The sequence below is a fragment of the Streptomyces aureus genome (genome assembly GCF_000725495.1).
In the GTDB taxonomy this organism is placed as follows: domain Bacteria; phylum Actinomycetota; class Actinomycetes; order Streptomycetales; family Streptomycetaceae; genus Streptomyces; species Streptomyces aureus_B.
On record NZ_JNZD01000027.1, the window covers coordinates 115,343 to 172,805 of the forward strand.

A 57,463-nucleotide genomic window follows, 5' to 3' on the forward strand; every position below is an offset into this window, starting at 1 on the left:
TCGCCGAGACCTGGACGGACTCGCCCGGCCGGGCCCAGACGGCGAGCGCGCGGCGCAGCAGCGCGGTGTCGTCGGCGAGGCCGCCGCGGGCCGGCCACACGGAGAAGTCGGTGCGCGCGGCGGACTCCCAGGCGGCGGGCGCCACCCGCTCCAGCCGGGCCGGGTCGAGCGCGGCCTCGGCGGCCGGGTTCTGCGCGTAGGACGGGGCGGCGGCGCCGTCCGGGCCCCAGCCGTCGCCCGGCAGCAGGAGCAGCGCGCCGCACACCGCGACGGCGGCGGTGGCGGCGAGCGCGGCCTTGGTGTGCTGCCTGCGGCGCAGCAGATCGGTCGGCCGGGCCTGGAGCGAGCAGGGGTCGAACTCGGGGGAGCGGAGCAGCGCGTCCCGCGGCTCGACGCCCGCGGCCTCCTTCAGCGCCGCGGCCGGGTCCCCGACCCCCGCGGCGGTCAGCACCCGGCGCAGCGGAGCGTCGGCCAGCCGCTCCAGACCGCGCAGCGCGTACGCGGCGCGGGCCGGGGCCGAGAGTGCGGACAGCCGCTGGTCCAGGGCGAGTTCGTCGGCGCCGCCCGAGCGCGGGAAGAGCCGCAGGCCCCACACCTGGGGGAGCAGCGGGGGCAGCTGGGACCGCTTGGGCCATGCCCACCGCCGCAGCGGCAGCCCCGCCTCCAGCGCGGCGCGCACCACCTGGAGCCGTACGAAGGCGTAGCCCGGGTCCCCGTCGCGGCCGCCGCCGCTCTGCTGGGCCGGGATCACCGACGTGTCGCCCGCCGCCCGGCCCCGCGGCAGGGCCCGCTGGGTGAGGGCGTGCGCGGTCAGCACCCTGCGGTTGCGGCCGAGGCTCGGCGGAAGCATCAGATAGGCGAGCCGGACCAGCCGCGGGTAGTGCTCGACGAGCGCGGCCTCGGCCTGCTCGACGTCGACGACAGCTCCGGAGGAGGGTGCGGGGCGCGGGGCTACATCCTGTGACTGCACGTTCAGCAGAACGAGCGAACCGGTGGATGGTCACCGGCCCCGCGCGGCGCTCAGTCCGCGGACTCCCCGGGCTCCACGAGAAGGCGCGCGTAGTTCGCCATCGACCGCTGGTAGCGCGGCAGATGAGGGGCCAGCGCGCCGATCACCAGGGCCAGGCCCTCGCGTTCACGGCCGAGATCGGCGAGGCACAGGGCCAGGGTGGCCCGTACCGCGTCGTCCAGTTCGTCCGAGGGGGCGACCAGTTCGGGGGTGAGCAGCTTGACGCCCTCGTCCGCCTGGCCGACGTTCCGCAGCGAACTGGACAGCTGGATCTTCGCCCGGCGGCCCTTGTACCCGCTCAGGCCGCGGGACAGTGCCTCGCGGTAGAGGGGGACGGCGCGGTCGGAGTGGCCCGTCGAGTCCCAGGCGCAGGCCTGCTCGAAGGGGCCGAGGGGGCTGTCCGCGGGCAGTTCGGCGACCAGCGCGTCGATCACCGCCCGGAAGTCCGCCGCCTGCTCCTCCGCGTAGTCCTCGAAGCCGGCCCAGGCCGCCGCCGTACGCTCTTCCCAGTCTTCGTTCACGGGTGCCACCCTCGCACAGCCGTGTCCCCGGCGGTACCGGGTTCCCCGTCCGCGCCGGGGGCCGATTGAGCGCCGGGCGGCCGGGAGCCGTATCGAAGGCAGAGCCCTCGCCGGGGCTCTTCTCGGCGTGGACGCCGACAGGTACCGGAGGAACGTATGAGGTTGACACGCGGGACGCTTCTGGCCGGGGCGGCCGTGGCCGCCCTGGTGGCCCTGACCGGCTGCGGCGGCGGATCGGACGGCAAGGACGCGGCGGCGAAGCAGACCGTCCCGCCCACGGCGACCGGCAGTCTGGAGGAGCTGGCGGCCGAGGTGAAGTGCAAGCCGAGCATCCAGACCGACGCGGACGAGATCCGCCAGGGCGTCTGCAAGATCGGCTCGGGCAAGTTCATCCTGGCGACCTTCGCCACCGACCGCGGCCAGCGCGAGTGGCTCGACGGGGCCAAGGACTACGGCGGCTTCTATCTCGTGGGCGCGAAGTGGGTCGCCGTCGGCGAGCAGAAGATGGTCACGACGCTGCGCGGCCGGCTGGGCGGGACCCTGGAGCAGGGGACCCAGCACGGGGCCGGTCACTCCGGTCACCACAGCGGCTGACCGCGGGGTCCCGGCCCGGTCGCCGCGGCGGCCGGGCGGGCAGGATCCGGGCGGACGACACGACAGAAGGCCGGTGACGGGAGATCCCGCCACCGGCCTTCGTCTCAGGGTGTCACCTGAACCGTCTCAAGGTCCTACCTGCAACGCTGACCGTTGTTGATGCAGTTGACCATCTTGTTCATCAGGTTCTCGTCGAAGACGTTGATGAAGTCGTCGTGGTCGGTGGCGGCCTTGTGGAGCTGCTCCGGGAAACCGTCCACCGCGTAGGCGTTCTTGATCTGCCCGTTGGTGAGGGTCGGGGCCCGGAAGCCGTAGACCAGGCGCATCGTGAGCTGCGGGATCGCCTTGAAGCCGTTGGCGCAGTTGCCCTGGGCGTCGGCGAAGGCCACGTGCGTACGGTGGTTCGCGCTGTCGGCGTTCACACCGTCCCAGCAGCTCTGGAAGGCGAAGGTGCGGACCACGGTGCTGCCGCGCGGGCAGATCGGGTACTGCTGCGTGAGCTGCACCTTGTTCTCGAAGCCGGTGCAGCTCCAGTGAGCGTTGGCGTTCGCCAGACCGTTGGTCGTGGTCTTGGCGTCACCGGTGATGATGCGCAGGAACTTCGGCATCGCGACGACCTTGCTCTTCGCGTTGCCGACGAACTTGATCTGCGCCTGCTTCACCTGCTGGATCGCGCCGACGTTGAGTTCCTTGCCGCCGCCCAGGTTGTTCTGGTCGAAGTCCTGCGTGCCGTTCTGGATACGCACGACCGGCCAGTAGTACGACGACTTGTCGCCCTGGTTGGAGCACGACGTCTGGGCCGCCGCGAAGGTGTCGTTGGTGGCGAAGGCGTCGTTCGACTGGTTGCCGACGTAGTCGTGCAGGTGGTGCGCACCGTTGGTGACACCGGGAGCCACGATCACGTTGTCCGTGTTGAACTTCTTGTTCGCGTTGACACCGCAGGAGCTGCTGAACGTACCGGACGAACCGCCGGCCTGGGTCCGGGCCTTGGCGGGAACGTTCGGCTGGACCTTGGTGATGTCGACGAAGTCGGCCGCGACCGGACCGTTGCCGGCCTGTCCGCCGTTGCCCGCCTGGGCACCGCCGGCCGGGGCGCTCGCGCTCGCGGAGGCACCCGCGCCCGCGTTGCCGCCCGCGTTCCCGCCGGCCGGGGCGCTCGCGGACGGAGCGGCGGTGGCGCCGCCGTTGTTCTGCCCGCCGTTGTTCTGTCCGCCGGTGTTCTGCCCGGCGGCAGGCTGGCCCGTGCAGGTGGAGAGACCGTCGAGCCAGCCCGGAGCCTTGCCGCCGACGCGGTTGATCTCCAGCTTGATCCGGTCGATGATCACCTGCCGGTTCTGCTTCAGCGGCGTGAGGATGGAGTTCTGGACGAAGCTCGCGTCCCTCGTCTGCGCGTCACGCGTGGTGGCGAGCCGCTGGTAGGCAGCCGTGATCTGCTGGTCCAGCGTCGCCAGTTCCCCGTCGACCTGGCCACGGGCCTGGTTCGGGACGTTGGACAGCTTCTGGCCGACGTCCGGACACTGGATGGTGGCCACCTGCGCCGGAGCGGCCTTGGTGGTGTTACGGCCCGAGTTGCTCTCGTGCGCCGAGGCGTAGAAATTCGCCCAGACCAGCCCACCCCCACCGATCGCGAGCGCTGCCGACGCGGCAACGGCGCGAACGGCCATCGGCGAACGTCGTTTTCGAATGTTGCGTCCCATGGAACTCCTCTGACTTCCTTGCGGGGCAGCGAGGCGCCCGACAGGAGTGAAGCGGCTCCATTCCATACGCAGGAGGTGCGCGAGGTGTTCAGGGGTCTCGAAAGAATCTTAGAAAGCCGTGAGACCAATTCGGTCACAATGGTCCCAGAAGCCCGCGAATTCCCGGGAGTTGATCTCGGAATTCAGGTTTGAGATCGCTTTTTTTGACTTGTGTTCAGTGGATGCCAGGGCCTGGACGGACTCAACTGCCCTTCCAGGCAGTCGAGTTCGTGATCGTCCAATTGTCGTGGTGCTCCCGGGTCCGGGGAAATTGCCGGAATTTCAGAGGCCGAGGACCTTCGCCTCCACCGCGGGATCCAGTCCGACGGCCGGCCGGTCGGTGCGCCGGGGCGCGGCACCGCCGAGCGACCGGAGCCAGTGCCAGGTGTCCTCGACGGTCTCCTCGACCGGCCGGCACCGCAGCCCCGTCCGCAGCGTCCGCCCGACGCCGAGCGCGTACACCGAGTCGTGCAGTTCGCCGGTGGGCGGGACCCACACCGGAAGCTGCGTCCACGGGTCGATCCCGGCGGCCAGCACCGTCTCCGGGTCCGTCCAGCGCAGTTCGGCCCGCGACCCGGTGGCCCGGACGCAGGCGTCGAGCAGCGCGCCCATCGTCGCGTGCCCCGGGGCGGAGGCCAGGTTGTACGCCCCCGTGTGTTCCGCCTCCACCGCGCCGAGGATCCACTCCGCCAGGTCCCGGACGTCGACGTACTGGAGCGGCAGTTCGCGGGGTCCGGGGGCGAGTACCGGCCCCCCGGCCGCGATCCGCCCCAGCCACCAGGGCAGCCGTCCGACGTTCTCGTACGGTCCGAGGATCAGCCCGCACCGCACGAGCAGCGAACGCGCGTCGCCGAAGGCCTCGACGGCGGCGAGTTCCCCGCCGCGCTTGTCCAGGGCGTACTCCGTCGCGTCGGCGCCGGCCGAAGCGCCCTCCACGAGCGGCGCCTCCTCGGTGTACCCGGCGGCGCGGGGCCAGGTGTACACCGAGCAGCTCGACACGTACACATGGCGGGCCACCCGTCCGGCCAGCAGGCGGGCCGCGTCGCGCACCGGCCGCGGGGCCGCCGACCAGGTGTCGACGACGGCGTCCCAGGTGTCCGTGGTGCCCGCGAGCGCCGCGAGCCCGTCCGGCGAGGTGCGGTCGCCGAGCAACGACCGTGCCCCGGGCGGGGGTTCGTGGTTCCCGCGGTGGAGGAGGGTGACGTCCCACCCCCGGGCGAGGGCCGCCTCCACGACCGCGCGCCCCACGAACTCCGTACCGCCCAGCATCAGAAGTCTGCGTGTCATGGGGACGACTGTGCCCGCCCGGGCCGCCCGGGGGAACGCGAATCTGCCGACAGGAGATCCGCGGGTACGGCCGGGCGGGCCGGGCAGACGGCGGGAGTGCCCGCCGGAAAGGTCAACGGCCGGTCGGCGGCGTGTACTTGTAGCCCACCCGGCGCACCGTCTGGATCGTCTGCCGGTGCCGGCTGCCGAGCTTGCGGCGCAGCCGTGCGACATGGACGTCGACGGTCCGTCCGTCGCCGACGTGTCCGTAGCCCCACACCGTGGACACCAACTGGTCGCGGGTGTGCACCCGGTGCGGATGCCGGACGAGATGCGCGAGCAGCTCGAACTCCAGATAGGTGAGGTCCAGCGCCTGCCCGTCGACCTCGGCGGTGCGCTGCACCGGGTCGACGCGCACGAGCGGGTCGGCGGGAGCGTCACCCGCGTCGTCCGGGAGAGCGCCGCCGACGGGGGCGGGGCCCGTCACGGCGGCCGGCAGCAGGGGCTGCTGGTCCGCCGGCACCAGGACCAGGTAGCCGATCATCGGCGGCTGTCCCGGCAGGACGGGCAGCGCGTTCTGCGGGGCGGGCAGCCAGGTGGCGCCCGGCGGAAGGAAGGTGGCAACGTCCGCGACCTCGTCCCGGTCGACTGCGCGCAGCCGGTGCCGCGCCGGGGCGGCCGGGGGAGCGGGGGACGGGGAGGTCGCGACGGAGGAGAAGGAACGGGTGGTCGCCATGAGAGGTCAGCTCTTTCGCGCGAGAAGTTCGTCGGGAGGTTCGACGGCCGCGAGTTCGTGGTCGGGGCGGTCGAGGACGTACGTCGTGCGCGCTGGCCGAAGGCCGGGGTGTACGGCTTTAGAGGGCCCGCGCGTTCGTCGCGCGACAACACACCCGGTCGAAGTCGTGGTGCTGACGGGAAGGCCAGAAGGGCTCGAGGTCATGGCGACCCGTCGCGAGGCACTTCCGGAAGTTGGCCATGCACCCATTGAAGCAGACACGCCCCCGCAACAGGAGCCTCCTCTCACTGCTCGGACGCCTCCTTGGCGGGAAGTCGCCGCGGAACGGATCCGCCTGCCGCGACCGGGCTCCTGACAGGGCCTTCGACCGGGCCCTCCGACGCCGGTCACGGGTCCGCGGACAGCACGAGGGGGCGCCCACCGTGACGGTGGACGCCCCCTCGGAAGTGCTGCGCGGGATCAGACCTGGCCGGCCTTCTCCAGGGCGGTGCAGCAGGTGTCGACGATCAGACGCGTCACGACGTACGGGTCGACGTTCGCGTTGGGGCGGCGGTCCTCGATGTAGCCCTTGCCGTCCTTCTCGACCTGCCACGGGATGCGGACCGAGGCACCGCGGTCGGAGACGCCGTAGCTGTACTCGTTCCACGGGGCGGTCTCGTGCAGACCCGTCAGGCGGTCGTCGATGCCGGCGCCGTAGTTCTTGACGTGGTCCATCGGCTTCGAGCCCTCGCCGAGCGACTCGCACGCGGTGATGATCGCGTCGTAGCCCTCGCGCATCGCCTTGGTGGAGAAGTTGGTGTGCGCGCCCGCGCCGTTCCAGTCGCCCTTCACCGGCTTCGGGTCCAGCGTCGCGGAGATGTCGAAGTCCTCGGCGGTGCGGTAGAGCAGCCAGCGGGCCACCCACAGCTGGTCCGAGACCTCGAGCGGCGACAGCGGGCCGACCTGGAACTCCCACTGGCCGGGCATGACCTCGGCGTTGATGCCGGAGATGCCGAGACCCGCCTTGAGGCAGTTGTCCAGGTGCGCCTCGACGACGTCACGGCCGAAGATCTCGTCGGCGCCGACACCGCAGTAGTAGCCGCCCTGAGCGGCCGGGAAGCCGCCCTCGGGGAAGCCGAGCGGGCGCGAGCCCTTGAAGAAGGTGTACTCCTGCTCGATGCCGAAGATCGACTCCTGGGCGGCGAAGCGCCCGGCGACCTCGGCCAGCGCGGCACGGGTGTTGGACTCGTGCGGCGTCATGTCGATGTTGAGGACCTCGCACAGGACGAGGATGTCGTCGCCGCCGCGGATCGGGTCCGGGTAGCTGGCCACGGGCTTGAGCACACGGTCCGAGGAGTGCCCCTCGGCCTGGTTCGTCGAGGAGCCGTCGAAGCCCCAGATCGGCAGTTCCGCACCCTTGGCGTCGTCGGCCAGGATCTTCGTCTTGGAACGGAGCTTGGCCGTCGGCTCGGTGCCGTCGATCCAGATGTACTCAGCCTTGAAGCTCACGGGCCACATCCTTCGGGGTGGGTCTTGATCGCACTTGCGGGTGCTGCGGCGCTGCGGCACTGGGGCGCCGCCGGGGATGACCGGAAGCCTGTCAACCAGCGATTTCCCGAGCATTGCCCGAATGTGAACCCCGTGTTACCTGGGCCCTATGTGCCCGGTGTCACACGCCCCGCGCCGCCGCCCACGCCGGCCCTTGGCCGTTCGCGGCTGCGATCGTCCGCCCGGCCGTCCCGCGGCGCCGCGGTGAGCCCGCGCGGGGCCGCTCGTATGCGATCGGTGTGAAGACCGCGGGGGCGATCCGTCCCGGTGGTGCCCGTACGCACCGGGGGACCGGGTGTCCGCCCCCGTGCGGGCCGGCACAGCCGGAAGCCCTGCCGTCCCCGGCCCCGGGACGGGTCGGTGACGGCAGGGCTTCCGGTCCTTTCTGTCCGTTATCCCACCTTCTCGATGCGGGCCCGGCGGATCAGGAACTTGCCCGGCTCGCGGACCTGCTCGAAGGCCGCGTTGTTCAGCAGCACGCAGCTTCCGGAGACCGACGTGACCTGAACGGTCGTGGACTTGTTGTTGTCCAGGTTGGTGACCTTCAGTTTCGTTCCGGCCGGGAACTGGTTGCTGGACGCGGCCGGTGCGCCGCCCTCGCCGGAGAGCGTGACGGTCGAGCCGTTGCAGACCTGCTGGCCGGTGGCGGCGCCGCCACCCGCGTTGTTCGCGGGGGCGCTCTGCGCCGGGGCCGCGGGGGCGGCCTGGGCCGGAGCGGACTGCGCGGGCTGCGTGGCGGCCTGCTGGCCGGTCTGGGAGCCCTGAGCCGACTCCCCGACAGCGCAGCCCGAGGCCTGCTGCTGAACCTTGATCTGCGCGACGACCGCTTCACGGTTCGCGATTCTGGCCGCCGACTGGGAGTCGGGGTGGGCCTTCTGGTCCGCGATGAAGTTCAGGTTGTTGCCGAGCGCGGTGGCCAGGCCCTGACACGCGACCGAGGTCTGAGCGGTCTGCACGGACGCCGCGTTCGAGGTGGCGGCCAGGGCGAAGGCCCCGCCGCCGGCCACGGTCGCCGCACTGACGAGCAGAGCGATCTTCTTCTTGGTGCTGAGAGTTCTCCTACGCGACATGCGCGCCTCCAGAGAGTGGGGGAGCGGTACGTCGCTATGTACGAGATGCCGAACGGAGTTACTCAACGGTTACGGCATTCACTTAAGTAACGTGGATCACACGGGAGTTGGAGCGGGCGGCCCGCTACCGCGACAGGGCCTCCCGCACCGCCTCCTCCGTGCGGCCCACCAGCGCCGTTCCGTCGTCCGCGGTGATGATCGGCCGCTGGATCAGCTTCGGGTGCTCGGACAGCGCCGTGATCCACCGCTCCCGTGAACCGGCGTCCCGCGCCCAGTCCTTGAGCCCCAGCTCCTTCGCGTCCGCCTCCCCGGTCCGGGTGATGTCCCACGGTTCGAGGCCGAGACGGTCGAGGACGGCGCGGATCTCCTCCGTACTGGGCACGTCCTCCAGATAGCGGCGGACGGTGTACTCGGCACCCTCCGCGTCGAGCAGGCTGATCGCGCTGCGGCACTTCGAACAGGCCGGATTGATCCAGATCTCCATGCCGCACACGTTACGGCAGACCGCATCGGAAACGGCCGTCACGGCACCCCCAAAGGCCCCCTGGCCAGGGGCTTTTGTCAGTGCCTGGCGGTAGAATAGAAGCAGTGTTCGAGGGTGTCGCCGGGGGGTCCGGACGACGCCCTGACCGCGACAGGAGGATGCCCGTGCCCGCTGCCGCACTGAAGCCACAGCCCACCCGGTCCACGTCCAGGAGAGCGGTCCAGCCGGTCCTGCCCTACGAGCCCGTGGAGAAGCGCCCGCTGCCGCCGGGGCGCCCGCGTGACTGGTACGTCACGCACAACCGCCGGCTCAAGGCCATGCGACTCGCCATAGCCCTGCTCGACTCCGGCGTGTACGTGCCGAACCAGGCCCGCAACGAGAAGATCCGCAGCACCGCGCTCCTCATCGGGGTGCACCCGCCGTCGGACAGCACGTGCCACATGGTGCGGGCCCTGATGCGGTACGCGCGCTGAGGAACCGAGCGTCCGTCGACCGGTGCCGGGGGTTCCGCCTCGCGGCGGGGCCACCCCGGCCCGGTCGTGTCGGCGCCAGCACCGCTCCGGGTGCCGGCGCCGTCCTGTCTCCCGGCGCCGGGACACCGCCCGGTCTCACCCCGACGACAGCTCCCGCTCCAGCGGGGTCCGGAAACGCGGGGTGACCCGGGTGTCGCCGACCCAGGCCCGCAGCCGGTCCGCCTCCGCCCCGATCGCCGCCCGGGCCTCGCGGCCGACCTCCTCGGTGTCCAGCAGCCGCCAGGCGATCTCGCCGTCCGGCCGCTGCGCCCAGCCGCCGACCACCCGCCCGTCCCACCACACCGTCGGACCGACGTTGCCGCTGCGGTCGAAGAGGGCGGGCCGCATCGACGGAGCGAGGTACCAGTCCCGCTCCTGCCAGCTCATGGGCGTCGGGTCGAGGGCGGGCAGCAGGGCCGCCCAGGGTGCCTCCGGCCCGCCGACGGGGTCCTCGTCGCCCGCCGCCACATATCCGGTGAGCCCGTCGTCGAGCGCCACGGCCACCGCCCCGCACGCGGCCAGCGCCGCTCGCAGGTCCTTGGCCTTCCATCCCGTCCACCACTTCAGGTCCGCCTCGGTGGCGGGCCCGCACGCCGTCAGCCAGCGGTCCAGCAGCGCCGAACGGGCCTCGGCGGGCGGCAGTTCGGGATGCGGCGGCGCGACCGCCCAGCGGAACTGCGTCGACGTCCACGACCCGAGCGGACGCCCCCGCACGACCCGGCCCTCGACCCCGAGGACCCGCATCAGCCGGGACGACACCGTGTGCACGCCCTCGTAGCTCTTCCCGGGCGCGTAGGCGAACTGCTCCCTCAACCGCGGCTCCTCCCCGGTGAGTTCGTTGACCGTGGCCTCGCCGCGCCGGGCCAGCACGGCGAGCGCCGACGCCTCGACCTCGTCCAGCCACGCCTCCGTCAGCCGCCCGTCGCTCCCGGCGATCATGTCCTTGACGAGGGCGGTGCGAGCCTTCGCGGCGATGTCGAGTCCCGTCGAGGCGTGCACGACGGCCGTCAGGGCGGCCGGGAACACGAACACCGTGTGCCGCATGCCGTGCATCCGTACGAGGGAACGGTCCTCGTACAGGGCCCGCTCCACCCGCTCCACCGTCGACCCGGAGTCCGCGAGCCGCGCGCCCACCGCCAGGTACACCGTCGCCGGGTCGGTGCCGTGCAACGCGACCAGCGAGTCGGCCACCTCCTCGGCGGTCGCCGCCCGCGCCGGGGCCGTGAGCCGCTGCCGCAGCCCGAGCCGTGCCCGCCGCTCCTCGGGCCCGATGTGCCGCGGCCTTCCCGTCACGTCGTCTTCCCCTCGCCGTGCCCTGCGCGCTCCCCGATCCGTGCTCCCCATCCTCGCGGACGCCCGCCCGTCACGGGGCGGGGTTCACCCGTTGGCAGCAGCCGGGCATGCGGCGGCCCCCCGCGCGGCCTTGACTGGGGGCCACCGCGAGGAAGCGGGATCCCGGAGGCGAACCAGGACCACGTGGGGAGAGACGATGCATCAGAGGGACGGCATACGAGGACCGGTCCGACTGATCCTGGCCGCGTCCGTGGTGGTGGCCCTGGCCACCCAGCTGGCCGCCTGCTCCGACGACAGCACCCCCTCCGGCACTGCCTCGAAGGCCGCCTCCGCGGCGTCGAAGGCGGCGTCCGCCGTGTCGGAGGCCGCCACCCGGGCCGGTGACGCCGTTGCCTCCGCGACCGCCGAGGCCGGCCGGAGGTTCGACGAGTTCAAGGGTGGCGTGGACGCCAAGAGCGAGGTGAAGACCGCCGGGGCCGCGAGCCCCGACTCCGACGGGCGCGCCACGGTCAAGGTCACCGCCACCAACCCGACCTCCTCGGCGAAGTCGTACGTCGTTCAGGTCGACTTCCGCGACCAGAGCGGCAACCTCCTGGACACGACGGTCGTGACGGTCGACGACGTCGCGGGAGGCGGCTCCAAGGACGCCACCGCCCGCAGCAACCGTTCCCTCACCGGTGACGTCAAGACCGACGTCGCCCGCGCCGCGAGGCACTGACGGCGTGCTCCGCGACAGTGTCACGGCGAGCACGGCGGACCGGGCCGCCCGGGGCCGGGCGGCCCGCAAGCGGGTGCCCCGCTCCGCGCACGGCACCTGGATCCCCGCCGCCGACCGCCCCGATCCCGTCGGCCTCCTGCAGACGCAGGGCCGGGACCGGCTTCCGGAACTGCTGCCCATCCGCTACGCCCGGATGGCGGGCTCCCCCCTCGCGTTCCTGCGCGGGGGCGCCGCCGTCATGGCGGCCGACCTGGCCGCCCAGCCCCACACCGGGCTCACCGTCCAGCTGTGCGGCGACGCCCACCTGCTCAACTTCGGCCTGTACGCCGCCCCGGAACGCCCCCTGCTGTTCGACCTCAACGACTTCGACGAGACCTTCCCCGGCCCCTTCGAGTGGGACGTCAAACGGCTCGCCGCCAGCGTCGCGGTCGCCGCCCGGGAGAACGGGCACAAGGAGGAGCACGTCTTCGGCGCGGCCCGGGCCGCCGCCGGGCAGTACCGCGAGGCGGTCCGGCGCCTGGCCCGGCAGGGCGAACTGACCGTCTGGTACCAGCACATCGACGCCGATCTGCTGCTGCCGCTGGTCCGCTCGGGACGCCGGCGCCGGCGCGCCGAGGCCACCCTCACCCGGGCCCGCCGCCGCACCAGCCTGCAGGCGCTCGGCAAACTCACCGAGACCGTCGGCGGACGCCGCCGCATCGTCCACGACCCGCCGCTGCTGGAACCGGCCGGATCCATGGACATGGCCTCGCTCCGCAAGATCTTCAGCGACTACCGCTCCACGCTCCCCGAGGAACGCCGTCTGCTCCTCGACCGGTACCGGTTCCTCGACGCGGCCCGCAAGGTCGTCGGCGTGGGCAGCGTCGGCACCCGCTGCTTCATCGTCCTGCTCGCCGGGCGGGACGCCGACGACCCGCTGTTCCTCCAGATCAAGCAGGCGGGCCGCTCCGTGCTGGAGGAGCATCTGCCGAGCGGTCCCTACGTCCACCCCGGGCGCAGGGTCGTCGCGGGGCAGCGGCTGATGCAGGCCGCGGGCGACGTCTTCCTCGGCTGGACGACCGGCCCAGAGGGGCGCGCGTTCTACTGGCGCCAGCTGCACGAGCGGACGGGGGCCGCGGACGTCGCCGGCATGAGCCCGGGTGAACTGCGCTCCTACGCCCGGCTGTGCGGCACGGCCCTGGCCCGCGCCCACGCCCGCTCCGGAGACCGGGTCGCCATCGCCGCCTACCTCGGCGGCGCCGACACCTTCGAGCGCGCCGTCGCGGACTTCGCGCTGCGCTACTCGGACCGCAACGCCGCCGACCACGCGGCCCTGGGCGCGGCGGTCATCGCGGGCGTGGTCCCGGCGGCACCGGGCGTGTGAGACGGCGGCCGCATCCTCGGCGGCCGTCCCGTCGGGCGCCGCTTCCTGGGCGCCGTCCGCTCAGGCGCCGCCGTCCGCGCGGGCGCCGGCGGCCGGGCGGACCGGCGCCCGGAGTCCGGTGAGCGCGAGGTCCACCAGGCGCCGCCGGTCCTCGGCGTGGTCACGGAACCAGAGCCCCAGCAGATGGTCGGCGTCGGGCAGTTCGAGGCGGGAGAAGTCGGCGCGGGCGGAGAGCGCGTCGGTCACGGCCCGCGTCACCTCGGGCGGGATGACGGCGTCCGCGGCGGGCACGGCGAGCACCGCCCGGCCCTCGTACGCCCGCAGCACGTCGAGCGCGGGAGCCTCCCGCCAGGTGCCGGGGGTACGGATGATCCGGCTGAAGCGGCTCTGCACGCCCTGGGCCTCGGACCGCGTGACGCCTGTGGGCTCCTCGGGCCGGGCGGGGCCTTCCGGGGCCTCGGACCGCGTGACGCCTGTGGGCTCCTCCGGCCGGGCGGGGTCTTCCGGGTCCTCGAAGGGGAGGGGCCAGGCCTCGGCGGCGTACACAGCGGGCGCGCACAGTACGAGGGCGACCGTGCGCCGTCCGTAGTGCCGGGCGAGATCGGCCACCGTCTGACCGCTCATGCTGAACCCGGCCAGGATCAGCGGGGCCCCGGCCGGAACCGTCGCGTCGATCACCGACACGGCCTGCTCGAACCGCCGCCGAAGGCTCAGCGCGCCCAGGGTGCCGGTGCTCTCGCCGTGCCCGGAGAAGTCGAACGCCAGCCCTGCGCAGCCGCGGTCGGCGAAGTCGGCGAGCAGCGGGAGCAGCCGCTCCTTGCTGCCGTTGCCCGCGCCGTGCAGCAGGACGACGGTCGCCGCGCCGTCACCGGCGAAGTCCCCGCCGCCGCGGACACAGCTCAGTCGTTCACCGTCGTGGTCGTGCGTGAAGGGAGAGAGCATCTCCCCATTGACGCACGCGGACCGGGCACCGCGGTGACCGGGGGCCGCCGGAACGGCCGGTCAACCACGGTGACGACAGGGGGCGTTGACGGGGGGAGAGGCAGACTCAGGAGGAGGCGGCGGGAGTGCCGTCGGCGTCCGGTGCGGTGGTGCCGGGCGCTGCCGCCGGGGGCTCGGTGGTGCCGGCCGACGCCGCCGGGGCCTCGGTCGCCGGGGCCTCGGTGGCCGCGGACGCCTTCGCCCGGGCCGCGGCGACCGCCTCCCGCAGGTGGTCCTCCTGCTCCTGGCTCAGCGAGGTCTGCACCAACTGGCCGCCGAACTCGGCGATCTGGGGGATGACCTTGTCCCCGGCCGCCTGCTTGACCAGGACGAACAGCGCGGCCGCGCCGGGCCGCAGATTCTGGCTGAGATCCTTCATGAACTTGTCGTTGATCCCGGTGTCCGTGACCGCGCCTCCGGCCGCGCCGGCCGCCGCGCCCACCGCCGCGCCGAGCAGCGGGGCCAGGAAGAGCAGACCGATGACACCGCCCCACAGGGCGCCGCCCGCCGCGCCGATGGCCGTGTGGCTGACCGCCTGGTGGAGCTTGATCCTGCCGTCCTCGCTCCGCTCGACGACGACCGCGTCCTCCAACTCGACGAGGTGCTGCTTCGACAGCTCGAACAGCTTGTCGCGGACTTGCCCGGCGGTGGCGACATCGTCGTAGGCGACGACGAACAGATTGCTCATGAGGGCACCCCTTGTGTCGATTCCGTCCGACTTTATAGCGATATGGGGCGGGGTGCAGTCGGGAGGAAACGGGGTGCGGACCGGGGTGTCACAGCCCCGGTGCGCCCCAGATCGGGAACCAGCGGGCCAGGTCCGTCTCGACGCGCAGGTCGTCGGTCAGGACCGCCTTGATCTGGAGTTCGAGCGCGTTGTCGCGCCGCTCGCCCTCGCCGGGGAGCGGCGCGAAGGGGTAGAAGGTGCCGCGCTTGTACAGATAGACCAGACCGAGCCGCCGTCCGCCGGCGTCCTCGAAGCCCACCACGGAACACAGCAGCTGGGGGCCGAAGCCGGAGCCCTCCAGCGAGCTGTTGACCGCGTGCAGATCGCTCACCAGCGCCGGCAGGTCGTCCGGGGCGCGGCGGGAGACCAGCCACGAGTAGCCGTACTCGTCCCGGGTCCGCTCCACCGGCGGACCGGTCCGTTCGGTGTCGGCGTCCAGCAGCGCCTGCGCCTCCTGATGGGCCTGGGCGAAGGCGCCGCCCTCGGCGGACGCGAAGCACACCGCTCCCGTGCCGGTCGGGGTGAACCCGGCCGCCGCCTGGAGGGTCACGGCCGCCGACGGCAGTCCGAAGAGCTGGTCGAGATCGGGAACGGCGGGCTTGCTGCGGCCCAGCAGGATGTCCAGGAACCCCATGCGGTCAGAGGGCCTCTCCGGTCGGGGTGCTCGTGTCCGGCACCGCGGGCTCGCCTAGCTCGGCGGAGATGCGGGCCAGCTGTTCCAGCCGCTGCTCCAGGCTCGGGTGGGTCGAGAACAGGTTGGCGATGCCCGGCTGGGCGCCGAGCGCGGGGGTGAAGTAGAAGGCGTTGAAGGCCTGCGCGGTCCGCAGGTCCTTCGTCGGGATCCGGCCGATGTCCCCGGTCACCTTGGTCAGCGCGGACGCCAGCGCCGAGGGGCGGCCGGTGAGCAGGGCGGCGGCCCGGTCGGCGGCCAGCTCGCGGTACCGGGAGAGTGCCCTGATCAGCATGAAACTGATCGCGTACACGGCCGCGGACACCGCCATCACCGCCATGAAGATCGCGACGGTGTTCTGGTCCTTGCGGCCCCGCCCGCCGAACAGCTGCGAGTAGAACGCGAACCGCACGATCAGCCCGGCGAGGACCCCGAGGAAGGAGGCCACGGTGATCACGGCGACGTCCTTGTGCGCCACGTGCGACAGCTCGTGCGCGAGGACGCCCTCCAGTTCGTCGGGCTCCAGCCGGCGCAGCAGCCCGGTGGTCACGCACAGCACCGCGTGATCGGCGTTGCGTCCGGTGGCGAACGCGTTCGGCATGTCGATGTCCGACACGGCGACCAGCGGCTTCGGCATGTCGGCCACGGCGCACAGCCGGTCGACGACTCCGTGGAGCTGCGGGTACTCCTCGCGCTCCACGATCCGCCCGTGCATGGCGTACAGCGCGATCCGGTCCGAGAACCAGTACTGCGCGATCAGCACCCCGGCCGCGATCACGACGACCAGCACCCACGACTTCAGCAACACGATCAGCGCGGCGACGAAGGCCACGTACAGCAATCCGAGCAGGAACAGCGTGACCGTCATCCGCACGGTCAGCTGCCGATCGTTCCGGAACCGGCTCCGCATCTCGCACCACCCCGCAGTCAGGCACTCGTCCCGCTTTCCATTGTGCGCCCGCGATTCCCCATGAACCGGTGCCGATCGGCCCTGCGGCGGGCAAAGAACCACCCACGGCAGGGGACCCGGCAGCGCCCGTGGTGCCGGGCCCGCACCGCACGCGGCGGGGGGAAACGCGCCGGCCGCGCCCCTCCCGGAGGAAGGACGCGGCCGGTGACGTGTGCGGCTGGAGCGACGGATCTACACGTCGAAGTACAGCTCGAACTCGTGCGGGTGCGGACGCAGCTGGAGCGGCGCGATCTCGTTGGTGCGCTTGTAGTCGATCCACGTCTCGATCAGGTCGGACGTGAACACGTCGCCCGCGAGCAGGAACTCGTGGTCGCGCTCCAGCGAGTCGAGGACGGCCGGGAGCGAGGTCGGGACCTGGGCCACGCCCGCGTGCTCCTCGGGAGCCAGCTCGTACAGGTCCTTGTCGATCGGCTCGGCCGGCTCGATCTTGTTCTTCACGCCGTCCAGACCGGCCATCAGCAGGGCCGAGAACGCCAGGTACGGGTTGCCGGAGGAGTCGGGCGCGCGGAACTCGACGCGCTTGGCCTTCGGGTTCGAGCCCGTGATCGGGATGCGCATGGCCGCGGAGCGGTTGCGCTGCGAGTAGACCAGGTTGACCGGGGCCTCGAAGCCGGGGACCAGACGGTGGTACGAGTTCACCGTCGGGTTGGTGAAGGCCAGCAGCGACGGCGCGTGCTTGAGGATGCCGCCGATGTAGTAGCGGGCCATGTCCGACAGGCCCGCGTAGCCGGCCTCGTCGTAGAACAGCGGGGAGCCGCCGCTCCACAGCGACTGGTGGACGTGCATGCCCGAGCCGTTGTCGCCGAAGATCGGCTTCGGCATGAAGGTCGCGGTCTTGCCGTTGCGCCAGGCGACGTTCTTCACGATGTACTTGAAGAGCTGGAGGTCGTCGGCCGCGGCGAGCAGCGTGTTGAACTTGTAGTTGATCTCGGCCTGGCCGGCCGTGCCCACCTCGTGGTGCTGGCGCTCGACCTGGAGGCCGGAGTTGGCCAGCTCCAGGGAGATCTCGGCACGCAGGTCGGCGAAGTGGTCGACCGGCGGGGTCGGGAAGTAGCCGCCCTTGTAGCGGACCTTGTAACCGCGGTTGTCCTCGAGGGCACCGGTGTTCCAGGCGCCGGCCTCGGAGTCGATGTGGTAGAAGGACTCGTTCTCGGCGGTCTTGAAGCGCACGCTGTCGAACACGTAGAACTCGGCCTCGGGACCGAAGTACGCGGTGTCGGCGATACCGGTCGAGGCGAGGTAGGCCTCGGCCTTCTTGGCCACGTTGCGCGGGTCACGGGAGTACTGCTCGCCCGTGATCGGGTCGTGGATGAAGAAGTTGATGTTGACCGTCTTGTCGCGGCGGAAGGGGTCGACGCGCGCGGTGGACAGGTCGGCGCGGAGCGCCATGTCGGACTCGTGGATGGCCTGGAAGCCGCGGATGGAGGAGCCGTCGAAGGCGAGCTCCTCGGCCGGGTCGAAGGCCTCGGCCGGGATCGTGAAGTGCTGCATCACACCCGGCAGGTCGCAGAAACGGACATCTACGAACTTGACGTCCTCGTCCGCGATGAACTTCTTGGCCTCGTCGGCGTTCTGGAACATCCAGCTCCTCCTACTCCCGCCCACAGTGGACCGGGGTGGTAGTTCGTTCGTGCGGCCAGTGCGGTGGCACACGCTGGAGCCGACCTTAGGGACGGGGGATTTCTCCAGCGTGACCCGTTTGTTTCGCCCAAGTTAACCGACTGCGGCCCTTCGGGCCCCTCCTGTCCGTATGGCAAAACGGGCACAGTACCTTGGACGGGTGGACAACAGGCAAGCAATCGGATCGTGGCTCTCCGGCCCCCGCGCGGCGGCGGAGGATGCCGGTGTCGACTTCGGATACCGGGGCGAACAGCTCGGTCTCCCGGAGCACGGACCGGGCTCGATCGCCCGCCCCGGCCGCCGGCTGGGCGCCCTCGCGGTCGACTGGGGTCTGTGCCTCCTGATCGCATACGGGCTGCTCACCGACGGCTACGGCCAGGCCACGGGCAACTGGGCCCTGCTCGTCTTCTTCGTCCTTGGCCTCCTCACGGTGGGTACGGTCGGCTTCACCCCGGGCAAGCGACTGCTGGGCCTGCGGGTCGTCGCCGAGGGCGGCGGCCGCCCGAACCCGCTGCGCGTCCTGCTGCGCACGGCTCTCCTGTGCGTGGCCGTCCCGGCCCTGATCTGGGACCGCGACGGCCGAGGCCTCCACGACCGCCTGGCCCGCACGATCGAAGTCCGCATCTGACCCGAGCCCCCTCACGGGGGCCCGCGCTCCCGGGCGACCCTCCGCCCCCCGCCGGCCGCCAGAGCCCGCCGAGCCCCACCTCCGCGGAACGACACCCGGCGCACCCCTGCCGGTCGGCAGAGCCCGGCACGTCCCGCCCCACGGAGCGAAACCCGGGCCGCACCCCGGCGCAGCCGCCGGTCGGCAGAGCCCGCTGCGCCGCACCTCCGCCGAAGGACACCCGGCCCCGCCCCCGGTGCACGCCGCCGGCCTGCAAAGTCCGGCACGTCCCGCCTCCGCGGAGCGGCACCCGGGGCGGACCTGGGCGCATCCCGCCGGTCGGCAGAGCCCCAGCCCTGCTGTGAGACACCCGGCCACGCCCGGAGTACCCGGCTCCCGGGGCGGCGGAGCCGGACGGCCCGACGTCACGGCGACCTCGCCTCGCTCCGCCGAGCGGCAGCCCATGATGCCCGGCGCGCCCGTTCCGGCGAGGACGGCCGAGCGGCCCACCCGCTGCGATCGATCCCGGTGAGGGCCGACTGGATACGCGGCGGCAGGCCGGCCCCGGCTGGGCACGCCCGCGAAGACCGGCCCCGGCGCGGGCCGGAGCACTCACCGCGACCCGCCCCCCGGCGCTGGCCGGAGCACTCACCGCGACCCGCCCCCCGGCGCGAGCCGGAACACTCACCGCGACCCGCCCCGGCGCCGGCCGGCGTGCCCACAACGACCAGCCCCCGGCGAGGGCCCGCGCAGCCGCCGTGACCCGCCCCGTCGAGGAGGTCCGCGAACGACGATGGGGCGCCCCGGAGATTCCGGGGCGCCCCATCGTCGTAGGACTGGTCAGGCCGGCGCGAGCACGTTCAGCGGCGCGGGCCGCCGCGCGGCATCCGCATGCCCTTGGGCATCGGGCCCTTCGGCAGGGGCATGTTGCTCATCAGGTCGCCCATCGCGCGCAGCCGGTCGTTGGTCGCGGTGACCTGTGGGCCGGCGAGCACACGCGGCAGCTTCAGCATGGTCGTGCGGAGCTTCTTCAGCTCCACCTGGCCCTCGCCCGTGCCGACCATGATGTCGTGCACCGGGACGTCCGACACGATCCGCGCCATCTTCTTCTTCTCGGCGGCCAGCAGGACCTTCACCCGGTTCGGGTTGCCCTCGGCCACCAGCACGATGCCGGCCTTGCCGACGGCGCGGTGCACCACGTCCTGGCTGCGGTTCATCGCCACCGCCGGAGTCGTGGTCCAGCCCCGGCCGATGTTGTCGAGCACCGCCGCGGCCGCGCCCGGCTGGCCTTCCATCTGCCCGAAGGCGGCCCGCTCGGCCCGACGGCCGAACACGATCGCCGTCGCGAGGAAGGCGAGCAGAAGCCCGAGAATCCCGAGATAGACCGGGTGGCCGATCAAGAAGCCGATCGCGAGGAAGACACCGAGGGTGAGAATTCCGACAGCCGCGAGTACAAGACCGATCTTGGAATCGGCCTTGCGGGTCATTTTGTACGTCAGAGCGATCTGCTTGAGTCGCCCGGGGTTCGCAGCGTCCGCTGCGGGTTCCTTCCTCGCCATGCCCACGAGTCTACGTGGCCCGGACGGCGCGGACGACGGCAGTGGGGAGTGAGCTGGACCGCTCTGCCGGAGGAACGACGACGGAGGCCCGTCGTTCAGGAGTGCGAGACGGATTCCAGCACGCGCTGCGCCTCGACCCGGTCCTTGGCCCGGCGGCGGTCCTCCAGGACGGAGGTCCAGGCGTTGCGACGGGCGGTGCGCTGCCCGCTGCTCATGAGCAGCGACTCGACGGCACGCAGTGCATCGGTGAACGACGGAATCGGTGTGGCGCGTACGGGCGCGGCCTGCATGATGTGGATCCCCCCTCGGGATCGACGGCTCGGACGGGGACGTGTGGTGACGTGGAACCAGAGTCACTGATTGGTGTTACCAGTACGTGACCGAGCGGTCAAACACCAATGAAGCCTTGATACCGCGGGTCCTTTTCCCGCCCCGTTGCTGATGCGCGGTTCAACTGGGCGGATGCCGTGAGGGGGTGTGAACGGGCCGTTGTGAAGGGGGAGTTGCTTGTGCGCGGATTCACACGAAAGCGGTGGCACCGAGTGCCACCGCTTTCCTTTCGCAACGTGTGCCGTTCGGGGGATCAGACCGCCTGGGAGGCGACGTACGCGCCGCGCTTCTCGACGGCCATCTGGTACAGGCGGCCGGCCCGGTACGAGGAGCGGACCAGCGGGCCCGACATGACGCCGGAGAAGCCGATCTCCTCGGCCTCCTCCTTGAGCTCCACGAACTCCTGCGGCTTGACCCAGCGCTCCACGGGGTGGTGGCGCACGGAGGGACGCAGGTACTGCGTGATCGTGATGAGCTCGCAGCCCGCGTCGTGCAGCTGCTGGAGCGCCTCGCTGACCTCCTCGCGGGTCTCGCCCATGCCGAGGATCAGGTTCGACTTCGTGACCAGACCGTAGTCACGGGCCTCGGTGATGACCTTGAGCGAGCGCTCGTAGCGGAAGCCGGGGCGGATCCGCTTGAAGATCCTCGGGACCGTCTCGACGTTGTGCGCGAACACCTCGGGACGCGAGGAGAAGACCTCGGCCAGCTGCTCGGGCTCGGCGTTGAAGTCCGGGGCGAGCAGTTCGACCTTGGTGCGGCCGGCCTCGCGGCCCGCCGTCTGCGCGTGGATCTGGCGGACCGTCTCGGCGTACAGCCAGGCACCGCCGTCCTCCAGGTCGTCGCGGGCGACGCCGGTGATGGTGGCGTAGTTCAGGTCCATCGTCACGACGGACTCGCCGACCCGGCGCGGCTCGTCGCGGTCGAGGGCCTCGGGCTTGCCCGTGTCGATCTGGCAGAAGTCGCAGCGCCGCGTGCACTGGTCACCGCCGATGAGGAACGTGGCCTCGCGGTCCTCCCAGCACTCGTAGATGTTGGGACAGCCCGCCTCCTGGCAGACCGTGTGCAGGCCCTCGCTCTTCACCAGGCCCTGCATCTTCGTGTACTCGGGGCCCATTTTCGCCCGGGTCTTGATCCACTCGGGCTTGCGCTCGATGGGGGTCTGGCTGTTCCGGACCTCCAGGCGCAGCATCTTGCGTCCGTCGGGTGCGACTGCGGACACATCGGCTCCCTGTAACTTCGATTCTTCGGCGTACACCAGGGTACGCCCGTGCGGTGCTCGGCCCCCGACGTGGGCAACCTTCGGGAGCGGGGGTGCATTCCCGGAGGGGTTTCGCCGCGGGCGGGCGGAGTCTAGGCGGTCGCGCGTTCCACGACGCGCGGCCTCAGGTCCGCGTTCGCCAGGACGTCCCTGAGGTGCCGCTCGGCCACCGGCAGGACCTCGGCGATGGTGACGTCCCGGCCCAGCTCGGCCGCGAGGGAGGCGACGCCCGCGTCGCGGATGCCGCACGGGATGATCCGGTCGAACCAGACGTTGTCCGGGTTCACGTTCAGCGCGAAGCCGTGCATGGTCACGCCCTTGGCGACACGGATGCCGATCGCGGCGATCTTGCGGTCCTCGCGGCGCTGGCCGGCGTTGGAGGGGGCGTACTCCGGGCCGTTGAGCCGCGGGTCGAACTCCTCGTCCGTCAGCCGGGGGTCGAAGTCCAGGGACAGGCCGCCCAGCCCGGAGGAGGTTCCCTGGGCGGGGTCCTTGGGGTCGCCGAGGACCCAGACGCCGCTGCGGCCCTCGACCCGGCTCGTCTCCAGGCCGAACTCCGCGCAGGTGCGGATGAGCGCCTCCTCGAGACGGCGCACGTGCGCTACGACGTCCACGGGACGCGGAAGCTTCTGGATGGGGTAGCCGACCAGCTGGCCCGGACCGTGCCAGGTGATCTTGCCGCCGCGGTCCACGTCGATGACGGGGGTGCCGTCCAGGGGCCGCTCGTTGTCCGCCGTGCGCCGGCCCGCCGTGTAGACCGGGGGGTGCTCCAGGAGCAGGCAGGTGTCCGGGATCTCGTCCAGGAAGCGGGCCGCGTGGACACGGCGCTGCTCGTCCCACGCCTCCTGGTACTCGACGGCCTCGGCACCGAATCCCATGCGGACGAACCGCAACTCACTCACGGCAAGCGCCTCCCTAGAAGCTTCCTCGGGCACGTGGTGGTCCCCGTGCGGGGCACGCGGAGGAACCTTTCGTCAGGTCCGTGGCGCGCCCACGCCACTGTACGTCCGACCGCGCCGCGTCAGCTCGACGGTCAATCCTCACACGATCGGATGAATGAATGTCGATGTGTGCGATGACGTGCTCACGCTCCGCTACATTCGCGCCGTTCACGAGGCCATAAGGGCTGCTCACAGGCAATCCGGGCACAGGGGGGCCTCGGGAGGCGCAAGCACGTTCTCACGCCGTCCCGAGACAGCCCTGGGGACCCGAAGGCAGGAGACCGCACCGCAGATGACGGAACGACCCGCGCAGCGCACGCCCAACCGACAGCTCGCCGCGCTCATCGCAGAAGCGGGGTTCTCCAACGCAGGTCTCGCCCGTCGGGTCGACCAGCTCGGACTGGAACACGGACTGGACCTGAGATACGACAAGACATCGGTGACCCGCTGGCTGCGCGGCCAGCAGCCCCGCGGGACCACCCCCGCGCTCATCGCCGAGGTGTTCACCCGCCGCCTCGGCCGCCGGCTGAGCGCGCAGGACCTCGGGCTCGACGCCTGCGCGCCCGTGTACGCCGGGCTGGAGTTCGCCGCGACCCCCGAGGAGGCCGTGGACATCGTCAGCGGTCTGTGGCGCAAGGACTCCGGGAGCCACGCCGAGCTCCGCAAGATCGCCTTCACCCCGGCCGGGCTCGTCGTGCCCAGCCGCGACTGGCTGATCGGCCGGGCCGACGACCGGGTCGCCCGCGGCGAGCAGCCGGCCCGCATCCCCGCCCAGGGCCGCCCGGCCGTGCCCAAGCTCACGGCACCGCCCGAGCAGGGGGGACCCGCCTCCCGGCGCGGCCGGACCGAGCGGGGCCCCGGCCAGCGCGTCAGCGGCGGGGACATCGCCGCGCTCCGCTCGGTCGGCGAACTCTTCCGCGCCCTCGACCACGCCTACGGCGGCGGCCACGCCCGCCAGGCCCTCGTGCGCTACCTGGAGCACGAGGCCGAGCCGATGCTGCGCGGCGCCTACGGAGAGCAGACCGGCCGGCACCTGTTCGCCGCGGCCGCCGACCTCACCCGGCTCGCCGGCTGGACGTCGTACGACATCGGCGCGCACGGGCTCGCGCAGCGCTACTTCGTCCAGGCGCTGCGGCTCGCGCAGGCCGCGGGCGACCGGGTGTACGGCTCGTACGTGCTGATCACCATGAGCCGCCAGGCCGTCTACCTCGGCCACGGGCGCGAGGCCGTGCAGCTCGCCCGGGTGGCGCAGCAGGGCCTCGGCTCGGGGGGCCCGCAGGTCGTGCAGGCGCTGCTGCACGCCGTGGAGGCGCGCGGTCACGGGGTGCTCGGCGAGGTACGGGCCTGCACGGCCTCCCTGGTCCGGGCCGAACGCGCGCTGGAGGCGTCCCGGACCGGCGACGAGGTCCCGCACTGGGCCCGGTACTTCGACGAGGCCCAGCTCGCGGACGAGTTCGGCCACTGCCACCGCGACCTGCAGCAGTTCCGGGCGGCGGCGCAGCATGCCGAGCGCTCGCTCCAGCTGAGGGCGCCCGGCTACGCGCGCAGCCGGCTGTTCTGCCGGGTGGTGCTCGCCTCGGCGCGGCTCGGCCTCGGCGAGCTCGACCAGGCCTGTCTGCTCGGCGCTGAGGCCGCGGGGCAGGCGGCGGAGATGCGGTCGGCGCGGGCCGTCGAGTACGTGCGGGACTTCGAGAAGCGGCTCGAACCGTACAAGGACGCGGCTCCCGTGCGGGGGTACCGCGACAAGGTGGCCGCGCTGAGCTGAGCGGGGTCCGGGCCGTCCCCGGTCTCCGGCCTGGGGAACCGGAGACCGGGAAGCTCGCTGACCGCTTCCGGGCGCGGGCGGGGTGCGCGCCCGGGTGCCCCCGGCCCCCGGGGGGCCGGGGGTCAGGCGGCGGCCGGCTCCAGGGGTTCGGCCAGCGGGGCGGCCGGGTGGACGTCCAGGTCCCTCAGGAGGGCGTGGGCGGCCCGCCGGGCCGAGTGCAGCGCCCCCTGCGCCGTGCTGGTGTCCCGGTGGTCACCGCACACGTACAGGCCCGCGAGCAGGCGTACGGGACGGCGCGGGTCGTGCGGCGGCGGCATCGCCGGGACCGCCTCGGGCTCGTGATGGACCGCCAGCAGCTCCCAGCGCGCCGTCGAGGTGCCGTAGAGACGGGCGAGCTGGGCGCGGACGGTCGCGTCCAGGTGGGCCGCGGCGGGCGGGGTGCCGAGCACGGTCGAGGAGACCAGGGCGCGGCCGGCGGGTGCCCGGGTCGGGTCGACCTGGCTGACGACCGCGGTGTGCGCCACCGGACCGCTGCGGTCGGCGTCCAGGATCAGCGCGGGTTCGGTCAGCGGCGGTTCGTCCGTGGTGTGGTGCAGCACGGTCACCGGGTGGAAGGCGGGGACGTGCAGTCCTGGCAGGAACCCGGCGGCGGCGCGCGCCCCGGTCGCCAGCAGAACGGCCCGGCAGCGGACCTCGCCGTGGTCCCTGGTCGTGACACGGGTCGTGGAGACGGCGGTGACCTCGACGCCCGTGTGCACGGTCCCGGGCGGGAGGGCGGCCGCGAGCAGCTCGGGGAGCGCGTCCGCGCCGCCCTCGGGCAGGCACAGCCGGCCGGTCGCGAAGGAGTGCAGCGCGAGGTCGGCCAGGCGGCTCGACGTGCCGAGATCCGGGTCGCACAGCAGGGCCGCGAGGAGGGGGCGCAGAAAGGCGTCGACCGTACGTGCCGGTAGTCCCCGGGCGGCCAGCGCCCGCGCCGCGGTGAGGTCGGGGCGGGTGAGCAGGCGCTCCGGCGGAGTGGAGGCGATCCGGGCGAGGGCGACCCCGAGCCGGGACTGGTCGAGGGGGCTGCCGAGCGGTCCGGGGCGGGCGGTCACGCGCGCGGGCCGGGGCAGCGGGATCCGGGGGGCGCTCGCGAGGGCGCGCGCGGTGGTGAATGCGCCCCTCGCGCTCCGTCGAGAGCCCGGCACGCCCGTGGGGTGGCGGTGGCCGTCGCTGTGCAGGAGCACGCCCGGTGCGAACGGACGCAGGACGAGGCCCTCCAGGCCCGGGGTGTGGCGCAGTTCCGGGTACGAGGTGGACAGGAGCCGGCCGAGCCGGTCCAGCCGGAAGCCGTCGACCTTCTCCGTGGACATGCGGCCGCCCACATGGGGAGCGGCCTCCAGGACGGCGGTCCTCAGCCCCGCCCCGGTCAGATGCCGTGCGGCCGCGAGGCCGGCGACACCGGCTCCCACGACGACGACGTCGACGTCTTGCGCGATCCTTGCCGTGTGCGTGGCGTGGCGTGCGGGCTCTAGCACGTGCCCCTCCTCGAGGTTGCGCGGCCGGTGGGGACGTCATGCCCCCAACACGCTTCTGGAATGCCCGGGTTCGGATCGAGGGTGCGAGGTCCGGCCACCCCGGGGAAGCGGCGCGGCGGCCGTGCACGGGGGCATGGGGGGTGCATGTGCCCGCCGGGCGGGGGCCGTTGGCCCTCCCGGAGACGGCAACCGCGTTCCGTCCGCCCGGGACACGTTCTTCCCCGAGCCCCGGCGGGCCTCCGGTCGCGCCCCCGTCGGGCTGCCCGTCCACTCCCTGGCAGGCTTCCCACCCCGGCCGGGGACGCGAGGGGGTGACTCGGCGTCACATGCGGAGGGAGCGGCCCCGCGCGGGGGCCCCTCTCAGCCCAGGGCCGCTCGCAGGGCTCCCTCGATCGAGGGGAACGCGAAGGTGAAGCCCGATTCCAGGAGGCGGGTGGGCAGGACCCGCTGGCTGCCCAGGACGTCCTCGGCCATGTCGCCGAGGGCGAGGCGCAGCAGCGGGGCGGGCGCGGTCAGCAGCGTCGGGCGGCGCAGGACCCGGCCCATGGCCTCGGTGATCTCGCCGTTGGTGAGCGGGTCGGGAGCGGTCAGGTTGACCGGTCCCGACAGCGACCCGGTGTCGATGAGATGGCGGAGGGCTGCCACCTCGTCGTGCAGCGCGATATGGCTCCAGTACTGGCGCCCGTTGCCCATCCGCCCCCCGAGCCCCGCCCGGAACAGCGGGATCAGCCGGGCCCAGGCCCCGCCCTCGCGGGCCACCACGAGCCCGGTCCGGGGCAGCACGGTGCGCACGCCCGCATCCTGCGCGGGAGCCGCTGCCTTCTCCCACTCCACGCAGACGGAGGACAGGAAGCCGTCCCCGGGCGGCGCCGACTCGTCCACCGCGCGGTCGCCGGTGTCGCCGTAGAACCCGATCGCGCTTCCGTTGACGAACACCCGCGGTGGTTCGTCGAGCGAGGCCACCGCCTCGGCGAGCGTCGCCGTCCCGAGCACCCGGCTGTCCCGGATGGTCCGCTTGTACGCGCTGGTCCAGGGCCGCCCCGCGATCGGGGCCCCCGCCAGATTGACCACCGCGGCACAGCCGATCAGCCCCGCCGCGTCGATCCGCCGGCGCTGCGGATCCCAGCGGATCTCCCCCGGCGAACGCGGCTCGCGCCGCACGAGCCGGACCACCTCGTGTCCCTCGGCGCTCAGGGAGCGCGCCAGCGCGGAACCGATGAGGCCGGACGCGCCGGCGATCACGATGCGGGAACCCGGGGACAGCGGTGAGTCGCTCATGGGTCCATCCTGCCCGCGCCGCCGCGGACTTCACGGAAGGGGCCGCCGCGCGGCGGTCGTACAGTGACCGCTATGTCAGCTGCTCCGCGGATACGCACCGCCACCCTGGACGACGAGGACGAGCTCGGCCGGATCGACCGTGACACCTGGTCCACCCTGCACGCGGTCATGCCGCGCCCCCGGCCGCCGTACGAGCCCTTCTACACCGAGCGGTTCGGCCCCCGGGACCACATCGTCGCCGAGCTCGACGGCCGCCTGGCCGGCTACATCCGGCTGGGCTTCCCGACCCCGCTGGCCTGCAACGCGCACGTCCGGCAGATCCTCGGCCTGGCCGTCGCCGACGACGCCCGCGGCGCCGGGGTGGGCCGGGCGCTGCTGCGGGCCGCGGGCGAGGAGGCGAGCCGCCAGGGGGCCCGGCGCCTCACCCTGCGCGTGCTCGGCCACAACACCCCGGCACGGACGCTGTACGCGTCCGAGGGGTTCGTCGTCGAGGGAATCCTCCCCGGCGAGTTCCTGCTGGACGGCGTCTACGTGGACGACGTCCTGATGGGCCGCCCGCTGCGGCCGTGATCGCCCCGGTCAGGAGGTGACGAGGTCGCCCGTGTCCACGCGGGCCGTGGCGTGGGCGCCCTTGCGGGCGTCGCCGGCGACCTCGTGCGCCGTCAGGACGTAGCCCGTCTCGTCGTCCGAGGTCGAGCGGGCGAAGACCACGCCGTAGACCTTGCCGCCCGGGGTCAGCAGCGGACCGCCGGAGTTGCCGGGGCGGACGGTCGAGCGGATCGAGTAGATCTCGCGGGTGACCGTGCCGGTGTTGTAGATGTTCTGGCCCGTCGCGTTGATGCGGCCCGCGACGGTGGCCGCCTGGAGGTCGAGCCCGCCGTCCTGCGGATAGCCCGCGACCACCGCGGAGTCGCCGCGCGAGGCGACCCCGTCGAAGTGGAGGACCGGCGCCCGCAGGGCCGGCACGTACAGCACGGCGACGTCCCGGCGGGGGTCGAAGAGGACCACCCGCGCCCGGTAGGGGCGGCCCACCCCGCCCACCCGCACGGTCGGCCCGTCGATGCCCGCCACCACGTGCGCGTTGGTCATCACCCGGTGGGGGGCGTAGACGAAGCCGCTGCCCTCCCGGCCCTGGTTGCCCGAGGTGCCCTCGACCTTCACGGTGCTCAGCTTGGCCGCGTTCGTCGCGGACGGCGTGACGCTGTCGCCGGAGGGCTTGGCGACCCCGGCCGTCGGTTCGTTCTCGAAGGGGTTGAAGACCTGCGGGAAGCCCGCCTCCGTCAGGGCCGAGGTGGCGCGCGCGAACCAGGTCGGCGTGGTCTCCGGCATCGAGTTCTGCACGGCGCCCAGCAGCGCGGAGTTGCGGATCGACTGCGTCACCACCGTCGAGGAGGACGCGCCCAGGACGCTCGCCGCCACCCAGGCCACCAGCAGCACGGCCAGGGTGTTCGCGGCCGCCCCGCCGATCCCGTCGGCCACCCGCAGCGGCCCCTGGTCCAGCTCGCGGCGCAGCTTCAGCGCCAGCCGTCCGGCCAGCTCGTGGCCCACCACGCCGGGCACCAGGACCGTGAGCACCGCCGTGACCGTCGCCGCCGGTGTCCCCGCCGTGACCAGCTCCATCATCCAGGGCAGCACCCAGACGCCGATGACGGCGCCGCCCACGAAGCCCGCCAGCGAGACGCAGCCGGCCACCAGGCCGCGGCGGTACCCGGACGCCGCGTACACCAGGATGACCAGCATCAGCAGGAGGTCGAGCACGTCCACGGAGCCGCCTTTCTCTAGGGCCCCTTAATACGCGTCGGGCGGGCCCGGTGATCAGCCACGCGCGTTCGGGTGGCCGCCGCGACGGCCACCCACCCGTGGACCTGTAAAAACGTCCCGGACACGCACGATGGTTCCACCAGGTGGCACACCACACATCGCGGCCCGCGCGGATCCGGGTCAGGGTGGCTCCATGCGTGTCTTCCGGAAGCCGCGGGGGCCTCGGATACGGACCGGGCAGGGAACGTCCCGCCACGCACGGCCCGGGGCGCGCGGACGCCCGGCGCCACGGGCCCGCACCGGCCCGGGGCGCGCCCCGCGCGCCCCCGTGCCGTCCGGTGCGCCCCGGCGTGCGCCGGTCGGGATCCCACGGCCGGCCCTGATCCTGCTCGGGTGCGTGCCCGGCCTGCTCGCCGTGGCGGCCCTGGTGATGTGCGCGGCCGGGGTGGACCTCTCGGCGGCCCGCGCCCCCGCCCCGCCCCCGGTCGCGGCCCGGATCACCGTCCCGCGTCCCGTCGCCAGGCCGCCCATCGTGCCGCGGTCGACATGGCTCGACGCCGAGAGCACCCGCGAGCAGCCGCCGCCCCGCTACGACGACCGCGTCGTGGCCGTCTTCATCCACCACACCGACTCGCCGAACGGCTACGACTGCGCCGACACGCCCCGCATCATCCGTGACGTCTACGCGGGCCAGACCGGCGCCAAGCAGTGGGACGACATCGGGTACAACTTCCTCGTCGACCGCTGCGGCACGATCTACGAGGGCCGCGCGGGCGGGGTCGACCGGCCCGTCACCGGGGCGCACACCCAGGGCTTCAACCACCGCTCCGCCGGGATCGCCGCGATCGGCACCTTCACGGCGGGGTCGCCGGTGCCGAAGGCGATGACCGACGCGATCGCCCGTCTCGTGGCCTGGAAGCTCGGCCTCGCCGGAGTGGACCCGCGCGGTACCGTCCGCCTCGTCTCCAGCAACAGCCTCAGCCGCTACAGCGCGGGGACCGCCGCCGTGCTCTCCACCGTGTCGGGGCACGACGCGGCCTTCATGACCAGTTGCCCCGGCGCGGCCCTCAGCGCCAGGATCCCCGAGATCCGTGAGCTGGCGGCCCGCTACCAGGGCCGCTGACCGCCCGCCCGGCCCGCCCGGGCGCCGGGCGGTCACAGGCACGTCCCCGGCCGCTCACAGCCCCTCCAGAGCCGCCGCTCCTACGGTCGTCGTACGGCGCCGTCCGGCGTCGTACGGGTACCGGCCGAGGGCGGGGATCATGGGCATGAGCACGAGGCGGACGAGGACGGCACGCGGGCCCTGGGCCGTGGTGTGCGCGGTGGTGACGGTCGTCCTGGGTCCCGCTGCGGCCACGGCGTCGGCACTGGACCGGGCGAACGCGGCCCCGCAGCACCACACGGAGCGCGCCGGTCCGGGTCAGTCCTCCCTGAACCGCTCCCACAGCTTGGGGTAGCGCTCCGCGATGACGGACTCGTTCTCGAACTCGAGCGGAGTGCCCTCGGGCTCCGCGGGCGCGGCCGGGATGCCCAGCGCGGGCGCGACGGCACCCGTCAGCTGCTCGTAGGCCTCGTCGGCCGCGTACCCCAGCTCCTCGCCGTCGCCGTCGATCTCCTCGTCGAAGTCGTCCAGCAGCTCGGCGAGCGTGTCGGGGTCGTGCATCGCGCCCTCGAAGACGTCCCTGCCCTGGCCGATCAGCCAGCACCGGAAGAAGTCGAAGGCGTCGTCGCTGGCCCCGTCCAGCAGCAGCCAGGCCGCGCCCCACAGGTCCCAGCGGTAGGCGCGGTTGTAACGGGACTCGAAGTGCCGGGCGAAGTCCAGGACGGAGTCCGGGTCCAGCTGGACGAGCCGCTCGACGAGCAGATCCGCCTGTTCCTCGGGGTCGCCCTCGGCAGTCTCGCGGGTCGTGTCCACCAGCTGCCAGAACTCCGTCTCGTCCATCACGGGTCCAGCATCGGCCCTGGGCGGGAGGGACGCACGTGGAGTGGCGCAGATTGTTATGCATGCACATGCCGAAGGAAAAACCGCCGGGTTCCTGCGGTTTTCACGCGGGTGGCCGTGTCACCGGTAGAGCCCCGCGGCCTCCTCCGCGTCCCTCGCGCAGCGCTCCCGCAGGGCCGCCGGGGCGAGCACCTCCACCTCGGGCCCGAGCCCGCGCAACTGCATCCGGGCGACCTCCTCGGACTCCACCGGCAGGGCGAGCGTCACCCAGCCGCGCCCGTCGGGTGCGCCACGGCTGCCGAGCCCCGCCTCCGCGGACGTCCTCCCGACGGCGCCGGGAAGCTGCCGCACCCCCTCGGGGGACAGCCGTACGACGATCTGGGACCGCAGCACGGACCGGGCGAACTCCTCGGCCCGCTCCGCCCAGAACCCCGGCAGATCGAACCCCTCGTCCCGCCGGAACCGCTCCTCCCCGGGCTCGGCCGCGGTGAACCGGTCGATCCGGTACACCCGGAACGCCTCCGCGTCCGCCACTCGCGCGCACAGGTACCAGAGCCCGGCCTTCAGGACGAGCCCGTACGGTTCGAGCGCCCGCTCCACCTCCGCCCCGCCCCGCCGGTAGCGCGCGCGGACCGGGCGGTCGTCCCACACCGCGTCCGCGAGCACGGGCAGCAGCGCGGGCGCCTGCGGCTCGCTGAACCAGGCGGGCGCGTCCAGATGGAACCGCTGGGCCGCCGACCGCGAGGCGCCCTGGGCGGAGGGCAGCAGGGCCGCCGAGACCTTCAGCCGGGCCGCCGAGGCCGTGTCCTCGAGCCCCATGTCGCGCAGCGCCCCCGGCACCCCGCTCAGGAACAGCGCCTCCGCCTCGCTGCGTGCCAGTCCCGTCAGCCGGGTGCGGTACCCGCCGACCAGGCGGTAGCCCCCGGCCCGGCCCCGGTCCGCGTAGACCGGGATGCCCGCCTCCGACAGCGCCTGGGCGTCCCGGGAGACCGTGCGCTCGGACACCTCCAGCTCCCGCGCCAGCTCGGCGGCGGTCATCGACGCGCGGGTCTGGAGCAGCAGCACCATCTTGATCAGACGAGCGGCACGCATGGCTTCATGATGCCGGGCACCGGCGACGTCCGGCCGGGCGGCCACCCCGACCCCCGGAAGCCGGGAGCGGGCCCGGGAAAGCCGGGCGAGCCAGGAAGGCCGGGCGGGCCCGGGAAGGCCGGGCGGGCCCGGGAAGGCCGGGCGAGCCGGGAAGGCCGGGCGGGCCCGGGAAGGCCGGGCGGGGCCGGGAAGGCCGAGCGGGATCGGGAAGGCCGGGCGGGGCCGGGAAAGCCGGGCGGGATCGGGAAAGCCGGGCGGGGCCGGGAAAGCCGGGCGGGGCCGGGAAAGCCGGGCGGGCCCGGGAAAGCCGAGCGGGCGGGAAGGCCGGGCGAGCCAGGAAGGCCGGGCGGGATCGGGAAGGCCGGGCGGGCCTGGGAAAGCCTGGCGAGCCGCGAAAGCTGGGCGGGGCCGGGAAGGCCGAGCGGGGCCGGGAAGGCCGAGCGGGCCCGGGAAGGCCGAGCGGGATCGGGAAGTCCGAGCAGGGCCGCGCAAGCCGAGCAGGCCCGGGACAGCCGAGCAGGGCCGCGCAAGCGGAGCGGGGCCGCGCAAGCGGAGCGGGACCGGGAATGCCGAGAGGGGGTACGGCGAGCGCCGTACCCCCTCTCCGGGTTCACCCCGGGTGCTACAGGCCGTAGCGCTCCCGGGCCTCCTTCACCGCCGACGCCTTGACCTCGCCGCGGCGGGCGAGCTGCGCCAGCGCGGCGACGACGATCGACTGCGCGTCCACGCCGAAGTGGCGGCGGGCCGCGTCACGGGTGTCGGACAGGCCGAAGCCGTCGGCACCGAGCGAGGACCAGTCCTGCTCGACCCACTGCGCGATCTGGTCCGGGACCTGGCGCATGTAGTCGGAGACCGCGAGCACCGGACCCTCGGCGCCCTGGAGCGCCCGACGGACGAACGGCACCCGCTCCTCGCCGCGCAGCAGGGCCGCGTCGGCCTCCAGCGCGTCACGGCGCAGCTCGGTCCAGGAGGTCGCGGACCACACGTCGGCGGCCACGCCCCACTCCTCGGCGAGCAGCTTCTGGGCCGCGAGGGTCCAGTGGATCGCCGTGCCGGAACCGATCAGCTGGATGCGCGGGGCGTTCGCCGCGGCCACGTTCAGACCGGCCGACTCCGCCGTGTTGAAGCGGTACAGGCCCTTGACGATGCCCTCGTCGACGCCGGCCGGCTTGGCGGGCTGCGGCATCGGCTCGTTGTACACGGTCAGGTAGTAGAAGACGTCCTGGTCCTCGCCCGGGGCCGCCTCGCCGTACATCCGGCGCAGACCGTCCTTGACGATCGCCGCGATCTCGTAGGCGAACGCCGGGTCGTACGACAGCGCGGCCGGGTTGGTCGCCGCGATGACGGGGGAGTGGCCGTCGGCGTGCTGGAGGCCCTCACCGGTCAGGGTCGTGCGGCCGGCCGTGGCGCCGACGAGGAAGCCGCGGCCGAGCTGGTCGCCGAGCTGCCACATCTGGTCGGCGGTGCGCTGCCACCCGAACATCGAGTAGAAGATGTAGAAGGGGATCATCGTCTCGCCGTGCGTGGAGTACGCGGTGGACGCGGCGATGAAGTCCGCCATGGAGCCGGCCTCGGTGATCCCCTCGTTGAGGATCTGGCCGTCCTTGGCCTCCTTGTAGTACATCAGCTGGTCGCGGTCGACCGGCTCGTACGTCTGGCCCTTGGGCGAGTAGATGCCGAGCGAGGGGAAGAGCGACTCCATACCGAAGGTACGGGCCTCGTCCGGGACGATCGGCACCCAGCGGCGGCCGGTCTGCTTGTCGCGGACCAGGTCCTTGACCAGACGGACGAACGCCATGGTCGTCGCCACGTTCTGCGTGCCGGAGCCCTTGTCGAAGGACGCGAACGTCTTGTCGGCGGCGGCCGGCAGCGGGGCCAGGGCGTGCGTGCGGCGGGCCGGGGCCGGGCCGCCGAGGGCCGCGCGGCGCTCCTGGAGGTAGCGGACCTCGGGGGAGTCGGCGCCCGGGTGGCCGTAGGGCACCACGCCGTCGACGAACTGGCTGTCCGAGATGGGCAGTTCGAGCAGATCACGCATCTGCTTGAACTCGTCCGTGGACAGCTTCTTCATCTGGTGGTTGGCGTTCTTCGACGCGAAGCCCGGACCGAGGGTGTGGCCCTTGACCGTCTGGGCCAGGATCACCGTCGGCGCGCCCTTGTGGGCGAGGGCGGCGCGGTAGGCCGCGTACACCTTGCGCGACTCGTGACCGCCGCGCGAGAGATGGAAGCACTCGAGGATCTTGTCGTCGCTCAGCAGCTTCGCCATCTCGGCGAGCGCCGGGTCGGCGCCGAAGAAGTCCTGGCGGATGTAGGCGGCGTCGCGGGTCTGGTACGTCTGGACCTGCGCGTCGGGCACCTGGCGCAGACGGCGGACGAGCGCGCCCGTGGTGTCGAGCTGGAACAGCTCGTCCCAGGCCGAGCCCCACAGCGACTTCACGACGTTCCAGCCGGCGCCGCGGAACTGGGCCTCCAGCTCCTGCACGATCTTGAAGTTCGCGCGGACCGGGCCGTCGAGGCGCTGCAGGTTGCAGTTGATGACGAAGGTCAGGTTGTCCAGACCCTCGCGGGAGGCCAGGGCGAGTGCCGCGGTCGACTCGGGCTCGTCCATCTCGCCGTCACCGAGGAACGCCCACACGTGGGACGCGGAGACGTCCTTGATGCCGCGGTTGGTGAGGTAGCGGTTGAAGCGGGCCTGGTAGATCGCCGACAGCGGGCCGAGGCCCATGGAGACGGTCGGGAACTCCCACAGCCAGGGCAGCCGGCGCGGGTGCGGGTACGACGGGAGGCCGTTGCCGCCCGACTCCTGGCGGAAGTTGTCCAGGTGCTGCTCGGTCAGCCGGCCGTCGAGGAAGGCGCGGGCGTAGATGCCGGGGGAGGCGTGGCCCTGGATGTAGAGCTGGTCGCCGGACCCGTCACCCTCCTTGCCCTTGAAGAAGTGGTTGAAGCCGGTCTCGTAGAGCCAGGCGGCGGAGGCGAAGGTGGCGATGTGGCCGCCGACGCCGTGCTTCGCGCCCCGGGTCACCATGGCGGCCGCGTTCCAGCGGTTCCACGCGGTGATCCGGGCCTCCATCGCCTCGTCGCCGTCCACGGTGGGCTCGGCGGCGGTGGGGATGGTGTTGACGTAGTCCGTCTCGAGCAGCTTGGGCAGCGCGAGACCGTTGCCCTCGGCGCGCTCCAGCGTGCGGCGCATCAGGTACGCGGCACGGTGCGGCCCGGCCGCCTGGGTGACGGCGTCCAGGGAGGCCTGCCACTCGGCGGTCTCCTCGGGGTCGCGGTCCGGGAGCTGGTCGAGCTCGCTCGGCTGGATTGCGGTGGGGTCGGTCATTGCGCCGCCTTCCGGATGCGGAGGGGGGTTCCCTCATCGGCAAGGGGTTTTCGGGAGGTGCCCTTGGTCTTTGGCAGGACAGGGCGGCGGGCTCTTGTTGGAGCCCGTCGAGGACTGTAACCCCCTGATCGATGATCGATCAAAGGATTCCGGGGTAAATCCTCTTCAGATCGCAAAGTCGGCACCGGGTGCCTTGAAGCAGGGCACCGGGTGCCGTGAAAATCGACGGTTTCCGCAGGTCGGAGCACGGTTGAGCATGGGTCCGCTCCCCTGCGCCGACCCCGTCGCCGACTCGCTCAAGGGCGCGGGGCGCAGCCGAGGACGTGGGCCTTCACGAGGTCGGCGATCAGCGGGTCGCGCCGCCGGAAGGCGTCCACGAGGGCCTCGTGCTCCTCCGCGTACGACTGCTGCACGGTCCCGAGCCAGCGGATGGACAGGGCCGTGAAGACCTCGATGCCCAGGCCCTCCCAGGTGTGCAGCAGCACGGAGTTCCCGGCCGCCCGCACCAGCTCGCGGTGGAAGCCGACGGTGTGCCGCACCTGGCCGGTGCCGTCGGCCAGCCGGTCGGCCTCGTACAGCGCCGCCACGTGCGGCTCCAGGGCCGAGCAGTCCTCCGCCAGCTTCCCCGCCGCCAGCTCCGCCGCGATGGCCTCCAGACCGGCGCGTACGGGGTAGCTCTCCTCCAGGTCGGCCGCCGTCAGGTTCCGCACCCGGACGCCCTTGTTCGGCGCCGACTCGATCAGCCGCAGCGACTCCAGCTCGCGCAGCGCCTCGCGCACCGGCGTCTGGGAGACCTCCAGCTCGGTGGCGATCCGGCGCTCCACGATCCGCTCGCCCGGCTTCCAGCGCCCGCTGACGATCCCCTCCACGATGTGCTCGCGGATCTGTTCGCGCAGCGAGTGGACGACGGGCGCGGTCATGAAGGCTCCTTTGGGAGGGGCGGCGACACCCCGGGGCGTTTGACCTTTAGACAATAAGGCCGGGGCTCTGTCGGCGTCGGGTGCATGGCGGCGCTTTCCCGCAGGTGAGACGAGACTTACACGCTGTCAGAGTGTTCCCGGCCGTACGGGCTCGTACCGGGTGAAGTCCGGATTCGTTCCGCCGATGTGATCGCCGGGGCCCCGGCGCGACGGAAGAACCGCGGCCGTGGGAACCCGGGGCCCGCACGAACACGGCACCCCCGCCCGGGAGTCCCGGGCGGGGGTGCCGTGTCGCTGTTTGGCGGGTGAGGCGGTGCGGGTTACAGGCCGAGCTCGACCTCGAACTCGCCCGCCTCCAGGATCGCCTTGACCGCGGTCAGGTAGCGGGCGGCGTCGGCGCCGTCCACCAGACGGTGGTCGTAGGAGAGGGTCAGGTACGTCATGTCGCGGACGCCGATCACGGTGCCCTCCTCCGTCTCGATGACGGCCGGACGCTTGACCGTGGCACCGATGCCGAGGATCGCGACCTGGTTCGGCGGCACGATGATCGTGTCGAAGAGCGCGCCGCGCGAGCCGGTGTTGGAGATGGTGAAGGTCGCGCCGGACAGCTCGTCCGGAGTGATCTTGTTCGCGCGGACCTTGCCCGCGAGGTCGGCGGTGGCCTTCGAGATGCCGGCGATGTTGAGGTCGCCCGCACCCTTGATGACCGGGGTCATCAGGCCCTTCTCCGAGTCCACCGCGATACCGATGTTCTCGGCGTCGAAGTAGGTGATCGTGCCGTCGGCCTCGTTGATCCGGGCGTTGATGACCGGGTGGGCCTTCAGCGCCTGGGCCGCCGCCTTCACGAAGAACGGCATCGGGGAGAGCTTGACGCCCTCACGGGCCGCGAAGGAGTCCTTCGCCTGCGCGCGGAGCTTCATCAGGCGGGTGATGTCGACCTCGACGACCGAGGACAGCTGCGCCTGCTCGTGCAGCGCCTTGACCATGTTGTCGCCGATGACCTTGCGGATGCGGGTCATCTTGACGGTCTGGCCGCGCAGCGGGGAGACCTCCAGGACGGGGGCCTTCTTCGCGGCGGCCGGGGCGGCAGCGGCGGCGGGCGCCTGGACCGCTGCGGCGGCCTTCGCGGCCTCGGCCGCGGCGACGACGTCCTGCTTGCGGATGCGGCCGCCGACGCCGGTGCCCTTGACGGCGGCCAGGTCGACGCCGTTCTCGGCGGCGAGCTTGCGCACCAGCGGGGTCACGTAGGCGCCGTCGTCACCGGCGGTCGCGGCGGGCGCCGGGGCCGGGGTGACGGGGGCGGGCGCGGCCACCGGCGCGGGGGCCGGGGCGGGGGCCGGGGCCTGTCTCTTATACACATCTGACGCTGCCGACGAAGAGGATAGTGTACGCGGGGATCTCGGTGTCGACCTTGTCCGTGGAGACCTCGAGCAGGGGCTCGTCCTCCGCGACCTCCTCGCCGACCTCCTTCAGCCAGCGGGTGACGGTGCCCTCGGTGACCGACTCGCCCAGGGCGGGCAGCACGACGTCGGTGCCGGAGGCGCCACCGGCCGGAGCGGCGGGGGGGGCGGCCGGGGCCGGGGCCGCGGGGGGCTCGGCGACCGGGGCGGGGGCGGCCGGAGCGGCGGCCGGGGCCGGAGCCTCGGCGGCGGCGGGAGCCGGGGCGGCGGCGGGCGCGCCCGTGCCGTCGTCGATGACGGCCAGCTCGGCGCCGACCTCGACGGTCTCGTCCTCGGCGACCTTGATGGACGCCAGGATGCCGGCGGCGGGGGAGGGGATCTCGGTGTCGACCTTGTCCGTCGACACCTCCAGCAGCGGCTCGTCGGCCTCGACGCGCTCGCCCTCGGCCTTCAGCCAGCGGGTGACAGTGCCCTCGGTGACGCTCTCACCGAGTGCCGGAAGGGTTACGGAAACCGGCATGGTTTCTGTTGCTCCTTATTGGGTCTCCCCTGCCCGACCGGGGTCGAGGGCTCGGGGAAGTGCGGAAGTCTGTGGTCGTCGTCGAGCCCTGCTCGACGCGGTGACTGGGACGGCCGGTGGCCGGGGAACGCCCCGGCCGGACCGGATCAGTCGTGCGCGTGCAGCGGCTTGCCCGCGAGGGCGAGGTGGGCCTCGCCGAGCGCCTCGTTCTGCGTCGGGTGGGCGTGGATGAGCTGGGCGACCTCGGCCGGCAGCGCTTCCCAGTTGTAGATCAGCTGGGCCTCGCCGACCTGCTCGCCCATGCGGTCGCCGACCATGTGGACGCCGACCACGGCACCGTCCTTCACCTGGACGAGCTTGATCTCGCCCGAGGTGTTGAGGATCTTGCTCTTGCCGTTGCCCGCGAGGCTGTACTTCAGGGCGACGACCTTGTCCGCGCCGTAGATCTCCTTGGCCTTGGCCTCGGTGATGCCCACGGAGGCGACCTCGGGGTGGCAGTACGTGACGCGCGGGACACCGTCGTAGTCGATCGGGACGGTCTTCAGACCGGCCAGCCGCTCCGCGACCAGCATGCCCTCGGCGAAGCCGACGTGCGCGAGCTGGAGCGTCGGGACGAGGTCGCCGACGGCGGAGATGGTCGGCACGTTCGTGCGCATGTACTCGTCGACCAGGACGTAGCCGCGGTCCATCGCGACGCCCTGCTCCTCGTAGCCGAGACCGGCCGAGACCGGGCCGCGGCCGACGGCGACGAGCAGGACCTCGGCCTCGAACTCCTTGCCGTCGGCGAGGGTGACCTTGACACCGTTCTGGGTGTACTCGGCCTTCGAGAAGAAGGTGCCCAGGTTGAACTTGATGCCGCGCTTGCGGAACGCGCGCTCAAGAAGCTTGGAGGAGTTCTCGTCCTCGACCGGGACCAGGTGCTTGAGACCCTCGATGACGGTCACCTCGGCACCGAAGGACTTCCACGCCGAGGCGAACTCGACGCCGATGACGCCGCCGCCCAGGATGATCGCGGACTGCGGAACGCGGTCCAGGACGAGCGCGTGGTCCGAGGAGATGATGCGGTTGCCGTCGATCTCCAGGCCCGGCAGCGACTTCGGCACGGAGCCGGTCGCGAGGAGCACGTGGCGGCCCTGGATGCGCTGGCCGTTCACATCGACGGAGGTCGGGGAGGACAGACGGCCCTCACCCTCGATGTACGTCACCTTGCGGGACGCGATGAGACCCTGCAGACCCTTGTACAGACCGGAGATGACCCCGTCCTTGTACTTGTGGACCGCGGGTACGTCGATGCCCTCGAAGGTGGCCTTGACGCCGAACTGCGCGCTCTCGCGGGCCTGGTCGGCGACCTCGCCCGCGTGCAGCAGGGCCTTCGTGGGGATGCACCCGCGGTGCAGGCAGGTACCGCCGACCTTGTCCTTCTCGATCAGGGCGACGTCCAGGCCCAGCTGCGCTCCGCGCAGCGCCGCGGCGTAACCGCCGCTACCGCCGCCGAGGATCACTAGGTCGAAAACGGTGCTGGCGTCGTTCGCCACGTCACGTCCTCCATGCATGTGCGCCGTTACGCCGGGCACCTTTGTCCCTTACGGGTGGTTGACCGGTCGGTCGGCTGGTGTCCGGCCGCTCTTTCTACGGCCCTGTGGTGGGGGCCCTGTCCTGCCGAGAACCCATCTTCGCACTTGTCGAGGGCGAGCGAGACGCCGGGCCGGTGTGTGGGGCGTCTGATCCATCACGTCGACGGGGTGCGGAACCGGGTGAACCTGCGGATTTCGTCGAGGGCGAAACCTCCGTTCGGCCATACGAGCGGCCCCGGGCGCCTGGACGCCCGGGGCCGTACGGCGTACGGGGACTCAGCCCAGGTCGCCGGCCGCCGTCAGCTCGGCGAGACGGACCAGGGTGCGGACCGCGGAACCGGTGCCGCCCTTGGGGGTGTAGCCGAACGGGCCGGCCTCGTTGAACGCGGGGCCCGCGATGTCCAGGTGCGCCCAGGTGATGCCCTCGCCCACGAACTCGCGCAGGAACAGGCCGGCTACCAGGCCGCCGCCCATGCGCTCGCCCATGTTGGCGATGTCGGCGGTGGGGGAGTCCATGCCCTTGCGCAGGTGCTCGGGCAGCGGCATCGGCCAGGACTCCTCGCCGACCTCCTCGGCGGCCTCGACGATCGCGGCACGGAACGCGTCGTCGTTGGCCATCACGCCGAAGGTGCGGTTGCCCAGCGCCAGCACCATCGCGCCGGTCAGGGTCGCCACGTCGACGATCGCGTCCGGCTTCTCCTCGGACGCCTTCCACAGCGCGTCCGCCAGGACCAGCCGGCCCTCGGCGTCGGTGTTCAGCACCTCGACGGTCTTGCCGCTGTACATGCGCAGCACGTCACCCGGACGGGTGGCGGAGCCGGACGGCATGTTCTCGGCGAGCGCGAGCCAGCCGGTGACGTTGACGTCGAGGCCCAGGCGTGCGGCGGTGACCACGGCGGCGAAGACCGCGGCGGCGCCGGCCATGTCGCACTTCATCGTCTCGTTGTGGCCGGCGGGCTTGAGCGAGATGCCGCCCGAGTCGTAGGTGATGCCCTTGCCGACGAAGGCGAGGTGCTTCTTGGCCTTCGAGGAGGTGTACGACAGCTTCACCAGACGGGGACCGGCGGCCGAGCCGGCGCCGACGCCGAGGATGCCGCCGTAGCCGCCCTTGACGAGCGCCTTCTCGTCGAGCACCTGCACCTTGATGCCGTGCTCCTTGCCGGCCGCGGTGGCGACGGCGGCGAAGGACTCCGGGTTGAGGTCGTTCGGCGGGGTGTTGACGAGGTCGCGGGCGCGGTTGAGCTCCTCGGTCAGGGCGGTGGCGCGCGCGAGGGCCGCCTTGTAGGCCGCGTCGCGGGGCTTGCCGCCGAGGACGGCCACCTCGCCGAGGGGGCCCTTGCGGTCCTTGGCGGACTCGCTGCGGCCCGCCTCCTTGTAGGCGTCGAAGCCGTACGCGCCCAGGCGGGCGCCCTCGGCGACGGCACCGGCGTCGGCGGCGTCGGCGACCGGCAGCGCGAACGCGGCCTTCTTGGCGCCGGAGAGCGCGCGGGCGGCGACACCGGCGGCGCGGCGCAGGACCTCGGCGTCGTAGCCGGCCTCGTCCTCGGGGACCGCTCCCAGGCCGACGGCCACCACGACGGGGGCCTTGAATCCGGACGGCGCGGGCAGCTTGGTCACCTCGCCCTCGGAGCCGGAGGCCCCGAGGGTCTCCAGGATTCCGGCGAGCCCGCCGTCGTACGCGTTGTCAACGGCCTCGGCGCCCGGTGCGACGACCGGGCCCTTGGGGCCCTTCGCGACACCGACGACGATCGCGTCGGCCCGCAGACCGGACGCTGCGGCGGTGCTGAGAGTGAGAGCAGTCACGGTGGTGAGATCTCCGCTTCCATTGAAAGTTCGTGTGGCCGAGAGGGGGTGGGTCGACCGGGCCCGACGGCTGACCCTAGATCCGTCCTCGGGGGCGGTCCTTGCCGGGGCCCCTCGACAGGGCGGGCGAGTACCCGGGACGAGCCTACGCTCGGGGCCGGGTTTCGCTCATTCCTGCGGACGTTCACCCACAGGTGGCGGCGTCCCGGATTCCCGCCCCTCACTCCCGGTGACCTGAGACACACTCATCGTGTTCAGTGGACACGCCGTCCACTGCTTTGCACGATTTCCACAGATTCCCCGTGGTTTCCACTCATGGGGGATGCTCGAGGGGGAGAAAGCTACATATGGCACAGAGTCTGCAATGGTGGAGAGGGACGGCTGCCGTCCTGGGGGCCGCCGGACTCCTGGCGCTGGGCATGGGGGCACCCGGCGCGGCCGCGGCGCCCACGCCGCGGATCGATCTGAAGGTCCTGGTCGTGGACAACGGCGCCGGCCAGGTCGGAGCCATCACCGCGGAACTGAAGAACTCCGGTGTCCCGTACACCACGGTCAACCTGGGCGACGCGAACCGCCCGACCATCAACGCCACGTTCCTGAGCGACACCGTGAACGGCGTCCCGCGCGCCAAGTACCAGGGTGTCGTCCTGCCGAACGAGGCACCGTTCGGCTCGGGTTCCGCCGAACAGAGCGCCCTGGAGGCCTACGAGAAGACGTTCGGCATCCCGCAGGTCGACGCCTACACCTGGGCCCACCCCGAGGTCGGTCTCGACTACACCGACCAGAACGGCGGCTGGTCCGGTGTGCTGGACGGCCAGACCACCCAGATCACCGCGGCGGGCACGGCCGGCCCGTTCCGCTACCTCGACGGACCGCTGACCTTCGAGGACAACGACCCGGCCGTCCAGGAGACCTACGGCTACGCGGCCCACCCGAGGGACGGGTTCACCAGCTACCTGAACGCGCCCAGCGGCGGTTCCATGCTCGGCCAGTACGAGCACGACGGGCGCCGCGAACTCGTGGTGACCTTCGCCTACAACCAGTACCAGAAGCAGTTCAAGGTGCTGGCGCGCGGCATCGTCGAATGGCTCACCCAGGGCGTCCACCTCGGGCAGGCCAGGAACTACTTCTCGGTCCACGTCGACGACGTCTTCGCGCCCGACGCCCGCTGGGACTCCGAGCGCAACTGCACCCCCGGCGACATCGACTGCGTCGGCGGCAACGGCGAGGACACCACCACGCCGATCCGCATGACCGCGGCCGACGCCGCCTACGCCGCCCAGTGGGAGGCCGACCACGGCTTCACGCTGGACATGGTCTTCAACGCCGGCGCGGGCGAGGAGTGGAAGTCCGAGAACGGCGGCACCGACGCCCTCACGGACCAGCTGCTCGCCGACAAGGCCAAGTTCCGCTGGATGAACCACACCTACACGCACCCGTTCCTCGGCTGCGTCCAGGACACCACGACCGTCCCCTGGACCTGCTCGAAGAACGCCGACGGCTCCACCCAGTGGGTGAGCCGGTCCGACATCTCCGCGCAGATCTCGGACAACAACAACTGGGCGGCCTCGCATGGACTGGCCACCGACCGCACCGAGCTGGTGACCGGCGAGCACTCGGGCCTGAAGACGCTGCCCCAGCAGCCCGTCGACAACCCGAACCTCGCCCGCGCCATGGCCGCCAACGGCGTCAAGTGGACCGGGTCCGACAACTCCCGCGAGCCCGAGCAGCGTTCGGTCGGCAACGGCGTGATGACCGTCCCGCGCTACCCGATGAACATCTACTACAACACCGGCACGCCCCAGGAGATGGCCGACGAGTACAACTACATCTACACCTCCAAGGCCGACGGCGGCAGCGGCGTCTGCGAGAACAACGCGACGTCCACCTGTCTGCCGGCGCCGCTGAACACGGCCACCGGCTACGCCGACTACATCGTCCCGGCCGAGGCGCGCACCGCCCTCGGGCACGCGATCGGCAACGACCCGCGCCCGCACTACGTCCACCAGTCCAACCTGGCCGAGGGCCGCATCCTGTACCCGGTCCTGGACAAGGTGCTCGCCGACTACAAGGCGATCTACGCGGACAACACCCCGCTGCAGAACCCCCGTCAGAGCGCCATCGGCACGGAGCTCCAGCGCCGCGCCGACTGGCAGACGGCCCTGGCGAGCGGCAAGGTCACGGCCTACCGCATCGGCAACCAGGTCACCGTCACCGCCCCGTCCGGGACGCAGATCCCGGTGACCGTGCCCGAGGGAACCAAGAAGCAACTCCTGGTCGGCACGACCGCGTTCGGGACGGCCTACGCCGGAGCGCGCAACGACTGGACCAAGCCGGAGCTCCTCCAGTCCGCGGTCAAGCTGAACCTGCCCGCGTAGGCGCGGCGGCACAGCGGCTCGCGACGCGCACCCCGGCCCGACCGGCCGGGGTGCGTTCGTGAGCCGTGCGACGGGGAGCCGGGGGGCTCCCCGCAGGAAACAGTCCCAGGGGGGAACCACACATGATGCGCACCGGCCGTCATGTCACCATGCTCACCGAAGGCACCTACCCACATGTCCACGGCGGGGTCAGCACCTGGTGCGACCAGCTGGTCAAGGGCATGCCGGAGGTCGACTTCCACATCGTCTCGCTCACCGGCAGCGGCCGCGAACCCGTGGCCTGGGAACTGCCGCCCAACGTCTACCGGCACACCCGCGTACCGACCTGGGGACCGCGCCCCGGCCGGGCGCGCCCGCCGATCGGCCGCGCCCAGCGCCGCTTCGCCGAGATCTACGAACGCTTCCTGCTCTCCTTCCTCGACCCCGAGTCGCCCGAGGACTTCGGCGACGCCCTGTACGAACTGGCCGAACTCGCCCGGGACGGACGCCTGTCCGCCGCCCTGCGCGGCGAGGCGGCGCTGCGCTCGCTGATGTGGATCTGGACCATGCCGCATCTGCCGACCGCCGCCGCCCGGCCCACCGTGCACGACGCGCTCACCGCGACGGACCTACTGGAGCACGCGCTGCGCCCGCTGGGCGTGCGGATCCCCGAGGACTCGGTCGCCCACGCGGTCAGCAGCGGCCTCGCCACCCTGCCCGCCCTCGCCGCGCACCGCCTGGACGGGGTCCCGTTCCTGCTCACCGAGCACGGCATCTATCTGCGCGAGCGCTACCTCGGCTACCGCGGCGCCGGACAGCGCTGGCCCGTCAAGGCGTTCATGCTCGGCTTCTACCGCGAGCTGAACTCCCTCGGCTACCGCGCCGCCGACCTCATCACGCCGTGCAACCAGTACAACCGCCGCTGGGAGGAGCGCGGCGGCGCCGACGGGGACCGGATCCGCACGGTCTACAACGGCGTCGACCCGTACGCCTTCCCGCACGCGGGACCCGAACCCGCCGTGCCCACCCTCACCTGGTGCGGCCGCATCGACCCCATCAAGGACCTGGAGACGCTCCTGCGCGCCTACGCCCTGGTGCGCGCCGAACTTCCCGAGACCCGGCTCCGGTTGTTCGGCCCCGTGCCGCCCGGCGGGGAGGCCTACCGCACCCGCCTGGAGAAGCTCGCCGCCGAACTGGGCGTGACCGACGGACTGACCTTCGAGGGCCGGATCACCGAGGTGTGGCGCGCCTACGCGGCCGGCCACGTCGTCATGCTGTCCTCCATCTCGGAGGGCTTCCCGTTCTCGATCATCGAAGCCATGTCCTGCGGCCGCACGACGGTCTCCACCGACGTGGGCGGGGTCCGGGAGGCGGTCGGCGACACCGGCATCGTCGTCCCGCCGCGCGAGCCGGAGAAGATGGCCGCCGCCGCCCTCGCCCTGCTGCGGGACGAGGAACGCCGCCTGGACCTCGGCGAGTTGTCCCGGCAGCGGGTCATCGACCGTTTCACGCTGCGGCGTTCCGTCGACGCGTTCCGCACGGTCTACCAGGAACTGGCGGGCCGGCCCACGGTGTACGAACCCGCCGTGGAGACCGTCGAGGACTGGACCCTCGAACTGCGCGACCCCTGGTACCAGGCCGTCGCCACGGACGGGACCGGCTGGTGAGCGGCTCCCTGCGCACGCAGCCCGGCGCCCCCCGGTCCACCCGTCCCCTGGTCCCGGGCCAGCGCCGCGCGACCAGCTGGGCGAAGCCCGACCCGATCGACGAACTCGCCGCGGAACTGGGGGAGTCCGTGACCGCCGCCGTCCACCCCGACGAGGTGGCGGCGCTCCTCGAGTCCGACGGCCTCTCGGACGACCAGATCCGGGAACGGTACGGCGTCAGCGACTCCTTCGCCCTCGCCGAGGCGCTGTTCGCGCGGGTCGACCGGGGCTATCCCGAACCGGAGGGCCCGGCCCACGACCCCTGGCGGATCGGTCTGGTCGGCTGCCTCCTGCGGGGCGTCGTCTTCGCCCTCCCCGGCCTCGGCTACGTCCTCGCCGCCCCCCTCCTCGCCGGTCCGAGGGGCGCGTTCGGACTGCCCGCCGGGACCGTGCCGATGCTCGCCGGGGCGCTGTGCGGCTGGACCTGGAACCAGGGGCTCGCCCACCGCGCGTACTCCTGGATGGGGCTCGGCGACCGCACGGCCGCGCGCCGCGCGCTGCTCGTCGGGACCCCGGTCGGCGTCCTGCTCGGCACCCTGGTGGCCCTCGCGGCGGCGGGATCGGCCGGCCGGGGCGCCGTGGCCTTCGCCGCCGGGCAGTCCGCCTACCTGGGCGCGGCCACCGTCCTGCTGGTCATGGGCAGGGAGCGCGTCCTGCTCGCCGCCCTCGCGCCCATGACGGCGGGCGCGGCCGTGACCATGGTCAACCCGGTCCCCGATCCGGTGCGGGTGGCCCTGCTCCTGGGCTCCCTGGCGGCGGTCGCCCTGCTCGGACTGCTCGAAGTGGCCCCCGCCGTCCGCGACCTGGGGGAGGGGAGCTGGGGCGCGGGACTGCTGGCGCTGCTGCCGCGGGCGGCCGTCCCCGGCGGCGCCGAGCCGTCCGTCCGGGCCGGCGCGCCCCGGTCCGCCTCCGCCGGCAGGCCGGCCGCCGGGAAGCCGGGGACCGTCCCGGGCCGCCGCGGCGGGATCGCCGCACGGCTGCGCGCCCGCCGCTCCGTCCCGCGCCGGCACGCCGGAACCGTCGCCTACGCCCTGTTCGGGCTCGGCAGCGGTGTCCTCGTGCTGTACGCGGCGCTCGGAGACGTCCTGACGGGAGCCCGCGCGGCGGTCGCCGCACCGGCCGCCGTCGCCCTCACCCTCAGCATGGGCCCCGCCGAATGGCTGCTCTTCCGGTTCCGCAGCGGGAGCCTCGCCGGACTGCGCTCGACCACCTCGGCACGCAGCTTCCGGCGGGCCGCCGCACTCGCCCTCCTGAGATGCCTGAGCGGCTACCTCGCCGCGCTGCTGGTCCTCGGCCTGGGCGTCTCCTCCCTGTGGCCGCACGCGCCCGCGGCCGCGGACGGGGTCAGGCTCGGCGGACTGCTCCTGCTGGGCGTGGTCATGTGGACCGGACTGCTGCTCCAGTCCTTCGGCGCCGTCACCGGCACCGCCGCCGTGGTCTGCGCCGCGGCCCTCGTCCAGACCGCGGCCCTGGCCACGCACACCGGGGACGCGCACTGGGTGGGGCTGATCGTGCACGGCACCGCGGCGGGCGCCCAGACCGCGCTCGTCTGCGCCCGGCTCGGAAAGGTGACGGCACACCGGTGAAGTCGCTCCTCGTCCCGTACTACGAACACCCCGACGTCCGCCCCGCCGAGTGGGAGGCGCTCCTCGCCGCCGCGCCCCGGCTGTACGGCGTGGTGCTGAACCCCGCCAGCGGCCCGGGCGAGCGCCCCGACCCGGCGTTCGCGGCCGTCGCCGCACGGCTGCGCGCCGCGGGTGTCCAGGTCCTCGGCTACGTCGACACGGCCTACGGGCGCAGGCCGCTCGACGACGTCCGGCGCGAACTGGCCCGGCACCGCGACTGGTTCGCCGCCGACGGCGTCTTCCTGGACCAGGCGGCCGCGGGGGAGGGGGAGTTCGACCACTACCGGCGGCTGGCGAGGGAGGTCCGGGGCCTGGGCGGCGGCACCCTCGTCCTCAACCACGGCACGGCGCCGCATCCTTCGTACGCCCGGATCGCGGACGTCCTCGTCACCTTCGAGGGCACCTGGTCCACGTACCGCAGGAAGCCCCCGCCGCCGTGGACGGGCGACGGCGCGGTCCTGTGCCATCTCGTGCACGGGGCCCCGCCGGGAGCCGACGCCCGGGCGGAGGCCGGGGAACGGGGGGCCATGCTCTCCTGCACGGTCCCCGGCACGGGCGACCATCCCTGGGGCACCCTGCCCCACGGGCTGACGGGCTGACGGGCTGACGGGCTGACCGGCCGGCGTCCCGTGCGGGCGCCGGTCAGCCCAGCGAGAGGACCACGAGCGCGGTCGTCGCCGCCGTCTCCGCCAGACCGCCGAACACATCGCCGGTGACCCCGCCGAAGCGCCGGACGCAGTGCCGCAGCAGCAGTTCGGCGGCCAGGAGGGCGAGGCCCACGGCCGCCGCCGCGCGCACGACGTCGTACGTGCCGACGAGCGCGCCCGCGCCCGCCGCCAGACAGGTCACGGCCGCCGCGACCAGCAGCGCCCCGCGCGTCGGCACGGAGCCCGCGACCGCCGCGCCCAGACCTTCGGGCCGGGCCGCGGGCACGGTCGCGCGGGCGGCGAGCGTGAGGGCGAGGCGGGCCGCGGCGGCCGACACCACGGCCGTGAGGACACCCCGGCCCCACGAGATCTCGTAGGCATGGGCGAGTGCGGCCACCTGGGCGAGCAGGACGAACAGGAGGGTGATCACACCGAACGGGCCGATGTCCGACTGCTTCATGATCCGCAGCGCGTCCTCGGCGGGCTTCCCGCTGCCCAGCCCGTCCGCGGTGTCGGCGAGACCGTCGAGGTGCAGGCCCCGGGTGAGCGCGGCCGGCACGGCGGCGGTGGCGACGGCCGCGAGCAGCGGCCCCGAGCCCATGGCCAGCAGGGCCAGGCCCGCCAGGGCCGCGCCCGCCCCGGCCACGAGCCCGACCAGCGGGGCGCACAGCATGCCCCCGCGCGCCGCCTCCCGGTCCCAGCGGGTCACCCGCACGGGGAGCACGGTGAGGGTGCCGAAGGCGAAGCGGAGGCTGTCGGGCCCCGAGGCCCCGGACGCGGTCTTGGACATCGGCGCAGGCTACCCGGACGCCCGGAGGGCGGATACAGCGGTGCTGGATAAAGTTCACATATGGGTCATTGGTTGTATCGGAACATCGTCGAGCCCGGGAAGCTCCCCCTGTTCCTGGCGCTGGCCTCGTTCGTCGTGACCTTCGTGGTCACCCGCGTCATCGTGCGGCTGATCCGGGCCGGCAGAGGGCCCTTCGGCAACGTCAAGGCCGGGGACCTGCACATCCACCACGTCGTGCCCGGCGTCGTCCTCACGGTGATCGGCGGCTTCGGCGCGGTCGCCGGCAGCCGCTACGGATTCTGGCCCTGTGTGAGCGCCGTCGTCTTCGGCATCGGAACCGGCCTCGTGCTCGACGAGTTCGCGCTGATCCTGCACCTCGACGACGTCTACTGGACCGAGGACGGACGCAAGAGCGTCGAGGTCGTGGTGATCACGGCGGCCCTCCTCGGCCTGATGCTCAGCGGCTTCTCCCCGCTCGGCGTCAACGACGTCAGCGACCAGGAGGCGCAGGACCGCGCGAGCGCGATCGTGACCATCGTCCTGAACTTCCTCTTCGTGCTGCTCGCCCTGAGCAAGGGCAAGGCCCGCACGGCGGTGTTCGGGGTGATCGTCCCCTTCATCGCCCTCGTCGGCGCCGTCAGGCTGGCCAAGCCCGGCTCCCCGTGGGCCCGGCGCTTCTACCGGAACCGGCCGCGGGCCCGCGCCCGGTCCCGGCTGCGCGCCTACCACCACGACCGCCGCTGGGCGGTCCCCGCCCGCAGGCTTCAGGAGTGGATCGGCGGCAAACCCGACCCGGCGCCCGCCCGCTCCCTCTCCGACCGCCGGTGACGCACCGCGGACAGGAGGCACACCACCAGCACCGCCGCGATCGCCGCCAGATGCTCCTTGCCCGCCAGGTTGTCCTTGACGGCCACCTCGGCCACCATCGCCCCGATCACGATCCCCGCCGTCGCGTACGCCCGGTAGCGCCAGCCCAGGAACACGGCGAGGCCCACCACAGCCGCCGACGGGCCGGTGTCCACCACCAGTGCGTCCGCCCCGGGCAGCCCCAGCGGGCGGTGCGGGCCGAGCGCGATGCCGACCCGGGCGTAGAGCGTCCCGGCGAGCGTGGCGACGTACGCGAGGACGAGCGTGCGCCACCAGCCCAGACAGATCTCGGCGATCCCGAACACGATCAGGACCTGCGCGAGCGCCCCCCACACCGGCAGGTCCAGCGCCGGTACGAACAGGGAGAGCGGGGTGCGCAACAGCGCCAGCCACAGCGGGTCCTCGGCCCGCACGGCACCGGCGTCCTGCACCGGCCCGTAGCCCCAGGACTGGTTCTGGACGAACTGGAGGGCGGCCGTCAGGCACACCGCGCCGAGCGTCATCGGGACCGCCCGCCACCCCTTCACCCACAGCGCCCGGCGCACGGTGGCGTACAGCAGACCCCACTCGGCGCGGGCCCAGCGGGCGAGTGCGCTCATCCGGTCGTCCCCACGGCTCTCCTCACCTCGGCCCGAGGCGGGCTCATCTGTGTGACTCCAGGTGCTTGCGGTGCAGCCACTTCGGCAGCCCCGGCGCCTCCAGGAACCCCTCGGCGCGTGCCGAGGCGACCCCGATGCGCAGCAGGTCCGCGCTCTTCTCGAAGAGCAGGAACCGCGGCTCCCAGATGGGCCGGTACTTGGCGTTGGCCCGGTACAGCGACTCGATCTGCCACCAGCGGGAGCAGAAGCTGAGCAGCGACCGCCACAGCCGCAGCACCGGACCCGCGCCGAGACGCGCCCCCCGTTCGAAGACCGAACGGAACATGGCGAAGTTGAGCGAGACCTGGGTGATCCCGATCTCCTTGGAGCGCCGCAGGAGTTCGATCACCATGAACTCCATGAGCCCGTTCTCCGCGTCGCGGTCGCGCCGCATCAGATCGAGGGAGAGCCCGTTCGGCCCCCACGGCACGAAGGACAACACCGCCCTCAACTCGCCTTCGGCGTCCGTGCATTCGAGCATCACGCACTGCCCGTCCTCGGGGTCGCCGAGCCGGCCGAGCGCCATGCTGAAACCGCGCTCGGTGGCACCGTCGCGCCAGTCGTCCGCGCGCCGGAGCAGATACGCCATCTCGGCGGCCGGGATGTCCTCGTGCCGCCGGATGCGCACCCGGTACCCGGCCCGCATGACCCGGTTGTAGGCCTGCCGGACGGTGCGCATGGCCCGCCCGTCGAGGGTGAACTCGGCCGTCTCGACGAGGGCTTCGTCACCCAGCTCCAGGGCGTCGAGGCCGTGCCGGGAGTAGACGGTCCCCGCCTCCTCGCTCGCGCCCATCACCGCCGGGACCCAGCCGTGCTCCCGGGCCTCGGCGAGCCAGGGCTCGATCGCGCCGGGCCAGGCCTCCGGATCGCCGATCGGGTCGCCGCTCGCCAGGGAGACCCCGCCCACCACCCGGTACGCCACCGCCGCCTTGCCGGTGGGCGACCACACGACGCTCTTCTCCCGGCGCAGCGAGAAGTAGCCGAGCGAGTCCCGGTCGCCGTTGCGCTCCAGCAGCGCGCGCAGCTTCTTCTCGTCGTCCTCGGTGATCGGGTCGACGGCGCGCCGGGAGCGGAAGGCCGCGTAGAGCACGGCGAGGAGCAGGAGGGTGCTGAGCACGTTGATGCCGACGTCGACCCAGTTCGGGGTCGCGATGCCCGGATAGTGGGAGTCGTCGGCCGCGACCGAGACGAGCCGCAGGGTGCCGTAGCGCCAGCGGTCCAGGAACGTCGAACGGTGCGCGTCGTGCGCGTCGTTGGTGACCGTGACCAGCAGCGCGGCGAGCAGCGAGGTGACCAGCAGCCCGCCGGCGGCGACGGTGCCGGCGAGCTTCGGGTTCGAGCGGTCGCCCTTGGCGTAGAACTCCCGGCGGCCGGCGGCCAGGGAGACGACGAAGGCCGCGGTCAGCACCAGCGAGACCCAGTTCTGGGCGTACTGGCGGATCTCCGGGAACGCCATCGCGACCCCGAACAACAGCAGGAACAGCCCGCTGAGCACGGAGTTGAGGATCCACGCGGCCCGCTTGCGGCGCCCCATCGTGATGGCCAGGAACATGGTGAACACGCCGGAGGCGAAGCCCGCGGTCAGCAGATAGGGCGTGAAGTAGTTCTCGGTGTTGTGCCGCCGTACGTCCTGCCCGAGCGTCACCCAGGCGGCGCTCAGGAAGTTGATGAACGTGACCGCGCGCAGGTACCAGACAGCGAACGCGGCGGACCGCCGGGAGACGGCGCTGGACCGCCGCTCCCCGTCCCCCCGCCGGGCCGACGCCCGTTCCCGACCAACATCAACGGCAATCCGGGCATCTCCCATAAACCGTGATGATATGGGTCACAATGCCCACGATTGCCCCAGCCTGGCCGGGGAAAGTGTCAGCCTCTCAGCCCCGGCCAGGGAAGTTCAGCCCCTCTGGCGTTTGAGGAGCGGGGGTCCGGGGGCGGCGCCCCCGGTTACGGGTCGGGTAGGGGCGGAGGGGGCGAAGAAAGCCTGTGTCCGGCCGCCCCGAGCACGGGCCGACCGGACAACCTGCCCCCGGGGGCTACGCCTCGGCGCCGGGTTCGGCGTCGGCCTGGGACTCGGCGTCGGCCTCGGACCCGGGCTCGGCGTCGGCCTCGGACTTGGCGGCCTCCGCCGCCACCTCCTCCGGCTCCGGGGCGGGCGCCTCCGGCAACTCCGCCGCAAGACTCGCCGCAGCCCGCACCAACAGCAACGCCAGCAGCGCGCCCGCACCCTCTCCCACGGTCACCCCATGGTCGAGCAGCGGTTCGAGAGCCATCCGGTCCAGCGCCTTGGCCTGCGCCGGCTCCCCGCTCCGCTGCCCCGCCAGCCACCAGTCCGGCGCCCGGAAGGCGACCCGCTGCCCGACCAGCGCGCACGCGGCCGACACGACCCCATCGAGGATCACCGGCATCTTCCGCACCGCGCTCTGCAGCAGGAAGCCGGTCATCGCCGCCAGATCGGCGCCGCCCACCGTCGCGAGCAGCTGCAACTGGTCCCCGAGCACGGGCCGGGCCCGCCGCAGGGCGTCCCGCACCGCGGCGCACTTGCGCATCCACGCCAGGTCGTCGATGGCCTGGCCGCCCCGCCCGGTCACGACGGACGCGTCGGTTCCGCACAGCGCCGCGACGAGGACGGCCGCCGCCGTGGTGCCGCCCACGCTGATGTCGCCGAGCACCACCAGATCCGTACCGGAGTCCGCCTCCTCGTCGGCGAGGGTCATGCCGGTCCGGAACGCGGCCTCCGCCTCCTCGAGCGTCATCGCGTCCTCGACGTCGATCCGCCCCGATCCCGCGCGGACCCGGTGCCGTACGACGTCCTCGGGCAGCCCCGCCGGATCGGCCTCCAGCGACAGGTCGACCACGCGCACCGGCACGCCGAGTCCCCGGGCCAGCACCGACGCGGGGCTCGCGCCCTCCAGGACCGCCCGCACCAGCCGGCCAGCCCCGCCCGCGGGACGTGCCGACACCCCGAGGGCGGCGATCCCGTGGTCGCCCGCGAACAGGACGGCACGGGGGTGCTCGATCGGCCGGACCGGCACCGCGGACTGCGCGGCCGCCAGCCATTCACCCAGGTCGTCGAGGCGGCCCAGCGAGCCGGGCGGCACGATCCGGCGCTCCCGGTGCGCCTCGGCGTCGCGGCGCACGCCTCCGTCGGGACGCTCGATCAGATCGGTGAAGTCGTCGAGATTAAGCGAGCTCATTCGCCGAACAGTACCGGCACGGATCGAACGCGTCCGCGCCACGTCGCTCCACTCCTGATCCCCTTCACCTACGTACCTTTTGTATCGGATTGTCGTACGGCTCGTCCCCGACAGGAGCGTCCATGCCCCCCACCCCGCCGCCGACCGCCGAACGCCGTGCCGCCTACGCGGCCGAACTCGCCCGGGGCACCGACCGGTTCCACGAACCGCGCCGCGACGACTGCCCCTGGTGCGGTTCGACACGCCTGCGCACCCGGCTGCGCACACCGGACCTGCGCCGGCGCAGACCGGGGACGTTCGTCGTCGACGAGTGCGGCGACTGCGCGCACGCCTTCCAGAACCCCCGGCTCACCCCCGAGGGGCTGGCCTTCCACCAGCGGGACCCGCGCGAGGGCGTCCCCGACGGACTCGCCGAACGGCTGCTCGCCGCCCGCGGCGGAGCCGGGCACCACCGCTCGGCGGCCCGCGCGATGCTGCCCTTCGGGGAACCGGAGAGCTGGCTGGACGTCGGCACCGGGCTCGGTTGCTTCCCCGCGGCGGCCAAGGAGGTCCACCCGTACACGTCCTTCGACGGTCTCGACCCGACCCGGCGCGTGGAGCGGGCGCGGGCGGCGGGCCGGGTGGAGGAGGCGCACGTCGGGCGGCTCACCGACGGGCCGGTCGCGACGCGGCTGCGGGCCCGCTACGACGTCGTCAGCATGTTCCACCACCTGGAGCACAGCCCCGAACCCCGCGAGGAGCTGCGGGCCGCGCTCGCGGTGCTGCGGCCGGGCGGGCACCTGCTGGTCGAAGTGCCCGACCCCGACTGCGCGTTCGGCGCGCTGCTCGGCAAGTGGTGGCCGGCGTACGGCCAGCCGCATCACCTGCACCTCGTGCCGCTGCCCAATCTGCTCGGCGAGCTGGAAGCCCTCGGCTGCGTGGTCGTCGCGACGGACCGGCGCGCCCCGCACGTCCCCCACGACCTCTCCGGGGCCCTCGCCCTGGCGCTCGGCCGCGCCCTCCCCGGCCCCGACGCCCCCTGGCGCCCGGCACCGCCGACTCCCCTCCAGCGCACCGCGCGCCGGGCCCTCGGCCGGGCGGCGGCCCCCCTGCTGGCCTCCACGGCCGGCGCGGAGCGCCTGCTGGCCCCGCTGCTCCGCCGCACCCGCTTCTCGAACGCCTACCGAGTGATCGCCCGCAAGGAACCCTGACTCCACCCTCCAACCACCCCGACCGTACGCGGCACCGCACCCCGCACCCGCGTGCGAGCCCGCACCGCGCACCCCGCACCCGCGTGCGGGCCGTGGCGGCGCGCAGCCTGCGGCTCATAGTCCGTGGCCGGCGCCGGCGGCCGGCATCCCGCGGCTCGAGGCGTGCCGCCCGGGGCCGCACCCCGTGGTCCGGCGTGACCGGCGGGGCGGCCCGGGCTCAGCCCCGCAAGGTCAGGGACTGGCCCGCCACCACCAGCAGGACGTGTTCGCACTCGGCGGCGAACGCCGCGTTCAGACGGCCGAGTTCGTCGCGGTAGCGGCGTCCGGAGGCGGTGGCGGGCACGATGCCCGAGCCCACCTCGTTGGAGACGGCGACGAGCGTGCGGCGGGTGGCGCGGACCGCGGCGACGAGTTCCTCCACCCGGGCGCGCAGGGCACGTTCGCCGCCCCCGGACCACTCGGCGTCGTCCCAGGCGTTCACCTCGTCCATGGCGTCCGTCAGCCACAGCGACAGACAGTCCACGAGCAGCGCCGGGCCCTCGTCGGCCAGCAGCGGGACCAGGTCGCAGGTCTCGACGGTCCGCCAGGAGCCGGGCCGCCGCTCACGGTGGGCACTGACCCGCCGCGCCCATTCCGTGTCCCCGCCGCGGGTCCCTCCCGTGGCGACGTACAGCACGTCCGGGAAGGCCTCCATCCGCCGTTCCGCCTCCACCGACTTGCCCGAGCGCGCCCCGCCGAGCACCAGCGTCCGGCGCGGCACGTCGGGAACCTCCTCGTAGACCCCCACGTCGAGCGTCGTCCCGTCCGGCACCGCCCGCGCGCCCGCCGCGGCGAGCCGCCTGCGCAGCTCCTGCCCCGGGTGCACGTCGTGGTCCAGGTGCACGGCGATCACGTCCGTCGTGGGGTCGACCGCACCGGCCGCGCGCAGCCGTGCCAGCGCGTCGGGCCGTCCGACCACGTCCAGGAGGACCATGTGGTACGCGCCGCCGTTCTCGTCGAGGCCCGCCGGCGCCGCGCCCGGCGGCAGGTACAGCAGCCGCTGCCCGGACGGACCGGTCACCGCGTACCCGGTGCCGGGGGCGTCCATCGGCACCGCCCGCACCCTGTGCCCCGTCAGCAGTGCCAACTCCCGTCCGTCGGGCACCCGGCCGGGCCCCGGCAGCCCGGCCGGCACCTCCACGGCGGGTCCGTCGTGCGGATGGGAGAGCAGCACCTGGCGCACGCCACCCAGCGAGTGCCCGGCGCGGGCCGCGGCGAACGCGGCGCCCGGGGTGAGGTCGAGCAGCAGGGTGCCGTCGACGAGCAGCGCGGTGGCCGCCCGCGCCTCCCCGCCGAGCGCGCTCGCGCAGGCGGCGCAGGGACAGTCGGGGCGGGGCAGGCCCGCGGGGGCACCGGTGCCGAGCAGAGTCAGTTCCACGACGCCGATTTTTCCGTGTCCCCGGACGTCTTGCGCGTCCGGCTAGGCTTCGGACGGGAGACGGATCTTGTCCGGCTTCCGCTGTGCAGTGTGCTCACACCTTGGAGGCGTACATGGCGGCATGGACGTGGCGGTTCGAGAAGTCCGACGGGACAGAGGTCCAACCCGCGGTGGAGCCCGAGGAGTTCACCACCCAGGGCGACGCCGAGTCCTGGATCGGCGAGGTGTGGAAGGACCTTCTCGCGGGCGGCGCGGACCAGGTGTTCCTCTTCGAGGACAGCACGCAGATCTACGGTCCGATGAGCCTGCACGCCGACGCGGAGTAGGCCGGCAGGGGTTGCCGGGGAACCGCCCCGGCAACCCGTCGCCGCCCGCACGGCCACTCGTGCGGGCGACATCGGTACCGGGCCGCCCGATGGCCGGGCCACCGGGACGGCGGGAGTGTTCAGCCCCGTACGCCGCACAGGTGCAGCAGGGCCGCCACCTGGCGGTAGGGGTCGGTCCGTCCGGCCCGCTCCTCCGCGGCCAGCAGCGTCTCCGCGTCCGCCGGCAGCGCAGCGCCGTCGGCCGCCGTGTCCGTGAAGACGCGCACTCCGTACCAGGCGTGCAGCGGGGCGCCGATCCCGGCGAGGGTGGCGGTCAGCGTGGCCAGCCGGTCGGCGCGCACGTCGAGGCCGAGCCGGTTGGTGTAGGCGGTCGTGTCGAACGAGGCCAGCGCCGTCGCCCAGTCACCGCCGATCCCGGGCCGCATGGCCAGCGCGTCGGCGTTGCGCACCAGCAGCGACAGCAGCCCGCCCGGGGCCAGCATCCGTGCCACCCCGGCCAGCAGGGCGTCCGGCTCCTCGACGTACATCAGCACGCCGTGGCACAGCACCACGTCGAAACTGCCCGGCAGGAAGTGCACACCGGTCTCGTGGCCGTCGCCCTCGACGAGGCGCACCCGGCCGCGGATGCCCTCGGGCTCGGCGGCCAGCGCCTCCCGGGCCACGGCCATCATCGTGGCGTCCCGCTCGAGCGCGGTCACCTGATGACCGGCGCGGGCGAGCCGCAGGGCCTGGGTGCCCTGGCCCGCCCCGACGTCGAGCACCCGCAGGCGCTGACCCACCGGATACCGCCCGGTTATCTGCTCGTCGAGCTGCCGGGCCACCAGTTCCTGACGTACGACATCCCGCAGCCCGCCCAGCCTGCTCAGCCAGGCATCCGCCGCGCCCCCGGAGAACGACGTGGTGCTCAGGGCCGCTCTCCGCGCTTGACCTGCGGCTTCGGCAGCCGGAGGCGACGCATCTGGAGGGTGCGCATCAGGGCGTAGCGGACCGCGCCCTTGGTGTTCTCGTCCGGGAAGCGCGTGGTGAGCTGCTTCCGCAGACGGATCGCGATGACGACCATGTCGACGACGATCATCACGATGATGACCAGCCAGAGCAGCAGCGCCACGTTCTTGAGGATCGCGGACGGCACCACGCTCAGCATGAGGATGATCACGGCGAGCGGCAGGAAGAGCTCGGCGACGCAGAACCGCGAGTCCACGTAGTCGCGCGCGAACCGGCGCACCTTGCCCTTGTCACGCGCGGGCAGATAACGCTCGTCCCCGCTGGCCAGCGCCTGGCGCTGGCGCTCCATCGCCGTCCGGCGGTCGTCGCGCTGGC

At 73.0% G+C, this 57,463-nt stretch carries 49 protein-coding genes and 1 pseudogene (2 of these 50 cut by a window edge); 15 read left to right on the top strand and 35 right to left on the bottom strand.

All coding sequences use genetic code 11. From position 1 onward, the window contains the following. Both IO36_RS28570 and IO36_RS28575 read right to left on the bottom strand, forming a co-directional pair. Positions 1–970 carry the 5' portion of a hypothetical protein gene (locus IO36_RS28570; protein WP_037623940.1) on the bottom strand. It extends 959 nt beyond the left edge of the window, so 970 of the gene's 1,929 nt are visible here — the first part of the coding sequence; it begins with the start codon at positions 968–970; its stop codon lies off the left edge, out of view. 50 nt (positions 971–1,020) lie between these two features. Beyond that, positions 1,021–1,530, bottom strand: a complete 510-nt coding sequence (locus IO36_RS28575) for a tetratricopeptide repeat protein (RefSeq protein WP_387708748.1) — start codon at positions 1,528–1,530, stop codon at positions 1,021–1,023. Between the two features lie 156 nt (positions 1,531–1,686). Between IO36_RS28575 and IO36_RS28580 the strand changes: the two genes are divergently transcribed. Beyond that, the gene (locus IO36_RS28580; RefSeq protein ID WP_037623942.1) at positions 1,687–2,124 is read left to right on the top strand and encodes a hypothetical protein; all 438 of its coding nucleotides are present in this window, start codon (positions 1,687–1,689) and stop codon (positions 2,122–2,124) included. A gap of 134 nt (positions 2,125–2,258) precedes the next feature. Here IO36_RS28580 and IO36_RS28585 read toward each other — a convergent pair whose 3' ends face one another. From IO36_RS28585 to IO36_RS28610, 6 genes are all read right to left on the bottom strand, one after another. Next, the gene (locus IO36_RS28585) at positions 2,259–3,821 is read right to left on the bottom strand and encodes a DUF1996 domain-containing protein (RefSeq protein WP_037623943.1); all 1,563 of its coding nucleotides are present in this window, start codon (positions 3,819–3,821) and stop codon (positions 2,259–2,261) included. A gap of 321 nt (positions 3,822–4,142) precedes the next feature. After that, positions 4,143–5,147, bottom strand: a complete 1,005-nt coding sequence (locus IO36_RS28590) for an SDR family oxidoreductase (RefSeq protein WP_245173520.1) — start codon at positions 5,145–5,147, stop codon at positions 4,143–4,145. Between the two features lie 112 nt (positions 5,148–5,259). Beyond that, complete coding sequence (locus tag IO36_RS28595) at positions 5,260–5,862, bottom strand: winged helix-turn-helix domain-containing protein (RefSeq protein ID WP_037623945.1); 603 nt, start codon at positions 5,860–5,862, stop codon at positions 5,260–5,262. Between the two features lie 459 nt (positions 5,863–6,321). Continuing rightward, positions 6,322–7,350 (bottom strand): glutamine synthetase, encoded by a 1,029-nt coding sequence (glnII, locus tag IO36_RS28600; protein WP_037623947.1) that lies wholly within the window; start codon positions 7,348–7,350, stop codon positions 6,322–6,324. Positions 7,351–7,781: 431 nt separating this feature from the next. Beyond that, complete coding sequence (locus IO36_RS28605) at positions 7,782–8,459, bottom strand: RlpA-like double-psi beta-barrel domain-containing protein (protein WP_037623948.1); 678 nt, start codon at positions 8,457–8,459, stop codon at positions 7,782–7,784. 124 nt (positions 8,460–8,583) lie between these two features. Next, positions 8,584–8,943, bottom strand: coding sequence for an arsenate reductase family protein (locus IO36_RS28610; protein WP_037623949.1), 360 nt, complete (start codon positions 8,941–8,943; stop codon positions 8,584–8,586). Between the two features lie 164 nt (positions 8,944–9,107). On the opposite strand from IO36_RS28610, the gene IO36_RS28615 reads away from it, so the two are divergent. Then, positions 9,108–9,416: a hypothetical protein gene (locus IO36_RS28615; RefSeq protein WP_037623950.1), complete on the top strand. Its 309-nt coding sequence runs from the start codon at positions 9,108–9,110 to the stop codon at positions 9,414–9,416. A gap of 135 nt (positions 9,417–9,551) precedes the next feature. On the opposite strand, the gene IO36_RS28620 is transcribed toward IO36_RS28615, so the two are convergent. Continuing rightward, positions 9,552–10,748: a winged helix DNA-binding domain-containing protein gene (locus IO36_RS28620; protein WP_037623952.1), complete on the bottom strand. Its 1,197-nt coding sequence runs from the start codon at positions 10,746–10,748 to the stop codon at positions 9,552–9,554. A gap of 196 nt (positions 10,749–10,944) precedes the next feature. Between IO36_RS28620 and IO36_RS28625 the strand changes: the two genes are divergently transcribed. Together IO36_RS28625 and IO36_RS28630 are read left to right on the top strand one after the other, a co-directional pair. After that, a complete protein-coding gene (locus IO36_RS28625; protein WP_245173521.1) occupies positions 10,945–11,466 on the top strand; it encodes a hypothetical protein in 522 nt (173 codons plus the stop codon). A gap of 4 nt (positions 11,467–11,470) precedes the next feature. Next, positions 11,471–12,829 (top strand): DUF2252 domain-containing protein, encoded by a 1,359-nt coding sequence (locus tag IO36_RS28630; RefSeq protein WP_037623953.1) that lies wholly within the window; start codon positions 11,471–11,473, stop codon positions 12,827–12,829. Positions 12,830–12,940: 111 nt separating this feature from the next. On the opposite strand, the pseudogene IO36_RS44940 reads toward IO36_RS28630, so the two are convergent. From IO36_RS44940 to glnA, 5 genes and pseudogenes are all read right to left on the bottom strand, one after another. Next, a pseudogene (locus tag IO36_RS44940) lies at positions 12,941–13,771 on the bottom strand (alpha/beta hydrolase); the annotation flags it as partial. Between the two features lie 106 nt (positions 13,772–13,877). Then, positions 13,878–14,498 (bottom strand): DUF1269 domain-containing protein, encoded by a 621-nt coding sequence (locus tag IO36_RS28640; RefSeq protein ID WP_051901023.1) that lies wholly within the window; start codon positions 14,496–14,498, stop codon positions 13,878–13,880. A gap of 88 nt (positions 14,499–14,586) precedes the next feature. Then, the gene (gene pspAB, locus IO36_RS28645; RefSeq protein ID WP_037623954.1) at positions 14,587–15,171 is read right to left on the bottom strand and encodes a PspA-associated protein PspAB; all 585 of its coding nucleotides are present in this window, start codon (positions 15,169–15,171) and stop codon (positions 14,587–14,589) included. Positions 15,172–15,175: 4 nt separating this feature from the next. Then, positions 15,176–16,117, bottom strand: coding sequence for a zinc metalloprotease HtpX (htpX, locus tag IO36_RS28650; RefSeq protein WP_037623955.1), 942 nt, complete (start codon positions 16,115–16,117; stop codon positions 15,176–15,178). Positions 16,118–16,348: 231 nt separating this feature from the next. Continuing rightward, positions 16,349–17,758 carry a type I glutamate--ammonia ligase gene (glnA, locus tag IO36_RS28655; RefSeq protein WP_037623956.1) on the bottom strand — a complete coding sequence of 470 codons (1,410 nt, stop codon included), beginning with the start codon at positions 17,756–17,758 and terminating at the stop codon, positions 16,349–16,351. Positions 17,759–17,957: 199 nt separating this feature from the next. Between glnA and IO36_RS28660 the strand changes: the two genes are divergently transcribed. Beyond that, on the top strand, positions 17,958–18,425 hold the full coding sequence (locus IO36_RS28660; protein ID WP_037623957.1) for an RDD family protein: 468 nt from the start codon (positions 17,958–17,960) through the stop codon (positions 18,423–18,425). 839 nt (positions 18,426–19,264) lie between these two features. Here IO36_RS28660 and IO36_RS28665 read toward each other — a convergent pair. From IO36_RS28665 to lipB, 4 genes are all read right to left on the bottom strand, one after another. Then, the gene (locus IO36_RS28665) at positions 19,265–19,963 is read right to left on the bottom strand and encodes a DUF4191 domain-containing protein (protein WP_037623959.1); all 699 of its coding nucleotides are present in this window, start codon (positions 19,961–19,963) and stop codon (positions 19,265–19,267) included. 95 nt (positions 19,964–20,058) lie between these two features. Continuing rightward, on the bottom strand, positions 20,059–20,253 hold the full coding sequence (locus tag IO36_RS28670; protein ID WP_037623961.1) for an SCO2195 family GlnR-regulated protein: 195 nt from the start codon (positions 20,251–20,253) through the stop codon (positions 20,059–20,061). Between the two features lie 293 nt (positions 20,254–20,546). Next, positions 20,547–21,512 (bottom strand): lipoyl synthase, encoded by a 966-nt coding sequence (gene lipA, locus IO36_RS28675; RefSeq protein ID WP_037623963.1) that lies wholly within the window; start codon positions 21,510–21,512, stop codon positions 20,547–20,549. Positions 21,513–21,643: 131 nt separating this feature from the next. Beyond that, the gene (lipB, locus tag IO36_RS28680; RefSeq protein WP_037623965.1) at positions 21,644–22,453 is read right to left on the bottom strand and encodes a lipoyl(octanoyl) transferase LipB; all 810 of its coding nucleotides are present in this window, start codon (positions 22,451–22,453) and stop codon (positions 21,644–21,646) included. A 331-nt stretch (positions 22,454–22,784) separates the two neighbouring features. On the opposite strand from lipB, the gene IO36_RS28685 reads away from it, so the two are divergent. Further along, complete coding sequence (locus tag IO36_RS28685; protein ID WP_037623966.1) at positions 22,785–24,257, top strand: NsdA family TPR-like regulatory protein; 1,473 nt, start codon at positions 22,785–22,787, stop codon at positions 24,255–24,257. Between the two features lie 122 nt (positions 24,258–24,379). Here IO36_RS28685 and IO36_RS28690 read toward each other — a convergent pair whose 3' ends face one another. Beyond that, positions 24,380–25,774 carry an NAD(P)/FAD-dependent oxidoreductase gene (locus IO36_RS28690; RefSeq protein ID WP_245173522.1) on the bottom strand — a complete coding sequence of 465 codons (1,395 nt, stop codon included), beginning with the start codon at positions 25,772–25,774 and terminating at the stop codon, positions 24,380–24,382. A 360-nt stretch (positions 25,775–26,134) separates the two neighbouring features. Continuing rightward, entirely contained in the window at positions 26,135–27,052 is a 918-nt protein-coding gene (locus IO36_RS28695) for a TIGR01777 family oxidoreductase (protein WP_037623967.1), read from the bottom strand. Positions 27,053–27,124: 72 nt separating this feature from the next. Between IO36_RS28695 and IO36_RS28700 the strand changes: the two genes are divergently transcribed. Continuing rightward, on the top strand, positions 27,125–27,622 hold the full coding sequence (locus IO36_RS28700; RefSeq protein WP_209441281.1) for a GNAT family N-acetyltransferase: 498 nt from the start codon (positions 27,125–27,127) through the stop codon (positions 27,620–27,622). Between the two features lie 9 nt (positions 27,623–27,631). Here IO36_RS28700 and IO36_RS28705 read toward each other — a convergent pair whose 3' ends face one another. Continuing rightward, positions 27,632–28,816 carry a MarP family serine protease gene (locus IO36_RS28705; RefSeq protein ID WP_037623969.1) on the bottom strand — a complete coding sequence of 395 codons (1,185 nt, stop codon included), beginning with the start codon at positions 28,814–28,816 and terminating at the stop codon, positions 27,632–27,634. Between the two features lie 427 nt (positions 28,817–29,243). Here IO36_RS28705 and IO36_RS28710 point away from each other — a divergent pair, with 427 nt between their 5' ends. Further along, positions 29,244–29,936: a peptidoglycan recognition protein family protein gene (locus IO36_RS28710; protein WP_051901028.1), complete on the top strand. Its 693-nt coding sequence runs from the start codon at positions 29,244–29,246 to the stop codon at positions 29,934–29,936. 54 nt (positions 29,937–29,990) lie between these two features. Here the strand turns inward: IO36_RS28710 and IO36_RS47750 are convergent, their stop codons facing one another. The 7 genes from IO36_RS47750 to IO36_RS28750 form a co-directional block, all read right to left on the bottom strand. Continuing rightward, a complete protein-coding gene (locus IO36_RS47750) occupies positions 29,991–30,170 on the bottom strand; it encodes a hypothetical protein (protein WP_209441282.1) in 180 nt (59 codons plus the stop codon). 63 nt (positions 30,171–30,233) lie between these two features. Continuing rightward, positions 30,234–30,755, bottom strand: a complete 522-nt coding sequence (locus IO36_RS28720; RefSeq protein ID WP_037623971.1) for a DUF4240 domain-containing protein — start codon at positions 30,753–30,755, stop codon at positions 30,234–30,236. A gap of 120 nt (positions 30,756–30,875) precedes the next feature. Further along, positions 30,876–31,847 carry a helix-turn-helix transcriptional regulator gene (locus IO36_RS28725; RefSeq protein WP_037623972.1) on the bottom strand — a complete coding sequence of 324 codons (972 nt, stop codon included), beginning with the start codon at positions 31,845–31,847 and terminating at the stop codon, positions 30,876–30,878. A gap of 622 nt (positions 31,848–32,469) precedes the next feature. Continuing rightward, a complete protein-coding gene (aceE, locus tag IO36_RS28730) occupies positions 32,470–35,169 on the bottom strand; it encodes a pyruvate dehydrogenase (acetyl-transferring), homodimeric type (RefSeq protein WP_037623973.1) in 2,700 nt (899 codons plus the stop codon). Between the two features lie 296 nt (positions 35,170–35,465). After that, complete coding sequence (locus IO36_RS28735) at positions 35,466–36,089, bottom strand: GntR family transcriptional regulator (protein WP_037623974.1); 624 nt, start codon at positions 36,087–36,089, stop codon at positions 35,466–35,468. 2,066 nt (positions 36,090–38,155) lie between these two features. Beyond that, on the bottom strand, positions 38,156–39,544 hold the full coding sequence (gene lpdA, locus IO36_RS28745) for a dihydrolipoyl dehydrogenase (RefSeq protein ID WP_037623975.1): 1,389 nt from the start codon (positions 39,542–39,544) through the stop codon (positions 38,156–38,158). Between the two features lie 315 nt (positions 39,545–39,859). Beyond that, on the bottom strand, positions 39,860–41,386 hold the full coding sequence (locus IO36_RS28750; protein ID WP_037623976.1) for a leucyl aminopeptidase: 1,527 nt from the start codon (positions 41,384–41,386) through the stop codon (positions 39,860–39,862). A gap of 347 nt (positions 41,387–41,733) precedes the next feature. Here IO36_RS28750 and IO36_RS28755 point away from each other — a divergent pair, with 347 nt between their 5' ends. The 4 genes from IO36_RS28755 (at position 41,734) to IO36_RS28770 (ending at position 47,673) form a co-directional block, all read left to right on the top strand. Continuing rightward, a complete protein-coding gene (locus IO36_RS28755; RefSeq protein ID WP_037623977.1) occupies positions 41,734–43,764 on the top strand; it encodes a hypothetical protein in 2,031 nt (676 codons plus the stop codon). Between the two features lie 122 nt (positions 43,765–43,886). Next, on the top strand, positions 43,887–45,410 hold the full coding sequence (pelF, locus tag IO36_RS28760; RefSeq protein WP_037623978.1) for a GT4 family glycosyltransferase PelF: 1,524 nt from the start codon (positions 43,887–43,889) through the stop codon (positions 45,408–45,410). Next, positions 45,407–47,035, top strand: a complete 1,629-nt coding sequence (locus tag IO36_RS46230) for a hypothetical protein (RefSeq protein WP_037623979.1) — start codon at positions 45,407–45,409, stop codon at positions 47,033–47,035. Before pelF ends, IO36_RS46230 begins: the two co-directional genes overlap by 4 nt. Continuing rightward, complete coding sequence (locus IO36_RS28770) at positions 47,032–47,673, top strand: spherulation-specific family 4 protein (RefSeq protein WP_037623980.1); 642 nt, start codon at positions 47,032–47,034, stop codon at positions 47,671–47,673. Before IO36_RS46230 ends, IO36_RS28770 begins: the two co-directional genes overlap by 4 nt. A 43-nt stretch (positions 47,674–47,716) precedes the next feature. Here IO36_RS28770 and IO36_RS28775 read toward each other — a convergent pair whose 3' ends face one another. Further along, positions 47,717–48,511: an adenosylcobinamide-GDP ribazoletransferase gene (locus tag IO36_RS28775; RefSeq protein ID WP_037623981.1), complete on the bottom strand. Its 795-nt coding sequence runs from the start codon at positions 48,509–48,511 to the stop codon at positions 47,717–47,719. Positions 48,512–48,571: 60 nt separating this feature from the next. Here IO36_RS28775 and IO36_RS28780 point away from each other — a divergent pair, with 60 nt between their 5' ends. After that, positions 48,572–49,339 (top strand): hypothetical protein, encoded by a 768-nt coding sequence (locus IO36_RS28780; protein WP_037623983.1) that lies wholly within the window; start codon positions 48,572–48,574, stop codon positions 49,337–49,339. On the opposite strand, the gene IO36_RS47755 is transcribed toward IO36_RS28780, so the two are convergent. The 3 genes from IO36_RS47755 to cobT form a co-directional block, all read right to left on the bottom strand. Further along, positions 49,276–49,977, bottom strand: a complete 702-nt coding sequence (locus IO36_RS47755) for a hypothetical protein (RefSeq protein ID WP_037623984.1) — start codon at positions 49,975–49,977, stop codon at positions 49,276–49,278. The two genes, IO36_RS28780 and IO36_RS47755, sit on opposite strands and share 64 nt — an antisense overlap. Before the next feature lie 43 nt (positions 49,978–50,020). Then, the gene (locus IO36_RS28790; RefSeq protein ID WP_078943493.1) at positions 50,021–51,823 is read right to left on the bottom strand and encodes a phosphatidylglycerol lysyltransferase domain-containing protein; all 1,803 of its coding nucleotides are present in this window, start codon (positions 51,821–51,823) and stop codon (positions 50,021–50,023) included. A 226-nt stretch (positions 51,824–52,049) separates the two neighbouring features. Next, complete coding sequence (cobT, locus tag IO36_RS28795; RefSeq protein ID WP_051901024.1) at positions 52,050–53,210, bottom strand: nicotinate-nucleotide--dimethylbenzimidazole phosphoribosyltransferase; 1,161 nt, start codon at positions 53,208–53,210, stop codon at positions 52,050–52,052. 122 nt (positions 53,211–53,332) lie between these two features. Between cobT and IO36_RS28800 the strand changes: the two genes are divergently transcribed. Then, positions 53,333–54,400: a class I SAM-dependent methyltransferase gene (locus tag IO36_RS28800; RefSeq protein ID WP_037623986.1), complete on the top strand. Its 1,068-nt coding sequence runs from the start codon at positions 53,333–53,335 to the stop codon at positions 54,398–54,400. Between the two features lie 217 nt (positions 54,401–54,617). On the opposite strand, the gene IO36_RS28805 is transcribed toward IO36_RS28800, so the two are convergent. Continuing rightward, entirely contained in the window at positions 54,618–55,817 is a 1,200-nt protein-coding gene (locus tag IO36_RS28805; protein WP_037623987.1) for a bifunctional adenosylcobinamide kinase/adenosylcobinamide-phosphate guanylyltransferase, read from the bottom strand. Between the two features lie 113 nt (positions 55,818–55,930). On the opposite strand from IO36_RS28805, the gene IO36_RS28810 reads away from it, so the two are divergent. Continuing rightward, entirely contained in the window at positions 55,931–56,143 is a 213-nt protein-coding gene (locus tag IO36_RS28810; RefSeq protein ID WP_037623988.1) for a hypothetical protein, read from the top strand. Positions 56,144–56,262: 119 nt separating this feature from the next. Here the strand turns inward: IO36_RS28810 and IO36_RS28815 are convergent, their stop codons facing one another. Beyond that, entirely contained in the window at positions 56,263–56,964 is a 702-nt protein-coding gene (locus IO36_RS28815; protein ID WP_037623989.1) for a class I SAM-dependent methyltransferase, read from the bottom strand. An 83-nt stretch (positions 56,965–57,047) separates the two neighbouring features. Continuing rightward, positions 57,048–57,463 carry the 3' portion of a DUF3043 domain-containing protein gene (locus IO36_RS28820; protein ID WP_078943494.1) on the bottom strand. It continues 211 nt past the right edge of the window, so only the last 416 of its 627 coding nucleotides appear in the window; its start codon lies beyond the right edge, outside the window — the gene reads right to left on this strand; it ends in the stop codon at positions 57,048–57,050.

Coding starts and splice junctions, on each gene's coding strand:
- IO36_RS28580 (WP_037623942.1), top strand. CDS start 1,687: ATGAGGTTGACACGCGGGACGCTTCTGGCCGGGGCGGCCGTGGCCGCC.
- IO36_RS28585 (WP_037623943.1), bottom strand. CDS start 3,821: ATGGGACGCAACATTCGAAAACGACGTTCGCCGATGGCCGTTCGCGCC.
- IO36_RS28590 (WP_245173520.1), bottom strand. CDS start 5,147: ATGACACGCAGACTTCTGATGCTGGGCGGTACGGAGTTCGTGGGGCGC.
- IO36_RS28595 (WP_037623945.1), bottom strand. CDS start 5,862: ATGGCGACCACCCGTTCCTTCTCCTCCGTCGCGACCTCCCCGTCCCCC.
- IO36_RS28605 (WP_037623948.1), bottom strand. CDS start 8,459: ATGTCGCGTAGGAGAACTCTCAGCACCAAGAAGAAGATCGCTCTGCTC.
- IO36_RS28610 (WP_037623949.1), bottom strand. CDS start 8,943: ATGGAGATCTGGATCAATCCGGCCTGTTCGAAGTGCCGCAGCGCGATC.
- IO36_RS28625 (WP_245173521.1), top strand. CDS start 10,945: ATGCATCAGAGGGACGGCATACGAGGACCGGTCCGACTGATCCTGGCC.
- IO36_RS28640 (WP_051901023.1), bottom strand. CDS start 14,498: ATGAGCAATCTGTTCGTCGTCGCCTACGACGATGTCGCCACCGCCGGG.
- pspAB (WP_037623954.1), bottom strand. CDS start 15,171: ATGGGGTTCCTGGACATCCTGCTGGGCCGCAGCAAGCCCGCCGTTCCC.
- htpX (WP_037623955.1), bottom strand. CDS start 16,117: ATGCGGAGCCGGTTCCGGAACGATCGGCAGCTGACCGTGCGGATGACG.
- glnA (WP_037623956.1), bottom strand. CDS start 17,758: ATGTTCCAGAACGCCGACGAGGCCAAGAAGTTCATCGCGGACGAGGAC.
- IO36_RS28665 (WP_037623959.1), bottom strand. CDS start 19,963: ATGGCGAGGAAGGAACCCGCAGCGGACGCTGCGAACCCCGGGCGACTC.
- IO36_RS28670 (WP_037623961.1), bottom strand. CDS start 20,253: ATGCAGGCCGCGCCCGTACGCGCCACACCGATTCCGTCGTTCACCGAT.
- IO36_RS28685 (WP_037623966.1), top strand. CDS start 22,785: ATGACGGAACGACCCGCGCAGCGCACGCCCAACCGACAGCTCGCCGCG.
- IO36_RS28695 (WP_037623967.1), bottom strand. CDS start 27,052: ATGAGCGACTCACCGCTGTCCCCGGGTTCCCGCATCGTGATCGCCGGC.
- IO36_RS28700 (WP_209441281.1), top strand. CDS start 27,125: ATGTCAGCTGCTCCGCGGATACGCACCGCCACCCTGGACGACGAGGAC.
- IO36_RS28710 (WP_051901028.1), top strand. CDS start 29,244: ATGTGCGCGGCCGGGGTGGACCTCTCGGCGGCCCGCGCCCCCGCCCCG.
- IO36_RS28720 (WP_037623971.1), bottom strand. CDS start 30,755: ATGGACGAGACGGAGTTCTGGCAGCTGGTGGACACGACCCGCGAGACT.
- IO36_RS28725 (WP_037623972.1), bottom strand. CDS start 31,847: ATGCGTGCCGCTCGTCTGATCAAGATGGTGCTGCTGCTCCAGACCCGC.
- aceE (WP_037623973.1), bottom strand. CDS start 35,169: ATGACCGACCCCACCGCAATCCAGCCGAGCGAGCTCGACCAGCTCCCG.
- IO36_RS28735 (WP_037623974.1), bottom strand. CDS start 36,089: ATGACCGCGCCCGTCGTCCACTCGCTGCGCGAACAGATCCGCGAGCAC.
- IO36_RS28755 (WP_037623977.1), top strand. CDS start 41,734: ATGGCACAGAGTCTGCAATGGTGGAGAGGGACGGCTGCCGTCCTGGGG.
- pelF (WP_037623978.1), top strand. CDS start 43,887: ATGATGCGCACCGGCCGTCATGTCACCATGCTCACCGAAGGCACCTAC.
- IO36_RS28775 (WP_037623981.1), bottom strand. CDS start 48,511: ATGTCCAAGACCGCGTCCGGGGCCTCGGGGCCCGACAGCCTCCGCTTC.
- IO36_RS28780 (WP_037623983.1), top strand. CDS start 48,572: ATGGGTCATTGGTTGTATCGGAACATCGTCGAGCCCGGGAAGCTCCCC.
- IO36_RS47755 (WP_037623984.1), bottom strand. CDS start 49,977: ATGAGCGCACTCGCCCGCTGGGCCCGCGCCGAGTGGGGTCTGCTGTAC.
- IO36_RS28790 (WP_078943493.1), bottom strand. CDS start 51,823: ATGGGAGATGCCCGGATTGCCGTTGATGTTGGTCGGGAACGGGCGTCG.
- cobT (WP_051901024.1), bottom strand. CDS start 53,210: ATGAGCTCGCTTAATCTCGACGACTTCACCGATCTGATCGAGCGTCCC.
- IO36_RS28800 (WP_037623986.1), top strand. CDS start 53,333: ATGCCCCCCACCCCGCCGCCGACCGCCGAACGCCGTGCCGCCTACGCG.
- IO36_RS28810 (WP_037623988.1), top strand. CDS start 55,931: ATGGCGGCATGGACGTGGCGGTTCGAGAAGTCCGACGGGACAGAGGTC.